55 protein-coding genes and 1 pseudogene (2 of these 56 cut by a window edge) are annotated in these 57,108 nt (G+C 67.8%); 31 read left to right on the top strand and 25 right to left on the bottom strand.

From position 1 onward, the window contains the following. The 5 genes in view from JK358_RS04160 to JK358_RS04140 are tightly spaced (at most 9 nt apart) and all read right to left on the bottom strand, a layout consistent with a single transcriptional unit that may run on beyond the window. Window positions 1-227, bottom strand: partial view of a hypothetical protein gene (locus JK358_RS04160; RefSeq protein WP_201943620.1) — the beginning only. It extends 1,024 nt beyond the left edge of the window; 227 of the gene's 1,251 nt are visible here — the first part of the coding sequence; its start codon is at window positions 225-227; its stop codon lies beyond the left edge, outside the window. Then, complete coding sequence (locus JK358_RS04155; RefSeq protein WP_201943619.1) at window positions 221-769, bottom strand: nuclear transport factor 2-like protein; 549 nt, start codon at window positions 767-769, stop codon at window positions 221-223. Before JK358_RS04155 ends, JK358_RS04160 begins: the two co-directional genes overlap by 7 nt. Before the next feature lie 9 nt (window positions 770-778). Continuing rightward, window positions 779-982, bottom strand: a complete 204-nt coding sequence (locus tag JK358_RS04150) for a ferredoxin (RefSeq protein WP_201943618.1) — start codon at window positions 980-982, stop codon at window positions 779-781. After that, window positions 982-1,770: an SDR family oxidoreductase gene (locus JK358_RS04145; RefSeq protein ID WP_201943617.1), complete on the bottom strand. Its 789-nt coding sequence runs from the start codon at window positions 1,768-1,770 to the stop codon at window positions 982-984. The genes JK358_RS04150 and JK358_RS04145 overlap by 1 nt, the downstream gene beginning before the upstream one ends. Then, window positions 1,770-2,975 carry a cytochrome P450 gene (locus tag JK358_RS04140; RefSeq protein ID WP_201943616.1) on the bottom strand — a complete coding sequence of 402 codons (1,206 nt, stop codon included), beginning with the start codon at window positions 2,973-2,975 and terminating at the stop codon, window positions 1,770-1,772. Before JK358_RS04140 ends, JK358_RS04145 begins: the two co-directional genes overlap by 1 nt. Before the next feature lie 230 nt (window positions 2,976-3,205). Here JK358_RS04140 and JK358_RS04135 point away from each other — a divergent pair, with 230 nt between their 5' ends. Genes JK358_RS04135 through JK358_RS04095 form a run of 9 tightly spaced genes read left to right on the top strand, consistent with a single transcriptional unit; the run spans window position 3,206 to window position 12,121 of the window. Beyond that, complete coding sequence (locus tag JK358_RS04135) at window positions 3,206-4,681, top strand: aldehyde dehydrogenase (protein WP_201943614.1); 1,476 nt, start codon at window positions 3,206-3,208, stop codon at window positions 4,679-4,681. A gap of 11 nt (window positions 4,682-4,692) precedes the next feature. After that, on the top strand, window positions 4,693-5,445 hold the full coding sequence (locus tag JK358_RS04130) for an SDR family oxidoreductase (protein ID WP_201943611.1): 753 nt from the start codon (window positions 4,693-4,695) through the stop codon (window positions 5,443-5,445). Next, window positions 5,442-6,326, top strand: a complete 885-nt coding sequence (locus JK358_RS04125; RefSeq protein WP_201943609.1) for an NAD(P)-dependent oxidoreductase — start codon at window positions 5,442-5,444, stop codon at window positions 6,324-6,326. Before JK358_RS04130 ends, JK358_RS04125 begins: the two co-directional genes overlap by 4 nt. Next, window positions 6,323-6,688, top strand: a complete 366-nt coding sequence (locus tag JK358_RS04120; RefSeq protein WP_201943607.1) for a carboxymuconolactone decarboxylase family protein — start codon at window positions 6,323-6,325, stop codon at window positions 6,686-6,688. Before JK358_RS04125 ends, JK358_RS04120 begins: the two co-directional genes overlap by 4 nt. Window positions 6,689-6,717: 29 nt before the next feature. Further along, window positions 6,718-8,190 (top strand): FAD-dependent oxidoreductase, encoded by a 1,473-nt coding sequence (locus JK358_RS04115; protein WP_201943605.1) that lies wholly within the window; start codon window positions 6,718-6,720, stop codon window positions 8,188-8,190. A 17-nt stretch (window positions 8,191-8,207) separates the two neighbouring features. Continuing rightward, window positions 8,208-9,068 carry an LLM class F420-dependent oxidoreductase gene (locus JK358_RS04110; protein WP_201943603.1) on the top strand — a complete coding sequence of 287 codons (861 nt, stop codon included), beginning with the start codon at window positions 8,208-8,210 and terminating at the stop codon, window positions 9,066-9,068. A 58-nt stretch (window positions 9,069-9,126) separates the two neighbouring features. Continuing rightward, window positions 9,127-10,368: a glycosyltransferase family 4 protein gene (locus JK358_RS04105; RefSeq protein ID WP_201943601.1), complete on the top strand. Its 1,242-nt coding sequence runs from the start codon at window positions 9,127-9,129 to the stop codon at window positions 10,366-10,368. A 24-nt stretch (window positions 10,369-10,392) separates the two neighbouring features. Beyond that, a complete protein-coding gene (locus tag JK358_RS04100) occupies window positions 10,393-11,124 on the top strand; it encodes a class I SAM-dependent methyltransferase (protein ID WP_201943599.1) in 732 nt (243 codons plus the stop codon). Then, window positions 11,111-12,121, top strand: a complete 1,011-nt coding sequence (locus JK358_RS04095; protein ID WP_201943597.1) for a prenyltransferase/squalene oxidase repeat-containing protein — start codon at window positions 11,111-11,113, stop codon at window positions 12,119-12,121. Before JK358_RS04100 ends, JK358_RS04095 begins: the two co-directional genes overlap by 14 nt. Here the strand turns inward: JK358_RS04095 and JK358_RS04090 are convergent. After that, window positions 12,118-12,792 (bottom strand): class I SAM-dependent methyltransferase, encoded by a 675-nt coding sequence (locus JK358_RS04090; RefSeq protein ID WP_201943595.1) that lies wholly within the window; start codon window positions 12,790-12,792, stop codon window positions 12,118-12,120. The genes JK358_RS04095 and JK358_RS04090 overlap by 4 nt on opposite strands. 97 nt (window positions 12,793-12,889) lie before the next feature. Between JK358_RS04090 and JK358_RS04085 the strand changes: the two genes are divergently transcribed. The 5 genes from JK358_RS04085 (at window position 12,890) to cyp51 (ending at window position 17,505) form a co-directional block, all read left to right on the top strand. Then, window positions 12,890-13,462, top strand: coding sequence for a TetR/AcrR family transcriptional regulator (locus JK358_RS04085; protein WP_201943850.1), 573 nt, complete (start codon window positions 12,890-12,892; stop codon window positions 13,460-13,462). Between the two features lie 121 nt (window positions 13,463-13,583). After that, window positions 13,584-13,832 carry a FeoA family protein gene (locus JK358_RS04080; protein ID WP_201943593.1) on the top strand — a complete coding sequence of 83 codons (249 nt, stop codon included), beginning with the start codon at window positions 13,584-13,586 and terminating at the stop codon, window positions 13,830-13,832. After that, window positions 13,825-15,777, top strand: coding sequence for a ferrous iron transport protein B (gene feoB / locus JK358_RS04075; protein ID WP_201943591.1), 1,953 nt, complete (start codon window positions 13,825-13,827; stop codon window positions 15,775-15,777). Before JK358_RS04080 ends, feoB begins: the two co-directional genes overlap by 8 nt. Beyond that, a complete protein-coding gene (locus JK358_RS04070; RefSeq protein ID WP_201943590.1) occupies window positions 15,774-16,037 on the top strand; it encodes a FeoC-like transcriptional regulator in 264 nt (87 codons plus the stop codon). Before feoB ends, JK358_RS04070 begins: the two co-directional genes overlap by 4 nt. A gap of 115 nt (window positions 16,038-16,152) precedes the next feature. After that, a complete protein-coding gene (cyp51, locus tag JK358_RS04065) occupies window positions 16,153-17,505 on the top strand; it encodes a lanosterol 14-alpha demethylase (RefSeq protein WP_201943588.1) in 1,353 nt (450 codons plus the stop codon). A 12-nt stretch (window positions 17,506-17,517) separates the two neighbouring features. Here the strand turns inward: cyp51 and JK358_RS04060 are convergent, their stop codons facing one another. Further along, on the bottom strand, window positions 17,518-17,982 hold the full coding sequence (locus JK358_RS04060) for a glutathione peroxidase (protein ID WP_232850773.1): 465 nt from the start codon (window positions 17,980-17,982) through the stop codon (window positions 17,518-17,520). Between the two features lie 62 nt (window positions 17,983-18,044). Continuing rightward, on the bottom strand, window positions 18,045-19,274 hold the full coding sequence (locus JK358_RS04055) for a cytochrome P450 (RefSeq protein WP_201943584.1): 1,230 nt from the start codon (window positions 19,272-19,274) through the stop codon (window positions 18,045-18,047). Between the two features lie 205 nt (window positions 19,275-19,479). Between JK358_RS04055 and JK358_RS04050 the strand changes: the two genes are divergently transcribed. Continuing rightward, the gene (locus tag JK358_RS04050) at window positions 19,480-21,126 is read left to right on the top strand and encodes a GMC family oxidoreductase (protein ID WP_201943582.1); all 1,647 of its coding nucleotides are present in this window, start codon (window positions 19,480-19,482) and stop codon (window positions 21,124-21,126) included. Between the two features lie 222 nt (window positions 21,127-21,348). Here the strand turns inward: JK358_RS04050 and JK358_RS40260 are convergent, their stop codons facing one another. Further along, a complete protein-coding gene (locus JK358_RS40260; protein WP_201943580.1) occupies window positions 21,349-22,980 on the bottom strand; it encodes a PKD domain-containing protein in 1,632 nt (543 codons plus the stop codon). Between the two features lie 132 nt (window positions 22,981-23,112). On the opposite strand from JK358_RS40260, the gene JK358_RS04040 reads away from it, so the two are divergent. From JK358_RS04040 to JK358_RS04025, 4 genes are read left to right on the top strand one after another with little or no spacing between them, the layout of a single operon-like run. Further along, window positions 23,113-24,267: an MFS transporter gene (locus JK358_RS04040; RefSeq protein WP_201943578.1), complete on the top strand. Its 1,155-nt coding sequence runs from the start codon at window positions 23,113-23,115 to the stop codon at window positions 24,265-24,267. Between the two features lie 44 nt (window positions 24,268-24,311). Then, complete coding sequence (locus JK358_RS04035) at window positions 24,312-25,091, top strand: (Fe-S)-binding protein (protein WP_201943576.1); 780 nt, start codon at window positions 24,312-24,314, stop codon at window positions 25,089-25,091. Next, window positions 25,088-26,542 carry a LutB/LldF family L-lactate oxidation iron-sulfur protein gene (locus JK358_RS04030; protein WP_201943574.1) on the top strand — a complete coding sequence of 485 codons (1,455 nt, stop codon included), beginning with the start codon at window positions 25,088-25,090 and terminating at the stop codon, window positions 26,540-26,542. The genes JK358_RS04035 and JK358_RS04030 overlap by 4 nt, the downstream gene beginning before the upstream one ends. Next, complete coding sequence (locus JK358_RS04025; RefSeq protein ID WP_201943571.1) at window positions 26,539-27,192, top strand: LutC/YkgG family protein; 654 nt, start codon at window positions 26,539-26,541, stop codon at window positions 27,190-27,192. Before JK358_RS04030 ends, JK358_RS04025 begins: the two co-directional genes overlap by 4 nt. A 449-nt stretch (window positions 27,193-27,641) precedes the next feature. Here the strand turns inward: JK358_RS04025 and JK358_RS04020 are convergent, their stop codons facing one another. Continuing rightward, on the bottom strand, window positions 27,642-28,256 hold the full coding sequence (locus tag JK358_RS04020) for a TetR/AcrR family transcriptional regulator (protein WP_307817276.1): 615 nt from the start codon (window positions 28,254-28,256) through the stop codon (window positions 27,642-27,644). Between the two features lie 110 nt (window positions 28,257-28,366). On the opposite strand from JK358_RS04020, the gene JK358_RS04015 reads away from it, so the two are divergent. The 4 genes from JK358_RS04015 (at window position 28,367) to JK358_RS04000 (ending at window position 32,769) form a co-directional block, all read left to right on the top strand. Then, a complete protein-coding gene (locus JK358_RS04015) occupies window positions 28,367-29,488 on the top strand; it encodes an Rv3169 family protein (protein WP_201943562.1) in 1,122 nt (373 codons plus the stop codon). Next, window positions 29,485-30,510 (top strand): phosphotransferase family protein, encoded by a 1,026-nt coding sequence (locus JK358_RS04010; protein ID WP_307817275.1) that lies wholly within the window; start codon window positions 29,485-29,487, stop codon window positions 30,508-30,510. The genes JK358_RS04015 and JK358_RS04010 overlap by 4 nt, the downstream gene beginning before the upstream one ends. A 118-nt stretch (window positions 30,511-30,628) precedes the next feature. Further along, complete coding sequence (locus JK358_RS04005) at window positions 30,629-31,741, top strand: Rv3169 family protein (RefSeq protein WP_201943560.1); 1,113 nt, start codon at window positions 30,629-30,631, stop codon at window positions 31,739-31,741. A gap of 2 nt (window positions 31,742-31,743) precedes the next feature. Then, on the top strand, window positions 31,744-32,769 hold the full coding sequence (locus JK358_RS04000) for a phosphotransferase family protein (RefSeq protein WP_201943558.1): 1,026 nt from the start codon (window positions 31,744-31,746) through the stop codon (window positions 32,767-32,769). Here JK358_RS04000 and JK358_RS03995 read toward each other — a convergent pair. Beyond that, window positions 32,707-33,216: an anthrone oxygenase family protein gene (locus JK358_RS03995; protein WP_201943556.1), complete on the bottom strand. Its 510-nt coding sequence runs from the start codon at window positions 33,214-33,216 to the stop codon at window positions 32,707-32,709. The two genes, JK358_RS04000 and JK358_RS03995, sit on opposite strands and share 63 nt — an antisense overlap. Window positions 33,217-33,224: 8 nt before the next feature. Further along, complete coding sequence (locus JK358_RS03990; RefSeq protein WP_201943554.1) at window positions 33,225-33,620, bottom strand: nuclear transport factor 2 family protein; 396 nt, start codon at window positions 33,618-33,620, stop codon at window positions 33,225-33,227. An 83-nt stretch (window positions 33,621-33,703) separates the two neighbouring features. Between JK358_RS03990 and JK358_RS03985 the strand changes: the two genes are divergently transcribed. Further along, window positions 33,704-34,276 carry a TetR/AcrR family transcriptional regulator gene (locus JK358_RS03985; protein WP_201943552.1) on the top strand — a complete coding sequence of 191 codons (573 nt, stop codon included), beginning with the start codon at window positions 33,704-33,706 and terminating at the stop codon, window positions 34,274-34,276. 44 nt (window positions 34,277-34,320) lie between these two features. On the opposite strand, the gene JK358_RS03980 is transcribed toward JK358_RS03985, so the two are convergent. Further along, entirely contained in the window at window positions 34,321-34,908 is a 588-nt protein-coding gene (locus tag JK358_RS03980; RefSeq protein WP_201943550.1) for a TetR/AcrR family transcriptional regulator, read from the bottom strand. A gap of 62 nt (window positions 34,909-34,970) precedes the next feature. Here JK358_RS03980 and JK358_RS03975 point away from each other — a divergent pair, with 62 nt between their 5' ends. Further along, a complete protein-coding gene (locus tag JK358_RS03975; protein WP_201943549.1) occupies window positions 34,971-36,329 on the top strand; it encodes a flavin monoamine oxidase family protein in 1,359 nt (452 codons plus the stop codon). A gap of 53 nt (window positions 36,330-36,382) precedes the next feature. On the opposite strand, the gene JK358_RS03970 is transcribed toward JK358_RS03975, so the two are convergent. Beyond that, window positions 36,383-37,933, bottom strand: coding sequence for an MFS transporter (locus JK358_RS03970; protein WP_201943547.1), 1,551 nt, complete (start codon window positions 37,931-37,933; stop codon window positions 36,383-36,385). A 155-nt stretch (window positions 37,934-38,088) separates the two neighbouring features. On the opposite strand from JK358_RS03970, the gene JK358_RS03965 reads away from it, so the two are divergent. Further along, entirely contained in the window at window positions 38,089-38,820 is a 732-nt protein-coding gene (locus JK358_RS03965; protein ID WP_201943545.1) for a TetR/AcrR family transcriptional regulator, read from the top strand. 54 nt (window positions 38,821-38,874) lie between these two features. Here JK358_RS03965 and JK358_RS03960 read toward each other — a convergent pair whose 3' ends face one another. From JK358_RS03960 to JK358_RS03945, 4 genes are all read right to left on the bottom strand, one after another. After that, on the bottom strand, window positions 38,875-40,335 hold the full coding sequence (locus tag JK358_RS03960) for a catalase (RefSeq protein WP_201943542.1): 1,461 nt from the start codon (window positions 40,333-40,335) through the stop codon (window positions 38,875-38,877). 51 nt (window positions 40,336-40,386) lie between these two features. Continuing rightward, on the bottom strand, window positions 40,387-40,812 hold the full coding sequence (locus tag JK358_RS03955; protein ID WP_201943541.1) for a Fur family transcriptional regulator: 426 nt from the start codon (window positions 40,810-40,812) through the stop codon (window positions 40,387-40,389). Window positions 40,813-40,902: 90 nt separating this feature from the next. Next, a complete protein-coding gene (locus tag JK358_RS03950) occupies window positions 40,903-42,153 on the bottom strand; it encodes a tetratricopeptide repeat protein (protein WP_201943538.1) in 1,251 nt (416 codons plus the stop codon). Between the two features lie 14 nt (window positions 42,154-42,167). Beyond that, window positions 42,168-43,475, bottom strand: coding sequence for an ATP-binding protein (locus JK358_RS03945; RefSeq protein ID WP_201943536.1), 1,308 nt, complete (start codon window positions 43,473-43,475; stop codon window positions 42,168-42,170). Between the two features lie 385 nt (window positions 43,476-43,860). Between JK358_RS03945 and JK358_RS03940 the strand changes: the two are divergent. Further along, a pseudogene (locus tag JK358_RS03940) lies at window positions 43,861-45,098 on the top strand (APC family permease). 48 nt (window positions 45,099-45,146) lie between these two features. Beyond that, window positions 45,147-46,499, top strand: coding sequence for a serine hydrolase domain-containing protein (locus JK358_RS03935; protein ID WP_201943535.1), 1,353 nt, complete (start codon window positions 45,147-45,149; stop codon window positions 46,497-46,499). 3 nt (window positions 46,500-46,502) lie between these two features. Here JK358_RS03935 and JK358_RS03930 read toward each other — a convergent pair whose 3' ends face one another. The 4 genes from JK358_RS03930 to JK358_RS03915 all read right to left on the bottom strand — a co-directional run bounded on the left by JK358_RS03930 (window position 46,503) and on the right by JK358_RS03915 (window position 51,599). After that, a complete protein-coding gene (locus tag JK358_RS03930; protein ID WP_201943533.1) occupies window positions 46,503-47,741 on the bottom strand; it encodes a helix-turn-helix domain-containing protein in 1,239 nt (412 codons plus the stop codon). 741 nt (window positions 47,742-48,482) lie between these two features. Then, window positions 48,483-49,517: an aspartate-semialdehyde dehydrogenase gene (locus JK358_RS03925; protein WP_201943531.1), complete on the bottom strand. Its 1,035-nt coding sequence runs from the start codon at window positions 49,515-49,517 to the stop codon at window positions 48,483-48,485. An 80-nt stretch (window positions 49,518-49,597) separates the two neighbouring features. Beyond that, entirely contained in the window at window positions 49,598-50,863 is a 1,266-nt protein-coding gene (locus tag JK358_RS03920) for an aspartate kinase (protein WP_201943528.1), read from the bottom strand. Window positions 50,864-51,020: 157 nt separating this feature from the next. Further along, window positions 51,021-51,599: a dihydrofolate reductase family protein gene (locus JK358_RS03915; RefSeq protein WP_201943527.1), complete on the bottom strand. Its 579-nt coding sequence runs from the start codon at window positions 51,597-51,599 to the stop codon at window positions 51,021-51,023. 131 nt (window positions 51,600-51,730) lie between these two features. Between JK358_RS03915 and JK358_RS03910 the strand changes: the two genes are divergently transcribed. From JK358_RS03910 to JK358_RS03900, 3 genes are all read left to right on the top strand, one after another. Beyond that, window positions 51,731-51,916, top strand: a complete 186-nt coding sequence (locus JK358_RS03910) for a DUF1918 domain-containing protein (RefSeq protein WP_201943525.1) — start codon at window positions 51,731-51,733, stop codon at window positions 51,914-51,916. Window positions 51,917-52,082: 166 nt separating this feature from the next. Beyond that, complete coding sequence (locus JK358_RS03905) at window positions 52,083-52,649, top strand: SRPBCC family protein (protein ID WP_201943523.1); 567 nt, start codon at window positions 52,083-52,085, stop codon at window positions 52,647-52,649. Window positions 52,650-52,753: 104 nt separating this feature from the next. Then, window positions 52,754-53,932 (top strand): low temperature requirement protein A, encoded by a 1,179-nt coding sequence (locus JK358_RS03900; RefSeq protein WP_372440608.1) that lies wholly within the window; start codon window positions 52,754-52,756, stop codon window positions 53,930-53,932. Window positions 53,933-53,947: 15 nt separating this feature from the next. Here JK358_RS03900 and JK358_RS03895 read toward each other — a convergent pair whose 3' ends face one another. From JK358_RS03895 to JK358_RS03885, 3 genes are all read right to left on the bottom strand, one after another. Further along, a complete protein-coding gene (locus JK358_RS03895) occupies window positions 53,948-54,730 on the bottom strand; it encodes an ion transporter (RefSeq protein WP_232850598.1) in 783 nt (260 codons plus the stop codon). Between the two features lie 184 nt (window positions 54,731-54,914). Beyond that, window positions 54,915-56,522, bottom strand: a complete 1,608-nt coding sequence (locus tag JK358_RS03890; RefSeq protein WP_201943516.1) for a GMC oxidoreductase — start codon at window positions 56,520-56,522, stop codon at window positions 54,915-54,917. A 210-nt stretch (window positions 56,523-56,732) separates the two neighbouring features. Next, on the bottom strand, window positions 56,733-57,108 hold the 3' portion of the coding sequence (locus JK358_RS03885; protein ID WP_201943514.1) for a type 1 glutamine amidotransferase. The gene runs 335 nt beyond the window's last position; only the last 376 of its 711 coding nucleotides appear in the window; its start codon lies beyond the right edge, outside the window; it ends in the stop codon at window positions 56,733-56,735.

Below are 57,108 nucleotides of genomic sequence, written 5' to 3'. Positions count from 1 at the left end.
TCCACCCCGTCCCCGGTGATGCCGAGGGCGCGGCGCATGCGGCGGGTGTAGACCGGGCTGGCCAGCCGCCATTCCTCGATGGCCACCTCGGTCATGCCCGTGCGGCCGAAAGCGCCGATGGCGTGGGCCATTCCGGCGCGGTCGATGAGGTGCCCGCACAGCAGCAGTTCCGGCACCAGCGCGGCGAGCTCGGCGCGAGTGAGTCCGGCGTATCGGCTGGTCACCACTGTGGTACCGGCCCCTCGCCGACCGGGTACCAGCCTTTCAGCGGTTCGCCGGAGATGGACCGCTGGATGCGTTTCTGCATACCGTTCGAGAGCGCGTCGTCCTGCATCATCTCGACGAAAAGCGCTGTGACATTGCCGAAGTCGAAGAAGTCGCGCTGCCAGGACCACCGGTAGTTCCCGGCGTAGCGGAACCAGCTGCCGCCGATGCCCTCCGGGCTGTAGGGGCGGCCGTCGGCGCGGCTGGACTCGTTGACCTGTTTCCAGAAGCCGATGACGCTGCCGCTGCGTTCGTCGATCACGAATTCCTGGTATGGATACGTCCAGCCCTCGAGGCCGAACATCTCCTGGCCGAGGGCGATGTCGCGGATCTCGTCGCGGCCGACGGCCATGAATTCCTGCTGCGGCCCGTAGTTCCAGCCGTAGGTGGCGTCCTCGGTGTAGAAGTCTGCCAGGGGTTTCCAGTCGCCGAGTGCTTCGCAACGCTGGTTCTCCACCACCCAGCGGTTCACCATCTCGTCGAGTTCTTCACGCTGCCAGGGCATTTCGGCTCCTCATTCGTCGGCGTCGTCGTCCACGAGGGACAGCGCCTGGGTGGGGCAGTATTTGACGGCGGCGCGGGCCGCCTCGAGTTCATCGGCCGGGTCGGTGCGCAGGATGCGCACCTGGCCGTTGCGGGGGACGTCGAACAGTGCGGGGGCCTCGTCCTGGCAGACGGCATGGCCCTGGCACAGATCCAGATCGACTTCGAGACGCATCATTGTGTCCCTTCGTCTTTCAGCGGCGCTTCCGGTTGCACCTCGGCCAGTACCAGGTGCGCGCCGCGCGGGGTGCCGACGACCGCGACGACTCCGGCGGCGATGTCGCGGGGTCGCAGGAAGTTCGGGTGCCGGGCGAAACCCCATTTCGCCCACTCCTCGAGCAGTGGCCCGACGACCTCGGGGGTGGCGTTCATCCCCATGCCCGTCAGGGTCTGTCCGGGCCGCACGATGGAGGCGCGGACGCCGGTGCCCTCCAATTCCATGCGCAGCTGCCGTGCCAGCACTTCGACTCCGGTCTTGGCGGCGTTGTACGCGCCCGCGCCGGGTCTGGTGCGGTCCGCGCAGTCGGAGCCGATGACGACGAAGTCGCCGCGCCGGCGCTTTATCATGCCCGGGATCAGCCGGTGCGCGAGCCGTTGCGCGCCGACGAGGTGCACGCGCACCTGTGCTTCGAAGACGTCCGGGTCCATGGTCCAGGCCCGGCCGAATTCCAGGTCGCCCGCGCCGGAGACCGTGATCTCCATGGGACCGAGGGCTTCCTCGGCGGCGGTGACGAATTCGTCCACCGAGGCGGTGTCGGTGACGTCGAGGCGATGGGCGAAGGCTTCCCCGCCGTCGGCGCGGATCTTCTCGGCCAGGGTTTGGCAGATCTCGGCGCGGCGTGCGCCCAGCGCCACCGGATACCCCCGTTCGGCGAGGGCGACGGCGGTGGCGGCGCCGATGCCGGAGGAGGCTCCGGCGATGAGCGCGGGCCGCCGGCCGGGATGCGGTGGGAACTTTGCCATTATCGAACCTCCACGCGCACGGGCAGTTTCGCGAAGCCGCGCACGTTCACCGAATGCACCCGCTCGCTGCCGGTCTCGGCGATTCCGTAGTCCCGCACGTGAGTCACGAACTCGCGCAGCACGATCTGTGCTTCCAGCCGGGCCAGGTGCGCGCCCAGGCAGAAGTGCACGCCGCGCCCGAAGCTGATCAGCCCGCCCTTGTCGGTGCGCTCGATATCGAAGCGGTCGGGTTCGGCGAACACGGTGTCGTCGCGGTTGGCGGAACCGATGAGCAGCAGCACTTTCGAGCCCTGTGGGATGGTCCGGCCGTGGTACTCCAGGTCGACGGCAGCGGTGCGGGCCAGGATCTGGCTGGAGGCGTCGTAGCGCAGGGTTTCGTCCACCCAGTCCTCGACGAGTTCGGGCTGTGCGGCGACCTTCGCGTACTGCCCGGGATTGCGGCCCGCCCAGTACAGGGCGTTCCCCAGCAGTTTCGTGGTGGTCTCGTTCCCGGCGACCACCATCAGGAACATGAATCCGATGATCTCGTCCTGGGTGAGGCGGTCCCCGTCGGCTTCGGCCTGCACGAGCGCGGAGGTCAGGTCTGCGGTGGGCCGCGTGCGGCGCTGCGCGACCATGTCCGCGTAGTAGCCGATCAGGTGCAGCGCCGCTTCCATGGCGGCTACCGGAACATCCAGTACACCTTCTTCACGATGCACCAAAAGGTCTGCCAGCCGCCGCAATTCGGCGCGATCGGCCTCGGGAACCCCCATGAGTTCGGAGATGACGTCCATGGGCACCTTGCCCGCGACCTCGTCGATCCAGTCGAATTCCGTTCGCGCGAGCGCGGGTTCGAGGTACTGCCGGGTCATCTCCCGGATGCGCGTGGCCATCTCGGAGACGCGGCGCGGGGTGAACCCCTGGTAGACCAGTTTTCGCAGGCGTAGGTGCGCCGGATCGTCCATGGCCAGGAAGGACATGGTGCGGTGTGCGTGCGGTCCCCAGGCGGCCGGATCCAGGGATACCCCGTTGGCGCTGGACAGCCGCACATTGTCGCGGAAGCCGGCGGCGACGTCGGCGTGCCGCGAGAGCGCCCAGAAGTCGAGTTCCGGATTGTGGTAGGCCGGGGCTTCGGCGCGCAGTCGCTGGTAGACGGGGTAGGGGTCCTCGTGGATGCCGTAGTCGTAGGGGTCGAAAAGCAGCGGCTCCAGGGAGGCTGCGGTCATCGTCTCACCTCGTATTCGATAACGCGTTCATCGACGCTGACAGACGCGATCCAGCCACGACGGACACGTAGCTGGACATGTGTCTGTACGGTACTAGCGAGGGCGTGAGCTGACAACGGAATGATTCGAGCGCTCGTCCGAAACGCGCCAGATCTGGAACATGTTCTTGCGCGTCCCGAAGCACCGAACCTATAGTCCGTACACGTGTCCGGACAGCATGGGAGCTACCGATGACCTCGAGCAGCCACGCCCCGGAGGGCGGCTCTCAACTGCTGGTAGGCGGCAAGTTGACGCCCGGCGGCAATGGCGTTTTCCCGACCGCGAATCCGGCCACCGGCGAGATCCTCGGCTACGCGGCCGACGCCGACAGCTCGGATATGGACACCGCGGTGGCCGCCGCGCGCACCGCCTTCGACACCACCGACTGGTCCCGCGAGCACGGCTTCCGCGCGACCTGCCTGCGGCAGCTGCGGGACGCGCTGCGCGGGCACCTCGAGGAACTGCGCGACATCACCATCGCCGAGGCCGGCGCGCCGCGCATGCTGACCAGCGGCCCCCAGCTGGAAGGGCCGATCGGGGATCTCGGATGGTTCGCCGACCTCGCCGAAAACTATTCGTGGGAAACCGATCTCGGCGTCGCCGCGCCGATGGGGATCAAGAGCGCGAGGCGGATGCGCAGGGAGCCGATCGGCGTGGTCGGGGCGATCACGCCGTGGAACTTCCCGCATCAGATCAACTTCGCCAAACTCGGTCCGGCGCTGGCGGCGGGCACCACCGTGGTGCTCAAGCCCGCGCCCGATACACCCTGGTGCGCGGCCTTCGTGGGCCGAATCATCGCCGAGGAGACCGATATTCCGGCGGGCGTGGTCAATATCGTCACCTCCGGCGATCATGCCCTGGGCGCGCAGCTGGTCACCGACCCGCGCGTGGACATGATCTCGTTCACCGGGTCGACACAGACCGGCCGAGCCGTCATGGCTTCGGCGGCAGCATCATTGAAGAAGGTGTTCCTGGAGCTGGGCGGCAAGTCGGCCTTCATCGTGCTCGACGACGCCGACCTGTCCGCCGCCGTGAGCTACGCGGCCTTCGGCGTGTGCGTGCACGCGGGCCAGGGCTGCGCGATCAGCACCCGGCTGCTGGTGCCCCGCGCGCGGTACGAGCAGGCCGTGGAGATCGCCGCCCGCACACTGAGCGGCATCCGGCCCGGCGATCCGAACAAGCCCGGAACCGTGTGCGGCCCGGTGATTTCCGAACGCCAGCTGGCGCGCGTCGAACGCTATCTCGACCTCGCCCGCGCCGCGGGCGGCACCATCGTGACCGGCGGCAAGCGGCCCGAACAGCTCACCAGCGGCTGGTTCATCGAACCCACCCTGATCGCGGGCCTGCCCAACAGTTCCGTGGTGGCGCAGGAGGAGATCTTCGGCCCGGTGCTGGTGGTCATCCCGCACGACGGCGACGACGATGCCGTCCGCCTGGCCAACGACTCCCCCTACGGCCTGTCCGGCTCGGTATGGGGTTCCGATCCCGAACGCCTGCGCCGGGTGGCCGAGGGTGTGCGCACCGGAACGCTGAGCGTGAACGGCGGCATCTGGTATTCGGCCGACGCCCCCTTCGGCGGCTACAAGCAGTCCGGCATCGGACGCGAGATGGGCGTGGCGGGCTTCGAGGAATACACCGAGACCAAACTCATCGCGACCGGCTGCTGAAGGAGCACGTCATGGCCCGATTCACGGATAGATCCGTCATCGTCACCGGAGCCGCCCAGGGGATCGGCGAAGGCTATGCCCGCGCGCTCGCCGCCGAAGGCGCGAAAGTCGTTGTGGCAGACCTGAACAGCGAGCGCGGGGAGGCGGTGGCCAAGCAGATCACCGCCGACGGCGGGACGGCCGTCTTCCGGAGGGTGGATGTCGCCGATCCCGAATCCGCCGCCGCGCTGGCCGAATTCACCGTCGCCGAGTTCGGCGGCATCGATCACCTGGTCAACAATGCCGCCATCTACGGCACCATGAAACTCGACCTGCTGCTGACCGTGCCGTGGGACTACTACAAGTCGTTCATGGGCGTGAACCTCGACGGTGCGCTCAATATGACGCGGGCGGTGTGGAAACCCATGTCCGAGGGCGGCGGCGGGTCCATCGTCAATCAGTCGTCGACGGCGGCCTGGGTGTACTCCGGGTTCTACGGGCTGGCCAAGGCGGGCATCAACAGCCTCACCCAGCAGCTGGCACATGAGCTGGGCGGGTCCAGGATTCGCATCAATGCCATCGCGCCCGGCCCGACCGATACCGAGGCCACGCGCACGGTCGTACCGGGCGGCATCGTGGACCTGATGGTGCAGCAGCTGGCCATCAAACGGCTCGGCACCCCGGAGGACATGGTCGGGGCCTGCCTCTACCTGCTCTCCGATGACGCGGCATGGGTGACCGGACAGGTGTTGAACGTGGACGGCGGTCAGGTCTTCCGCCCATGAGTGACAACGAGGATTTCGCCGTCGGCTTCATCGGCCTGGGCAATATGGGCGCGCCCATGGCCCACCGGCTGCTGGACTGGCCCGGTGGGCTGGTGGTCTGCGATATGCGGCCGGAAGCGTTGCAGCCCTTCGCCGATGGGGGCGCGACACCGGCCAAGACGCCCGCCGAGGCCGCCGAACAGTGTGGCGTCGTCTCGGTCGTGGTGCTCGACGACGCACAGGTGCGCGCCGTCGTCGCCGGGCCGGAGGGCATTCTGCGGACGGCCGCGCCCGGCACGGTCATCGCCGTGCACTCCACCATCGCCGATGCGACGGCCGTGCAGCTCGCGGCCGAATGTGCCGAGCGCGGTGTGGAATTCGTGGACGCGCCGATCAGCGGCGGGGCCCCGGCCGCGCAGCGGGGCGGGCTCGCGGTCATGGTCGGCGGGAGCCCGGCGGCGTTCGAGAAGGTGCGCGCCCCGTTCTCCCGTTTCGCGTCGATGCTGGTGCACGCCGGTGCGGTGGGTGCGGGCACGCAGATGAAGCTGGCGCGTAATCTGCTGCATTTCATCGCATTCAGCGCGGCCGCCGAGGCGCAGCGGCTGGCCGAGACGGCGGGGCTGGACATCACCGAACTCGGCAAGGTGGTGCGGCATTCCGATTCGCACACCGGCGGTCCTGGCTCGATCATGTTGCGCGACACCACCGATCCGGTGGAGCCGGGCGACTTCTGGTTCCCGATCTTCAGTCACGTCCGCGATCTGGGCGAGAAGGACCTGTCGCTGGCCCTGGAACTGGGGCAGCGGCTCGGCGTCGAATTGCCTTTGGCACGACAGGCATTGGGCGACCTCGGCACCGGGCTGGGCGTCGGCCCGGGGCATATCGCGAAGGAGAAGTCATGACAGACGAACGCCGGCAGCGCGGTTTGCAGAAGATGACCGAGGTCTACGGCTGGGAATTCCAGGACGGGCCCGGCGAGCATTTCGCCGTCACCGCCGATCACCTCTTCGCCGATATCTGGTCGCGCCCCGGGCTTTCCATCCGCGACCGGCGACTGCTGCTGCTCGGTGCGCTCACCGCGCAGGGGCTGTTCGACATCGCCGAGATCCAGATCGGGGCGGCCCTGCACAACGAGGAACTCGACGAGGAGCAACTGCGCGAGATCGCGCTGTTCCTGTGCCACTACGCGGGCTGGCCCGCGGGCACGACCCTCGACGGGCGGATCGGCAAAGTGCTGTCCCAGCGCAAGAAGAAGACCCAATAGCTCTCCAGCAGTGAGGAACACAGGAAACCATGGCTGAAACCGCGACCGTGCGGCCGCTTCCCGCCGACGAGGTCACCGCCTGGGATCTCGAGGCCGATGTGGTCGTCATCGGATTCGGCATCGCCGGTGTATGCGCCGCCATCGAGGCCCGGCGCGCGGGCGCGGATGTGCTGGTGCTGGAACGCACCGGCGGCTGGGGCGGCGCGGCCGCCATGTCCGGCGGGTTCATCTACCTCGGCGGCGGCACCGCGCTGCAGCGCACGCTGGGCTTCGAGGACACCGCCGAGAACATGGAGAAGTTCCTCACCGCGGCGCTCGGGCCGGGTGTGGACGAAGCCAAGATCCACGACTACTGCCAGGGCAGCGTGGAGCATTTCGATTGGCTTGTCGCCCAGGGTGTTCCGTTCAAGGAGGAGTTCTGGGGCGAGCCCGGATACGAGCCGCCCGGCGATCAGGGGCTCATGTACTCCGGCGGGGAGAACGCCGCGCCGTTCAACGCCATCGCCGATCCCGCGCCGCGCGGGCACCTCGCCCGGACCCGGGACAAGAAGCTGGGCGAGAAGGGCGGCGGGTACATGCTCATGGAACCGCTCGCCCACCAGGCCGAGGAACTCGGCGTCCGGCACGAATACGACGTGCGGCTGCGGCGGCTCGTCGTCGAGGATTCCGGGCGGGTGGCCGGGGTCGTCGCCACCCGGTACGGCAAGCCGCTGCACGTGCGCGCCGCACGCGGGGTGGTGCTGGCCACCGGCAGTTTCGCCTACAACCACGAGATGGTCGAACGCTTCGCACCGCGGATCCACGGGCGGCCCACCGCCACCGTGGAGGAGCACGACGGCATCGGCATCCGGGTGGCGCAGGCGCTGGGCGCGGAACTGGCGCATATGGACGCCACCGAGGTCGCGCTGGTCGCCGACCCGCAGGTGGTCGTGCGCGGCATCCTGGTGAACGGGCGCGGGCAGCGGTTCGTCACCGAGGACACCTATGCCGGGCGCATGGGTCAGGCGGTGCTGCTGGATCAGGAGAACCAGGCGTACCTGATCATCGACGAGGCGGCGCTGGAGGCGGCGTTCGAATCGCAGTCCTCGCTGGCGTTCCTGCGGACCGCGCCCACCTGGGTGGCGGAGACAGTGGCCGAACTGGAGAGCGAGATGAAGCTGCCCGAGCGGGCGCTGCAATCGACCATCGAGCTCTACAACCACCACGCCGCGCAGGGCGAGGATCCGTTCCTGGGCAAGAAGCGCGAGTGGGTGAAGCCCATCGGGACGCCGCTCGGCGCGTACGACCTGCGCGGGTACACCGGCGGATTCACGCTGGGCGGTCTGCGCACCGATCTGGATTCGCGAGTACTGCACGTGTCCGGGGAACCGATTCCCGGACTGTACGCGGCCGGACGGGTGACCTCCGGCATCTGCGCGGGCGGCTATGCCAGCGGATGTTCGCTGGGTGACGGCAGTTTCTACGGGCGGCGCGCGGGTGTGTCCGCGGCCGAGGGCAAGTGAGAAGGGTACCGGGGTAGATGCGATACGGGATCGTCCTGTTCACCAGCGACCGGGGGATCACCCCCGCGGCCGCTGCGAAAGCCGCCGAGGAGCGCGGATTCCACTCCTTCTTCGTGCCGGAGCACACGCATATTCCGGTGAAACGTGATGCGGCGCATCCGCTCACGGGCGGCGCGGAGCTGCCGGACGACCGGTACACGCGGACGCTGGATCCGTGGGTGTCACTGGGTACGGCGGCAGCGGTCACCTCGCGGATCGAATTGTCCACCGCGGTGGCGCTTCCCGTGGAGAGCGACCCGATCACGCTGGCCAAGGCCATCGCCACGCTGGATCATCTGTCCGGCGGGCGCGTCACACTCGGGGCCGGATTCGGTTGGAACACCGATGAACTCGCCGATCACGGAATTCCGGGCAACAAACGCCGCACGGCCCTGCGCGAGTACGTGGAGGCCATGCGCGCCCTGTGGACGCAGGAGGAGGCCAGCTACTCCGGCGATTTCGTGTCCTTCGGACCGAGCTGGGCGTGGCCGAAACCGGTGCAGGCGCACGTGCCGGTGCTGATCGGCGCGGGCGGCACCGAGAAGACGTTCAAGTGGATCGCGCGTTCCGGGGACGGGTGGATCACCACCCCGGCGGAAACCGATCCGACAGGGGCTGTCTCGCTGCTCATGAAGTGCTGGCAGGACGCGGGACGGGAAGGCGTGCCGCGCGTGGTCGCCCTGGACTTCCGGCCCGATGCGGAGAAGCTCGCGCACTGGGCGGCCGCCGGGGTCACCGATGTGCTGTACGGGCTGCCCGACAAATCCGAGGACGAGGTGCTCGCCTACCTCGACCGGCTCGCGGCCAAGATCGCCGCCCTACCGGACTTCTCCCGGTAGCCGGTCTGAAAACTCCTCTCCACCACTACATTTCACCTCCGCCGAGGAAGGCTGTGACGTGCGTATTGCCCTGCTGTCCTATCGCAGTAAGACCCACTGTGGCGGGCAGGGCGTCTACGTCCGGTATCTGAGCCAGGGGCTCGCGGAGCTGGGCCACGAGGTGGAGGTGTTCTCCGGGCAGCCGTATCCGGAACTGCTCGATCCCCGGGTGCGGTTGACCGAGGTGCCGAGCCTGGACCTGTACCGGGAACCCGACCCGTTCCGGACGCCGCGGCCGAGTGAGATCCGGGATCGGATCGACCTGCTGGAACTGGCGACCATGTGGACGGCCGGGTTCCCGGAACCGCGCACGTTCAGCCTGCGGGCGGCACGACTGCTGGCGTCGCGCACCGCGGATTTCGATGTGGTGCACGACAACCAGTGCCTCGGGTACGGGCTGCTGGATATCGCCGGGCGGATGCCGCTGGTGGCCACCATCCACCACCCCATCACCCGGGACCGGGAGGTGGACCTGGCCGCCGCGCCCTGGCGGCGGAAACTCGCCCTGCGCAGGTGGTACGGATTTCTCGGCATGCAGGAGAAGGTGGCGCGGGCGATTCCGGATCTGATCACCGTGTCCTCCTCGTCCGCCGCGGATATCCGCGCCGATTTCGGGGTCTCGCCGGAGCAGTTGAACACGGTGCCGCTGGGCGTGGACACCGAACTGTTCCGGCCGCGCGAGGAGCCCCGGGTGCGGGGCCGGATCGTCGCGGTGGCCAGTGCGGACAAGCCGCTCAAGGGCATCGCGCATCTGCTGAACGCCGTTGCGCGCCTGCGCACTACGCACGATCTGGAACTGCGCCTGGTGGCGAAGCTCGAACCCCATGGGACCACCGAGAAGCTGATCGCCGAACTCGGCCTCGCCGATATCGTCACCGCCGAGGGCGGGCTCAGCGACGACCAGCTCGCCCGGCTGCTCGCCTCGGCCGATATCGCCTGCATTCCCTCACTGTACGAAGGGTTTTCGCTCCCGGCGGTCGAGGCGATGGCCAGTGGCACGCCACTGGTGGCCAGCCGCGCCGGAGCTCTGCCCGAGGTGGTGGGCTCCTGCGCCGAACTGGTCGAACCCGGGAACGCGGACGAGTTGACGCGGGTGCTCGGCGCACTACTCGATTCCCCCGACCGCCTGCGGCAGCTCGGCGCGGCCGGTCGCCGCCGTGCCCTGACCGTCTTCAGCTGGGAATCCGTTGCGGCACAAACGGTATCCGTCTACGAACAGGCCATCGCCAGGCACGGCGCCCGCCCGGCCCTGGCGCGCTAGCCCCCACCCGAGTCAGGAGAGAACATGCTGACCGTCGATTTCGACCGGCTGCGTATCGGCCCCGGCCTCCGCGTCATCGACGTGGGCTGCGGCGCGGGCCGGCATTCCTTCGAGGCGTACCGCCGGGGCGCGGACGTCATCGCCTTCGACCAGAACGCCGCCGACCTCGCCGATGTGCGGACCATGTTCGAGGCCATGGCGCAGGCGGGCGAGGCCCCCGATTACGCGAAGGCCGAGACGGTGCGCGGCGACGCCCTCGACCTCCCCTACGGCGACGACGAATTCGACGTCGTCATCGCCTCCGAGATCCTCGAGCACGTCCCCCGGGACGGCCAGGCCATCAACGAACTGGTCCGCGTCCTGAAACCCGGTGGCGCACTGGCTGTCACGGTCCCCCGCTGGCTGCCCGAGCGCATCTGCTGGGCGCTCTCGGACGAGTACCACGCCAACGAGGGCGGCCACGTCCGCATCTACCGCGCCGACGAACTCCGCGACAAGATCGCCTCGCGCGGCGTGCGCCACATCCGCACCGGCTACGCCCACGCCCTGCACTCCCCCTACTGGTGGCTGAAATGCGCGGTGGGCGTGCGTGCGGACGACAACCCCCTGGTCTCGGCCTACCATCGGCTCCTGGTCTGGGACATGATGTCGGCCCCCGCCCTCACCCGCGTGACCGAACGCCTGCTGGACCCCTTCATCGGCAAGAGCGTCGCCCTCTACTTCACCAAACCGGCGGTCCGCAGTGGCAGACGCTGAAATCCCGTCCGTCCCCGGCATTCTCACCGCCGGAGAATGCCTGCGCACTGCCGAATCCATTGCCGCCGCGCAGGAATCCGACGGCGCCATCCCCTGGTTCCCCGGCGGCCACACCGACCCCTGGGACCACATCGAATCGGCGATGGCCCTGACGGCGGCGGGTCTACTGGACGAAGCCCGCGCCGCCTACGCCTGGTCCGCCAAAACCCAACGCGCGGACGGCTCCTGGCCCAAACAGTTCCGCGCGGGCGTCATCGAGGACCCCGACACCGACACCAACTTCTGCGCCTACATAGCCACCGGCGTCTGGCACTACATCCTGAGCACCGGCGACGCCGTCTTCGCCGCCGACATGTGGCCGGTGGTCCGCACCGCCGTCGATTTCGTCCTCACCCACCAGGCCCCCGGCGGCGAAATCCATTGGTCCACAGGCCCGGACGGCAGTTCCGGCGAAGCCCTCCTCACCGGCAGCTCCAGCATCTTCCACAGCCTGCACTGCGCCATCGCCCTGGCCGCCCACCTGAACCGCCCCCAACCTGCCTGGGCGGCAGCCGCCCACCGCCTGGGCGACGCCCTCCGCCACCGCCCCGGTTCCTTCCTGGACAAGAGCCGCTACTCCATGGACTGGTACTACCCCATCCTCAGCGGCGCCCTCCGCGGCGAGCCCGCCCACACCCGAATCCGTTCCCACTGGCCCGATTTCGTAGTCCCCGACCTGGGCATCCGCTGCGTCTCCGACCAACCCTGGGTCACCGGCGCCGAAACCTGCGAACTGGTCCTGACATTGGACGCGATAGGCGACACCGACCGCGCCCGGCACCTCTTCTCGAATATGCAGCACCTCCGAGAATCCGACGGCTCCTACTGGACCGGCCTGGTCTTCACCGACGGCAAACGCTGGCCCGAGGAACGCACCACCTGGACCGCCGCCGCCATGATCCTCGCCGCCGACGCCCTCTCCCGCACCACCCCGGCGAACGCCCTCTTCCGGCACTAGTTGCAGGCGGCGGTGCGCTGCAGGATGCGGAGGGAGCCGGTGACGGAGAGTTCGTGGAATTTTCCGGAGGTGAGGGCTCGGCGGTAGATGTTGTGGGGGGCCTGGCCGCCGTCGGCGGGGTCGGGGAAGACGTCGTGGATGGCCAGGAGGCCGCCGCCGGCGATCCAGTGGACCCAGTTGTCGTAGTCGCGCTGGGCGGCTTCCTCGGTGTGGCCGCCGTCGATGAAGAGCATGCGGAGTGGCGCGCGCCAGAACTTGGCGGCGGCGGTGGAGGAGCCGACGATCGCGGTGACGGTGTCGGTGAGGCCGGCGCGAATCATGGTGCGGCGGAAGGCTGTCAGCGTGTCGAAGCGGCCGGTTTCGGGGTCCACCAGGGTGGTGTCGTGGTACTCCCAGCCGGGCTGATGTTCCTCGGAGCCGGAGTGGTGGTCGACGGTGACGACGGACGCGCCGGATTCCCGGGCCGCCGCGCCGAGATAGATGGCGGATTTGCCGCAGTAGGTTCCTATTTCGAGGATGAGGCCGCCGGCGGCGTAGGTGCGGGCGGCTTCGTAGAGGGCCTGGCCTTCTACCGGGGGCATGAAACCGGTGACTTGTTCGGCGAGGGTGAACAATTCGCGGGTGGCTGCGGGAATTTCGGCCTGGGTCACGGGAGAACCTTTCTGGGGCATTCGGATTCATGCGGGATACGCATGAGCGAGTTGCCCGGGGAGCTGAGTCATAGTAGCATCCGGACACGTGTCTGATACCCATTCCAACCACTCGATGGTGAGCATGGAGGCCACGCGGCGGCGGCTCACCGAGAAGCAGGCCGACACCGTCGACCGGCTCACCCGGGCGGCCATGGAGGTGCTGTCCCGGGAGGGGTTCGCGGGGCTCACCGTGCGCATGGTGGCCGCGTCGGCAGGGGTGGGCACCGCCACCGCGTACACCTACTTCTCCTCGAAGGAGCACCTGGTCGCGGAGGTTTTCTGGCGGCGACTGGCGACCACCCCGCCGCCGCGGGGCGGGGAATCGGACCGCGACGCGCGGGCCCTGGCCGTGCTGCGGCAGATCGCCCTGCTGGTGGCGGACGAGCCGCAGCTCGCGGGGGCGGTGACGAGCGCGCTGCTGGGCACCGATCCGGATGTGGCGCACCTGCGGTTGCGCATCGGCACCGAGATCCGCAGGCGGCTGGCCGCCGCACTGGGCGAGGACGCCGACGCGACGGTGGTGGGCTCGCTGGAAATGCTGTATGCGGGAGCGCTCGTTCAGGCCGGAATGGGATATGCCTCATACTCCGAAATCGCAGATCGCCTCGAAGACGCAGCTCTGCTCATTTTGAAAAGCCAAGGGCGATAGGGACAAACGACCCTATTCGGGCATTATCATCTTTGGTTAGCCTGCTCTCAGATTCTTCTCAATCTTCGGCGTTACTTTCCGAACGACGAAATTCTCGGATGAGTTGGGAGATGGGTTTATCGTGAGCACCCTGCTGAGCGGCAGACCGGGCGACAGCTTTCGAATCGAACGAATTGCCGGACAGCAGAGTCACCGACGCAGGCTGCTCGAAATGGGCCTGATCCCCGGCACCACTGTCACCGTCACCGGCGTGGGCGTCTTCGGCGGTCGCATCCTGCGCGTGGGCGACGCCCGCATCGCGGTGGACGCGGGCACCGCGAAAGCCGTCGCCGTCACGAAGACCGGCGCGACGGCGACCCACCATGAGTGAATCCTGTTGCGGCGATACCGGTTCCACCACCGGAGCCACCCTCACCGCCACGGCTTCCGTTGCGCTGGTGGGTAATCCGAATGTCGGCAAGTCCACGCTGTTCAATGCCGCCACCGGCGCCCGGCAGCGGGTCGGCAACTGGCCCGGCACCACGGTCGGCGTCACCGAGGGCGAATGGCGGCTCGACCCCGGACACGCACTGCGCCTGATCGACCTGCCCGGCACCTACAGCCTGCTGCCCATCTCCCCCGACGAGGCCGTCACCCGCGACGCCCTGTACGACCCCGGCAATCCGCCCGATGTGGTGGTGGCCGTCGCCGACGCCGCCAACCTGGCACGCAGCCTCTACCTGGTCTCCCAGGTGCTGGAGGTCGGCCTGCCGGTGGTGGTGGCGCTCACCATGACCGATATCGCGGCGGACCGCGGCATCGACGTCGACCCGCAACGTCTGTCGATGGCGCTCGGCGTGCCGGTCGCGACGGTGAACGCGCGCAACGGCAACGGCACCGCGGCCCTGGCCCACGCTGTCGGTGAAGCGCTCACCCTGCGCACCGTTCCCGCGTCACCGCGACTCGACGCGATCGGCGACGCGGATTCCCTTGCGGACGACGATGATCCGGAACTGCTGGTGGCCGAACGCCGCTACGCCTGGGCGCACGAGGTGCTCGCGCAGACCGTCGGGGAGAGCCGGGCCACCACGACGCTCAGCGACCGCGTCGACCGCGTCCTCACCCACCGCTGGTTCGGCGTGCCGATCTTCCTGGCCGTCATGTGGGCGGTCTTCGAACTGACCACCACCGTCGCCGCACCGCTCCAGGATCGCCTGGGCGACTTCGTCACCGGCACCGTCGCCGACGGCGTGCGCGGCTTCCTCACCGAGCTGCACGCCCCGGAACCCGTCGTGGGCCTGCTCTGCGACGGCGTGATCAACGGCGTCGGCCAGCTGCTCAGCTTCGTGCCGCTCATGCTGATCATGTTCATGCTGCTCGGCCTGCTGGAGGATTCGGGCTACATGGCCCGCGCCGCCTTCGTCGCCGACCGGCTCATGCGCACCATGGGCCTGCCGGGCCGCGCCTTCCTGCCGCTGATCGTCGGCTTCGGCTGCAATGTGCCCGCCATCTCCGGCACCCGCGTCCTGGCGAATCCGCGCCACCGCATGCTGACCGCGCTGCTCATCCCGTTCGTGAGCTGCAATGCCCGCCTGGTCGTCTACATGATGCTGGCGAGCGTGTTCTTCGAACAGGGCGCGGGCACGGTCGTCTTCGCCATGTACGTGGTCTCCATCGCGCTCGTGGTGGTGATGGGACTGCTGCTGCGCGGCACCCTCTTCCGTGACATGGCGAGCGAACCGCTGGTGCTCGACCTGCCGCCGTACCGCCGCCCGAGCCTGCGCGTCCTGGGCATGCACACCCGGCAGAAGATGAGCGGCTTCCTGCGCACCGCCAGCGGCATCATCGTGGCGACCGTGACCGTGGTGTGGCTGCTGGCCTCGATTCCGTTGGGCGCGGGCACCTTCGGGCACGTCGACCCGGCCGACAGCGTGCTGGGCGGGGTGTCCTCGGCCATCTCCCCGATCTTCGCGCCGGCGGGCTTCGACGACTGGCATGCGAGCGCGGCGCTCACCACCGGATTCGTGGCCAAGGAGGCCGTGGTGGCCACGGTCGCGCAGTCGTACAGCATGGACGATCCCGGCGACGGGGGCGCGCCGGCACCGCTCGCGGACGCCCTGCGCGACACCTTCGACCACTCCTCCGGCGGGCACGCGCTGCCCGCGGTGCTGGCATTCATGATCTTCCTGCTCGCGTACACGCCGTGTATGACCACCCTCGCCGTGCTGCGGCAGGAGGTCGGCACGCGCATGACGCTGTTCAGCGTCGCACTGCAGTTGAGCGTGGCGTGGGTGCTGGCCGTGGCGGTGTTCCAGGTCGGACGGATCTTCTGGTGAGCCCGCTGCGGCAGGTGCTCGCGGAGATCACCGCGGCGCGCGGCGGGGTCCGGCTCGACGATGTGGCCCGGCGAGTGGGAGTGTCTCGCGCCGAGGTGGATTCGATGGTCGAGTACTGGGTGCGGCGCGGCAGGCTGTCCACCGAGGCGATCGGCTCCGGCTGCCCCTCGGACGGCTGCGGCACCTGCCCGAGCACCGGTTCGTGCGGCACCGCACCCGTGGGGCCGGTGCTGATCGCGATCACGCCCCGCCCGCACTGACCGCTTGCGGCACAGGGTTTTCCGCCACGCGTCTTGTCGCGCCACTCTTCCCGTATTACCGTCTAGACACGTGTCCATCACGGATGGATTCAGCAGCGCTGCGGGAGGTGTTCCGATGACCACGGTCGAACCACGCCAGGTCTCCGGAGGAGAACACGAGCACGGCCACCTGGAGGAATTCCGCACCGACCCGATCGGGCTCATGAACCGGGTGCGCACCGAATGCGGGGATGTGGGCCGATTCCGGTTGGCGGACAAGGACGTCATCCTGCTGTCCGGCGCGCAGGCCAACGAGTTCTTCTTCCGCGCGGGCGACGAGGATCTCGACCAGGCCGCCGCCTACCCGTTCATGAAGCCGATCTTCGGCGAGGGCGTGGTGTTCGACGCCCCGCCGGAACGGCGAAAAGAGATGCTGCACAACACCGCACTGCGCGGCGACCAGATGCGCGGGCACGCGGTCACCATCGCACGCGAGGTGGACCGGATGCTGGCGCGCTGGGGCGACGAAGGCGAGATCGACCTGCTCGAGTTCTTCGCCGAGCTGACCATCTACACCTCCTCGGCCTGCCTGATCGGAGTGAAGTTCCGCGAGGAGCTCGACGACCGGTTCGCGCACCTCTATCACGAGCTGGAGCGCGGCACCGACGCCTACTGCTACGTGGACCCCTACGCCCCCATCGACAGCTTCCGGCGACGCGACGAGGCCCGATGGCAGCTGGTGAAGCTGGTCCGGCACATCATGGCCGGGCGGCTCGCGAATCCGCCGCGGGGCAAGGACGATCGGGACATGCTGGACGTGCTGGTCTCGGTGCACGACGAACACGGCAATCCGAGATTCTCGGCCAGCGAGGTCACCGGCATCTTCATCTCCATGATGTTCGCCGGGCACCACACCACCTCGGGCACGGCGGCCTGGACCATCATCGAACTGCTGCGCAATCCCGCAGTGCTGCAACGGGTCGTGACCGAGCTGGACGACCTCTACGCCGACGGCGCGGACGTGAGTTTCCATGCGCTGCGCCAGATTCCGAATCTGGAGGCGGTGCTCAAGGAGGTGCTGCGGCTGCATCCGCCGCTCATCATCCTGATGCGGGTGGCCCGCGACGAATTCGAGGTGTGCGGGCACCGCATCGGCCCCGGCGATCTCGTCGCCACGACACCCGCGGTCTCCAACCGGATTCCGGAGGATTTCCCGGATCCCGACCGCTTCGACCCGGACCGCTACCTCGATCCGAATCAGGCCGATCTGGCCAATCGCTGGACCTGGATCCCGTTCGGCGCGGGCCGCCACCGCTGCGTCGGCGCGGCCTTCGCGCTCATGCAGCTGAAAGCGATCTTCTCGATCCTGTTGCGCGACTGGGAATTCGAGCTCGCACAGCCGTCCGAGAGCTACCGCAACGACCACTCCAAGATGGTCGTGCAGCTCGAGCAGCCGTGCGCGGTGCGCTACCGACGGCGAAACCGGTAGCGCGACAACGTCCTACAGCGCGGCTTCGATCGCGGCCGTCACCGACGGGTCCTTGGGCTCGGTGCGCGGCCGGATCCGGCTCAGCACCGTGCCGTCGCGCCCGATGAGGAACTTCTCGAAGTTCCACTGCACGTCCCCGGCCTCGCCGGCGGCGTCGGCGACCTGGGTCAGCTCCTGGTACAGCGGGATCCGGCCCTCGCCGTTCACCTCGCTCTTCTCCAGCAGCGGGAAGTCCACGCCGTAGGTGGTCGAGCAGAATTCGGCGATCTCCTCGGCGGTGCCGGGCTCCTGACCCATGAACTGGTTGGACGGCACGCCGATCACGGTGAAGCCGCGCGGACCGTAGGTCTGCTGCAGTTCGACCAGCCCGCCGTACTGCGGGGTCAGACCGCATTTCGAGGCCACGTTCACCAGCAGCACCACATTGTCACCGGCCAGTTCGGCGAGCGTGGTGGGCTTGTCGTCCAGGGTGCGCAGCGGAATTTCGCGAAGGTTCGTCACCCTACGGATAGTAGAACGAGTTCGTGCCGGCTTCCGGATCAGCTGTACCGCACCTGCCAGTGTTTGATCCCGTTGATCCAGCCGTGCCGCAACCGCTCCGGCGGCGCGACCTCGGTGAGTGTCGGCATGGCATCGGCGATGGCGTTGAACATGAGGTCGATTTCCAGCCGCGCCAGGTTCGCGCCCACACAGAAGTGATTGCCGGTACCGCCGAACCCGACGTGCGGATTGGGATCACGCAGCACATCGAATCGGAACGGATCGTCGAACACCGTCTCGTCGAAATTGGCGGAACAGTAGAACAGCCCTACCCGGTCGCCCGCGGCAATGGCCTGCCCGCCGAGTTCGGTGTCCGCCATGGCCGTTCGCTGAAATGCCGTGACCGGCGTGGCCCACCGCACGATCTCGTCGGGCGCGGTGCGCGGCCGCCGGTCCCGATACAGCTCCCACTGCTCCGGATTGTCGACGAAGGCTTTCATGCCGTGCGTGATGGCATTGCGCGTGGTCTCGTTGCCGGCGACCGCCAGCAGGATGACGAAGAACCCGAATTCGTCGGAACCCAGGGCCTCCCCGTCGATATCGGCGGTGACCAGCTGGGTGACGATATCGTCGACCGGGCAGGCCCGCCGCTGCTCGGCCATGTTGTAGGCGTAGCCGAGCAATTCGACATTGGCCTGCATGGAGTCGCCGAATTCCGGATCATCGTAGTTGAGCAGCTGATTCGACCAGTTGAAGAGTTTGTGCCGGTCGTCCTGCGGCACGCCGAGCAGTTCCGCGATGGCCTGCAGCGGTAATTCGCAGGCCACCTGCTGCACGAAATCCCCGCCGCCGCTCGCTTTCGCCTCGGCGACAATGGCGGCGGCGCGTTCGGTGAGCGCCTTGCGCAGCCCCTCGACCGCGCGCGGCGTGAATCCCTTGGAGACGATGCGGCGCACCTTGGTGTGCTTGGGCGGATCCATATTCACCAGCAGCGCGTCGCGGGTCAGCTCCAGCTGTTCGGCGGTGGCGTCGCTGCGCATTCGGATGATGGAGCCTTTGGCGTGCGAGGACCAGAGGTCGGCTCGCCGCGAAACCTCTTTCACGTCTTCGTGTCTGGTGATCGCCCAGTATCCGCCGTCGGTGAAGGGCGCGGCCTGTTCGGGCGTCTGCGCATTCCACCAGACGGGTGCGGTGCGGCGCAGGGCGGCGAATTCCTCGACCGGGCTGCGCTGCGCCCACAGGGCCGCGTCTGTGAAATCGAATCCGGTGGGCAGTGACGGAACAGACACTGTTCCTCCTGGGGCAGACAGCCGCTGTGATCACGGATCTGGAACGTGTTTCACGTCGATTCAACCACGCCGCGACGTGCGGGACCACGGTTTCGAAACGGTGCGCTTAAGTCGATCTTGATACTCCGGCGGGACATCCCTAGTGTGCACAGACTAGAACTTGTTCTACAGTGACTCCAGGCACACCAGAGGATAGGTAACGAACATGACCGCTTCGCCGCGCTCCGCGGACGCCGCAACCGAAGCCGATTACGTCGTCGTAGGCGCGGGTAGCGCCGGGGCCGTGGTGGCGGGCCGCCTCGCCGAGCGCGGCGCGAGCGTCATCCTGTTGGAAGCCGGGCGCAAGGACGACACGCGACTGGTCACCAGCCCCGGCATGATCACCATGGTGCACACGGTCCCGCAGCTGAAGAAGCGCGTGACCTGGAAGCAGTTCTCCACCCCGCAGAAGCACGCCAACGACCGCCTCATCCCCATGACGCGCGGCAAGGTGCTCGGCGGCTCCAGCTCCGTCAACGGCATGCTCTACGTGCGCGGCAACCGCGCCAACTTCGACTCCTGGGCCGCCGAGGGCTGCAAGGGCTGGAGCTACGACGACGTCCTGCCCTCCTACAAGAACCTGGAGAACTGGGAGGGCGGCGCCAGCGAATACCGCGGCGCGGGCGGCCCGGTGCAGGTGACCCGGCAGCAGGAACTGACGCCGATCACCCAGCAGTTCATGAAGACCGCCTCCGAGGTGCTCGGCACGCCGATCATCGACGACTACAACGGCGAATCGCAGGAGGGCATCTCCGTCTTCCAGCAGAGCGTGCGAAACGGGCTGCGCTACAGCTCTTCCCGCGCCTTCATCACCGAGCGCCCGAACTCGGGCCTGAAGGTGCTGACCAACGCGCACGTCACCCGCGTGGTGATCGAGAAGGGCCGGGCCACCGGCGTCGAGATCGCGGAGAAGGGCGGCCGCCGGATCATTCGCGCCGCCAAGGAGGTCATCGTCTCCGGCGGTGTCGTCGGCTCGCCGCAGATCCTCATGCTCTCGGGCATCGGCCCGGCCGCGCACCTGCGCGAACTCGGCCTGGACGTGCACGCGGATCTGCCGGTCGGCCAGAACCTGCACGATCATCTTTTCGTGCCCATGACCTTCGTGTCGAAGAAGGCCATCCACCGCGGCATCCCGACCTACTTCGCGCGCGGCATCCTGCGTGAGCTGCGCAACCCGGGCAGCTCGTGGATGGGCCGCACGGTCTTCGAGGCCGCGGGCTTCGTCAAGACCAAGTTCGCCGAGGGCGCACACCCCGACATGCAGATCCACACCCTGCCGTGGAGCTACCCGACGCCCAACCAGGACGCCGACAAGCTGCACCTGGTGGACCGGCGGCCCGCGCTCACCATCATGCCCTCGCTCATCTACCCGAAGAGCCGCGGCGAACTGCGGCTGGCCTCGGCCGACCCGTTCGCCTCGCCGCTCATCGACCCGGGCTACCTCACCGACCCGTGGGATACCGAATTCCTGGTCGAGGGCATCAAGATGATCCGGGAAGTCATGGCGCACAAGAGCATCGCGGGCGATGTCATCGAAAACTTCTTCCCCGGAACCGATTACAGCGACGAGACCGCGCTGCGGCGGGAGCTGCCCAACCGCGTGCACTCCATCTACCACCCGGTCGGCACCTGCCGCATGGGCACCGACGAGCGCTCCGTGGTGGATCCGACGCTGAAGGTGAACGGCATCGAGGGCCTGCGCGTCGCGGACGCGTCCATCATGCCGAGCATCACCGGCGGCAACACCAACGCGCCGAGCTACCTGATCGGCGAGAAGTGCGCCGAGTTCTTGTCCGCCTCTCCGAGCCTTTAGCGCCCAGCTGAGCGCCGTCACCGGTTGTGCACGCGTGCCGGCGGTATCGTGCACAACCTATTTCGGTCGTACCCGGTGAGTTACCCCCAACGCACGAAATCAGTTGTCACGTCGCGAGAACCACGGTGTCCGGGCCAGCTCCAACTTCCCTTGCCACCCCGGGCACCGTCGCCGCCCCCGGCCGAATCCTTCGACCGGGGGCGGATCTCGTTGTGGCCGATATCAGCCGATCATGACCGGGTGGTCCAGCTCGTACAGGCGGCGATGGCCGGTCATATCCGTGACCAGCAGACGCGGCAGATGCGGGCCACCGGCCGTGTAGGTGTGCGAGGCGTGCGGGCCGGAGGCGGCCAGATGCCCGCCGTCACCGAAGAACCACTCGTATTCCCGAATGCCGCCGCCCGCCTGCGAGGCGTCGAAATGCACCGTCAGCCCGGACGGACCCGTGGTGCGGGAGGCGGTGAAACCCGTCCCCGGGGAGCCGCCGTCGCCGAACCACTCGCGGACGACCGGATTCAGCAGGAAGGTATCGGCGAAGCGCTCGGCCTCCCGGGCATTCGGCGGTTCCCCCGTGACGCCGTGGCACTGGGCTCGCACCGTGGCCGCGTGCCCGCAGGTGAGCACGCGCAGCGAGGAGGTCTCGTCGCCGAGCGGATGCATCCAGGAGACCGGCTTCCCGCTCGCGCCCTGATCGAACAGGCCGTCGGCGGAAACGGCGTAGGCGGTTCCGGCGACCGCGTTGGCCTGGGTCGCGGCCTGCCGGAACACCTCCGCCGAGACCCGCACGAACTCCGACCAGCGCTGGCGCAGCCCGTCCGGCATACCCTCCACGTCGGATCCGTCGAAGTAGTTGGCCACCAGTACTTTCGGACCCCCGGCGAGGGCGTGCGCCCGCTCGATGGCGGCTTGGATGCCGCGGCCGCCATAGCCGGATTTGGCGCTGCTGAAGTACGGCACGTTCGCCGCCGGATTCTCCGGTTCGGCCCCGATGCCCGCGCACTCCCGCCGCACGGCCTCCGACAGCTCGGCGGTGCCGGGAGTGACGCCGACGGGGATGCCCAGGAAGGGGTCCAGATCGTTGATGCAGCCGTTCATGAGCACCAGATCGATGGGGTAGCCGCCGTGTTCGGCCTCGGTGGCGGCCTGTGCCAGCTGGCAGAACACATCCGGGGTGCGGTCGGCGAGCGCGCTCGGATCGGTGAGGTCCTCGCCGTCGGCCGGGGCCGCAGCGGCCGGGCAGCGCGTGTCGTCATTGGCGGCGGGCAGGCCGGGAGCGTCCAGGACCGCGCCGGCCACCGAGTAGTCGTGCACCTGCGCGCCGCGGCCGGTTTGCTCGCCCAGGGCCTCGGCGGTCAGCTGGGCGAAACTGCGGTCGTCGTCGAGCCGCTGACCCCACAGCACCGAGTCGCCGACCGACACCACGTGCAGCGGGCGGCAATCCCGGCTCACCCGGAATTTCCAGGCCCGGCCGAACTCGCCGACCGTGCCGCCGGGCACTCGGGAGCGGGCGTCCACGCGTAGCAGGCCGTCCGCGGGTAGCTCGTCCTGGCGTAGGTCGAACCCGACGGTCACCACATCGGTGGTGACCGGTGTGATCCCGGACCGAATCGGCTGCTCACCGGCCAGTATCCGCCACTCCACCTCGGCCTGCGCGGGCACGCCGGCCGGGTACCAGACCGCGGTGGTGCCGCGTAGCGGGCCCTCGCACAGGCCGTCCGGCGGGGTGCTGACATCGATGATCAGGGGTAGGTCGGACAGGGGTTCGGCCTGGGCTGGAATCGGGCACACCGCGATCGCACCCAGCAGGGCCGGCAGCAGGGCCGCACGGCACCGGCGGGATCGCCACACCTTCACATGCTCCTCCTCGGAATTCCTCCGCAATCTGACAGCAGACACGGTGGAGGGGCAATCTCCCGCAGGCTCGCAAGGCGCGCCGAATTGGCCCAATTTAGCGCCTTCTACCTGCTCATCTGTTAGACAAAAGGGATGAATGCGAGAAATCTGACGCTCGCTACACTGGCCTTCGCGCTCACCTTCTGGGCGTGGAACCTCATCGGTCCGCTATCGAGTAGCTACACCGATGACCTGAACCTCTCCCCCGGACAGGCCTCCCTGCTCATCGCCACCCCGGTCCTGGTCGGCTCGCTCGGCCGCATCCCGGCCGGCGTGCTCACCGACAAATTCGGCGGACGGCTCATGTTCGCCGTCATCTGCTTCCTCTCGATCATCCCGACACTGATGGTCGGCTGGTCGAATTCCTTTGGCGCGCTGATCTTCTGGGGCTTCTTCCTGGGCATCGCGGGCACCTCCTTCGCGGTCGGCATCCCGTTCGTGAACGGCTGGTACGAACCCGCCAAGCGCGGCTTCGCCACCGGCGTCTTCGGCGCGGGCATGGGCGGCACCGCACTGTCCGCACTGCTCACCCCGCGACTCGTGGACCACCTCGGGCGCGCGCAGACCCATATCCTCATGGCCGTGGCGCTCGCGATCGTGGGCGTGGTCGTGTACATGTTCGCGCGCAACGCACCCGGCTGGACCCCCGCTACCGAACCGGCGCTGCCGCGCATCAAGGACGCGCTGAAACTCAAGGCCACCTGGCAGGGGTCGCTGCTGTACGCGGTCGCCTTCGGCGGCTTCGTCGCCTTCTCCACCTACCTGCCCACCGTGCTGCGCAACGTCTACGAATTCGCGCAGTCCGACGCCGGACTGCGCACCGCGGGCTTCTCCATCGCGGGCGTGCTCGCCCGGCCCATCGGCGGCATCCTGTCCGACAAGATCGGCCCGGTGCGGGTGCTCACCATCGCCTTCGCGGGCACCGCCCTCATGGCCGTGGTGCTCGGCTTCGAACCGCCCGCCGAATTCCCGGCCGGAATCAGCCTGGTACTCATGGCTTTCTTCCTCGGCCTCGGCACCGGCGGCGTCTTCGCCCTCATCGCCAAGCTGGTGGAACCCGCCCGCGTCGGCACGGTCACCGGTCTCGTCGGCGCGGCCGGCGGACTCGGCGGCTACTTCCCGCCGCTCGTCATGGGCCTGGTCTACAGCTCGCGCGGCGACTACACGCTCGGCTATCTCCTGCTCGCTCTCACCGCGGCGGCCGCACTGGCCTATACCCTGAAAGTTGGCCGCCAAATACCGAATTGACGCGCCCGTAGCGAAGCGGAGGGCATCAAACACTAAGGGGCCGCATGCGCACCGCACTGTTCGTCACCTGTATCAATGACGTGCTCTTCCCGGGCACCGGGCAAGCGACGGTGCGGCTGCTGCGCAGACTCGGCGTCGACGTGGAATTCCCGATGGCGCAGAGCTGCTGCGGGCAGATGCACTGCAACACCGGGTATCGCGCCGATACCGCCAAGCTCGCACGGCATTTCGTGGCCGTGCTGGGCGAATACGACCGGATCATCATGCCGTCGGCCTCCTGCGGGCAGGCCCCGCGCGAGTTCTACATGAAAGCGGCCGAGCAGACCGGGGACGGAAAACTGGCGCTGGACACCCAGGCCATCCTGCCCAAGATCCGGGAGGTCACCGAGTTCATCACCGACGATCTCGGGATTAACGATGTGGGAGCGTACTTTCCGCATCGCGTGACCTATCACCCCACCTGCCATTCGCTGCGCATGCAGCGCATCGGGGAACGGCCGATGAGCCTGCTGCGGGCGGTGGCGGGCATCGATCTGGTGGAACTGCCCGCCGCGGAGGAGTGTTGCGGATTCGGCGGCACGTTCGCGGTGAAAAACGCCGCGGTCTCCGGGGCCATGAACGGCGACAAGGCCGAGCACGTCCGCGAGACCGGCGCGAATGTGCTCACTGCCGTGGACAATTCGTGCCTCATGAATATCGGCGGGCGGCTGGCGAAGGACGGTACGCCGGTGCGCGGCATGCATCTGGTGGAGATCCTCGCCCGCACCCGCGCCGACGGCCCGCTGCCCGGCATCCCGATGGCCGCGGCGGAGGTGGCGTCATGACCAAGAGCTTCGTGGGCTGGCCGCCGTTCCCGGAAGCGGCCGAGAAGTCCACGCGCGACGAACAATTGCGCGCCAACGTGCATCGGGCCACGCACACCATTCGCGGGAAACGCGATGTGCTGGTGAACGAGCGGCCGGACTGGCAGCAGTTGCGCGACAGCGCCGCCGCCGTCAAAGACACTGTGCTGCACCACCTCGACTCCTATCTGATCCAGCTGGAGCGCACCGTCACCCAGGCGGGCGGGGTGGTGCACTGGGCCACCGACGCCGCCGAAGCCTGCCTCACCGTCACCGAACTCGTGCGGCGCACCGGCGAACGACAGATCGTGAAGGCCAAATCCATGCTCACTGAGGAGATCGGGCTCGACGAGGCACTGGCCGCGGCCGGAATCGACGCGCGCGAAACGGATCTCGCGGAGATCATCCTGCAGCTCGGGGACGATCTGCCCTCGCACATCGTGGTGCCGTCCATGCATTTGAACCGCGGGCAGATCCGCGACATCTTCGTGCGCGAGATGGGCAAGCACGGGCGGCCCGCGCCCGAGGGGCTCAGCGATGATCCGGGCGAGCTGGCCGACGCGGCCCGGCTGCACCTGCGAGAGAAGTTCCTGACCGCCAGGGTCGGCATCACCGGCGCGAATTTCCTGGTGGCCGAGACCGGCACCGTGGTGATGGTGGAATCCGAGGGCAACGGGCGCATGTGCCTGACGCTGCCGGAGACGCTCATCTCCGTGGTCGGCATCGAGAAGGTGATACCCACCTGGCGCGACCTCGAGGTGTTCCTGCAACTGCTGGCGCGCAGCTCCACCGGGGAGCGCATGTCGCCGTACGTGTCGAGCTGGACCGGGGTCACCGATCGGGACGGGCCGCGCGCGTTCCATCTGGTGCTGGTGGACAACGGGCGCAGCCGGGCCCTCGCGGATCATCTGGGGCGGGAAGCGCTGCGCTGCATCCGCTGCGGGGCGTGCATGAACATCTGCCCGGTGTACGAGCGCACCGGCGGGCAGACCTACGGCTCGGTGTATCCGGGGCCGATCGGGGCGATCCTGAATCCGCTGCTGAAGGGCGCGGACGATCCGCAGACGGCCTCGCTGCCCTACGCGTCCTCGCTGTGCGGGGCCTGCAACGAGGTGTGCCCGGTGCGGATCGACATCGTGGGCAACCTGCTGGAGCTGCGGCACGATATCGCCGAAGGCGAGGCCAAGGTCAAGCATCGGGCGGAGAAGGCCGCGCTGGACGCGATGGAGAGCGTCATGTACCACCCGCAGCTGTGGGCCGCCGCAGTGAGGGCGGCCGGGATCGCAGGCGTGGTCGCGCCGAAAAAGCATCTGCCGCCGCCGCTTTCGGGATGGACCGACAGCCGGGTGGTACCGGAGGTGCCGAAGGAGTCGTTCCGGGGCTGGTGGAAGCGCACCAGCGGCGGATTCCACGCCGACGGGGGGTCGCGATGACCGCGCGCGAAACGGTGCTCGCCCGTGTCCGGGAGGCGCTGGCCGATCTGCCCGCCGATCGGCGCACCACCACCGTCCCTCGCGAATACCTGCGCCACGCACCGGGTTTGGACCCGCACGATCACGACGCGGTGGTATCGCTGTTCATCGAACGGTTGAAACACTATGGCGCGCAGTCGCATCGAGTGCACGCCGCCGCGCTCCCGGACACCATCGCGGCCGCGCTGCGCGGCCGGGACGCGCACAGTGTGATCGCGCCCGCCGGGGTGCCCGCGTCCTGGCTGGCGGGCTGGGCCGCCGAGCCGGGGAATCGGGTGCTCTCGGATGATCCACAACTGTCCCCAGCCGAACTCGATGCTGTGGATGCCGTCGTCACCGGTTGCGCTGCGGCCGTGGCCGATTCCGGCACCGTGGTGCTCGACGGCGGTCCCGGCCAGGGGCGGCGCGCCCCGACCCTGGTCCCGGACTGCCATATCTGCGTGGTGCGCGCCGAGCAGATCGCCTCCTCCATTCCGGAGATCATCGGGCTGCTCGATCCGCAGCAGCCGCACACCTGGTTCAGTGGGCCGTCGGCCACCGTGGATATCGAGATGATCCGCGTGCAGGGTGTGCACGGGCCGCGGCGGCTGGTGGTCGTCATCGTGGAGTGAGATCGCGAAACCGGCCGATTTCCAGCGTCTTTCACAGCTACAAGATCTTGTTAAGGCCGCGCCAAGCGCGGCCCAGCATCGTGTGTGTCAACGCCGGAACATCTGGACCACCCGGAACCGGTGCTACCGCAGGGACTCGACCCGTCTACGAGGGGTGGCGGGTCGAGTTCCAGCAAACCAACCAGACGGTTCAAAACTGCAGACTTGGCCTGTGGAGGAGGGGACCACAGGCCAGGCTACCCCCGGGCGATCTTGTTTCGTCCGTATCGTGGCCGAGGTCCCATCCCGCGGCGCATCATGGAGAGTAAGTGCGCCAACGAGATTGGGGAGAGACGATGGAAACAGTGGTCGTCTTCGTATTGGCCTGCCTGATCTATTGGTTCGGCCTATTGCGCTGAGCCCATTTCACCGCTGAGCCCATTTCACCGCTGCGCCCCGCACAGCGCGCCTCATCGCGCGGACCCCGCCGCGGTGGTCGCCACCGCGAGCAGGGCATCCGCGATCTGACGACAGAACACGTCGGCGTCCTCGGTCCCGTGCGTCAGCGCACGAATGAGCGTGGCCCCGCGCAGCAGTTCGAAGACCGCCCCGGCATCACAGTCCGGATCGGCCTGCCCGTGGGCCGCCGCCTCGGCCAGCAGGTCCCGTAGCGCCTCCTGCGTGGGCTGTTCGCCGCGCTCCAGAATCCGCCGGTAGCTCTCCTGATCATCGTGATAATCCGAGAGCAGGCCCGGAATGGCCGAGCGCGCCGCCGGATGCGCGGAGGCGACCAGGAACAGCCGGGTCCAGGCCAGCAGATCCGCGCGCAGGTCACCGGACACGGGCGGATAGTTCGCGGTGTCCAGCGCGGAGAAGACGGCATCCTCCACCAGGGCGCGCTTGTTCGGCCAGCGGCGGTAGATCGAGGTGGTGACCACCCCGGCCCGGCGGGCCACCGCGGCGATCGTGGTGGCCTGATACCCGGCCTCGATCAGCTGCTCCCGGGTCGCGGCCAGCACCTGGGTATCGAGCTGCGGATCGCGCGGCCGTCCCGGGCCGGTGCGGGTCTCGATGGGTGCGCCCACGGCAGATCTCCTCGGTTTCGAAGAACTTTCCGGAAACAGGCTATCCCGCTCACAGGTTTCAAATACGCTACGGCCCGTATTCTAATTCACCACCCGAGAGGTACCCGTCGATGTTGACGCCACAGGACGAACTGCTCTGCCATCAGCTCCCCACCACCTTCGACCACGTGCAGCAGAGCGATCTGCGCTGGACCGAACGGGTCGTGCTGTACGGCTTCGACACCACCGGATCGGTCAGCATCATGACCGGCATGGCGCGCTACCCGAACCGCAATGTCACCGATGCCTACGCCATGATCACCGTCGACGGCAAGCAGGCGCACGTCATCCGCATGTCCCGCGAAATCGGCGGGCGGTACGACGGATTGGGCTCCTGGCAGGTCGGGCCCTACCGGTACGAGGTCGTCGAACCGCTGCGCAAGGTGCGCGCCACCCTCGACGACAACGAGCACGGGATCCGGCTGCAACTGGACTTCGACGCCGAATTCCCGGCCTACGAACAGGAACCCGCGTTCTTCCGCACCCGCGGGCGGGTCCGCGAGGACGCCCGGCGCTACTACCAGAACGGCCGCGTCACCGGCTGGGTCGAGGTCGAGGGGCGACGCATCGACATCGACCCCGACACCTGGTGGTTCGGCCGCGACCACTCCTGGGGCACCCGGCACGGCGGAGGCGGCGGCAGCCTCGCCGAGGGCGACGGGTTGCAGCCCAGCGAGATTCCCGACGGCGTCCTCTACTACATGGGCATCTTCGAATTCGACGACGAACTGGTGCATTTCGCGCAGCGCGAGACCGCCGACGGGCAGCGCTGGCACTTCGAGGGCAATGTGCTGCCGCGCATCGACTCCGGAGCCGCGATCGTGCCGGTCGTGGACGCCACCCACGAGCTGACCTTCCGCGAGGACTTCCGCATCGTCAGCGGCGGCAGCTTCACCGTGCGCAGCGCCGACGGGCAACAGCGCGAATTCACCATCACGCCGGTCTCCGACTTCTGGCCCGGTATCGCCGGATACGACCACTACCGGGGCTACGCCTCCGGGCTGTGGAAGGGACCGTTCTGGAGCGACGGATTCACCGCCGATCTCACCGACACCCAGGACCTGAAGCAGGCCGCCATGCTCAGCGAGACGTTCTGCCGCGTCGAATCCGCGGGCCGGGTCGGGTACGGGCTGGTCGAAATGGTGTTCCTGGGCCGCAACGAGCGCTACGGCTACCAGGGGTACGGCGCGTGAGCATCCCCCGGCCCACCCCCGAACTGCTGCCCGAGGTCCTGGAACCGCTACTGCGGCACTACCTTCCGGGCTCGGGCGGCGCGAAGATCCGCGACTTCGCCCGCACCACCCGCGGATTCGCCACCGAGACCTATCTCTTCGAGGTCGAGGACCGGTACGGCAGCCTGCCGCTGGTGCTGCGACGGCCGCCGGAGATGTCGCTGTTCCCGGACTACGATCTGCTGCGCCAGGTGCTCGTCATGCGGCGACTGGCAGCGACCGATATCCCGGTGGCCTCGGTCGCCTGGCTGGAACGCGGCGAAACCATGCTGGGCAGCCCCTATTTCGTGATGAATCGACTGGAGGGCGAAGCGCCCGGCGACTTTCCGTCGTATCACTCGGCCGGCAACTACTACGAGGCGACGCCCGAGCAGCGGGCGCGCATGTGGTGGGGGTGCGTGGACACCATCGCGGCCATCCACGAATTGGATTGGAAGGCACTGCGCCTGGACTTCCTCGCACTGCCCCGGCACGGCACGGCACCGGTACAGCAGGTGGTCAACTATCTCGATGCCGCGCTCACCTGGGCATGCGCGGGCGCGGTGCCGGCGACCTATCGGCGGGCCATCGGATATCTGCGCGACCACCTCTACGAGCCGGAACGGGTGACACTCTGCTGGGGTGACGCTCGCATGTCGAATATCCTGTACGACAAGGATTTCCAGGTCAGCGGGGTGCTCGACTGGGAGATCGCCTATCTGGGCGATCACGAGGCGGATCTGGCCTGGATGCTGTTCCTGGACTGGGCCAGTAGCGAATTCGAGGGGCATCCGGCACTGCCCGGGACGCCGACGCGCGCGGAGACCATCGCGTACTACGAGCAGCGCACCGGCACGACCATCCGCAATCTGCGCTACAACGAGATCCTCGCGGCCGTGCTGCTGTCGGTTCCGCTGCTGCGCATGGCCAATCGGGTGCAGCTGCCGCCCGATATGGATATCACCGGGTTCTGCACCACGCGGATCGAGCAGTTGCTCGACTGAGGGACGGGGTTTCGGAGGTTTTCCGAAACCGGGCATCGGCGCGCCCCAATTGCAATACGTTGCATGGTGTATCGAAAATAGCGGGAGCTCCCGCACGGTTCACGAGAGGTACGCGCCGATGCTCACACCCCACGACGAGCTGCTCTGCCATCAGCTGTCCACCACCTTCGACCACGTGCAGCAGAGCGATCTGCGCTGGACCGAACGCATCGTGCTGTACGGGTTCGACACCACCGGCTCGGTCAATGTGATGACCGGACTGGCGCGCTACCCGAACCGCAATGTCATCGACGCCTACGCCATGATCACCATCGACGACAAGGTCGCCCACGTGGTGCGCATGTCCCGCGAAATCACCGGGCAGCAGGACGGATTGGGCTCCTGGCAGGTCGGGCCCTACCGGTACGAGGTCGTCGAACCGCTGCGCAAGGTGCGCGCCACCCTCGACGACAACGAGCACGGGATCCGGCTGCACCTCGACTTCGAAGGCGAATTCCCGGCCTACGAACAGGAACCCGCGTTCTTCCGCAGTCGCGGGCGAGTGCGCGAGGACGCGCGGCGGTACTACCAGAACGGGCGGATCAGCGGCTGGCTCGAAATCGAGGGCAGGCGCATCGACATCGACCCGGACTCCTGGTGGTTCGGGCGCGACCACTCCTGGGGCACCCGGCACGGCGGAGGCGGCGGCAGCCTCTCCGAAGGCGAGGGCATGCAGCCCGCCGAACTCCCCGACGGCGTGCTCTACTACATGGGGATCTTCCAATTCGAGGACCAGCTCGTGCATTTCGCGCAACGCGAGACGGCCGACGGGGACCGCTGGCACTTCGAAGGAGCCATCCAGTCGCCCATCGACTCCGCGGCCGCACCGATTCCGATCCTCGACGTCCGGCACGAGCTGGAGTTCCGCGACGACTTCCGGATCATCAAGGGCGGCAGGTTCACCGCGCAGTGCGCCGACGGCGAGGACCGCGAGTTCACGCTGCGCCGGGTCACCAACTACTGGCCCGGCCTGGCCGGATACGACGTGTACCGGGGCTACGGCTCGGGCCTGTGGCGCGGGCCGTACTGGAGCGACGGCTTCACCGCCGACCTCACCGACACCGCCGATCTGCGCAAGGTCAGCGCGCTCAGCGGCACGCTGTGCCGGGTCGAACACCAGGGGCGGATCGGATACGGCCTGGTGGAGATGGTGTTCTACGGGCGCAACGCGCGCTACGGGTTCGCGGGGTAGACATGAGCAGCACCCGGCTTCCCGCCGAGCGCCTGGCCGACGGGATCAAACCCGCACTGCTGCGGCACTTTCCGGTCTCACCCGCGGCTCGGATCGACGGCTTCACCCGCACCGCGCGCGGATTCTCCACCGAGACCTACCTTTTCGACGTCTCGGACGAGAGCGGGGTGCTGCCGCTGGTGCTGCGGCGGCCACCCGAAACCGCCCTGTTCCCCGACTACGACCTGCTGCGCCAGGTACTGGTCATGCAGCGCCTGGCGCGGACCGGCATCCCGGTACCCACCGTGCTGTGGCTCGATCGCAGCGAATCCGCGCTCGGCAGCCCGTATTTCGTGATGGACCGGCTGCCCGGGGACGCGCCCAGCGATATGCCGTCCTATCACGTCGCGGGCAACTACTTCGAAGCGTCGCCGGAACAGCGGGCACGCATGTGGTGGGCGTGCGTGGACACCATGGCCGAGATCCACGAACTCGATTGGCGATCACTGAGACTGGACTTCCTGGCGCTGCCCCGCTACGGCTCCGGCGCGGTCGAGCAGGTGGTCAACTATCTGGGCTCGGCCCTGAACTGGGCCTGCGCAGACGCTCCGCCGGACATCTACCGCCGGGCCGTCACCCACCTGCGCGAGAATCTGTACGAGCCCGACCGGGTCCGGCTCTGCTGGGGCGACGCGCGCATGTCGAACATCCTCTACGACGAGCGACTCCGGGTCACCGGCGTACTCGACTGGGAGATGGCCTATCTCGGCGACCACGAAGCCGACCTGGCCTGGATGCTGTTCCTGGACTGGGCGTGCAGCGATTTCCAGGGCAACCCCCGGCTGCCGGGCACGCCCACCCGCGAGGAAACCATCCACTACTACGAGCTACGCACCGGAACGCCGGTCCGCAACCTGCGCTACAACGAGATCCTCGCGGTGGTGCTGCTCTCGGTTCCCCTGCTGCGCATGACGAATCGGATCCAGCTACCCCCGGACATGGACATCACGGCGTTCTGCCGGGCGCGGCTCGAACAGCTGCTCGCGTGAGAACACCGCCAGCGCGATCATGATCGCGAAGGCGGCCAGCGCGGTACCGGTGCGCAGGTAGTGGAACATATCCCAGCGCGTGAGGATCTCGGCGTAGTCGGCCGGCGCACCGGACACCGCCCAGTCATTGATCCGGTGATTGATGGGCACATTGCCGAGCCTGGTGATCGCGAAAGTCGCCACGACCAATCCGGTTGCCGCCGCGGCCATCCCGCGAGCACGGCCGGTGCTCAGGACGGCCAGCGCCAGACCGGCGACGGCCGCCGCCGCCATGGTGAGCTGCATGCTGATGCTGTTGGACTTCATGAGGTCGGAATGGAAGTCCAACCGCATCTGCAACGGCACCCGGTGGAAGGTCGGGATGAGATTGGCTGCGCCGTAACCGAATGCGCCCGCCAGCAGGCCGGTGGTGAGGAGTGCGGCGGACCGCACCAGTCGAACGAGCATGGGAACTCCTAGTCGCGTGCGGTGACGGTGCGGGTCAGGCCGTGCGAGCGGCGCAGGCGGCCGTCGGGGGTGAACTCGGCGAACAGGTGCACCTCGGTGACGACGGTGTCGCCCGTGCGCATGCCGGCGTGGATGGTGAGGCGGGCGGCGATGCGGTCACCGTCCGCCATCGCCTCGTGCACGTCGAATCGGTAGTCCACCAGGTTCTTCCGCACCGACTTCAGGTGTGCGATCAGGCGGTCGCGCTCGAGCCGGATTCCGTCGCTGACCTGGTAGACGTCGGGAGCGTGGAAGCGGTCGAACATCGCCTCCGGATTGTCGTGCTCGGCGAGGGCGGCCGCCGTGAACTCGGTGTAGTAGTCGGAGACGATGCGCTCCGGGGTGCGTTGCGAGATCGAGGTCATGGCTCTCCTGCCAGATAATTCTTACAACGCTGTCAAGGTTAAGCAGGTGCGCTCAACTTTGACAAGGGTGTAAGAATTAGTCCATGACCGCATCGGAACCACGACGCCGCGCCGACGCCGAACGCAGCCGCGCCGCCATCCTCGATGCCGCCACCCGGCTGCTCGCCGAACAACCCGCCGCCGGGCTCGCCGCCATCGCCGCCGCGGCCGGGGTGACCCGCCAAACCATCTACGCGCACTTCACCTCCCGCGACGAACTCCTCGTGGCGGTGGTCGAAGACATCACCGCCCAGACCGTGACCGCCATGCACGCCGCCGACCCCGACGAGGGCACCGCCACCGAGGCCCTGCTGCGCATCCTCGACATCGGCTGGCGCGCCTTCGAAGCCCACCCGTTCATCCAGCGCATCGCCCCCACCGAAACCGACGCGAGCCGCGAACTCCACAACCCCGTCACCGACCACCTCCTGCGGCTCATCCGCCGGGGCCAGCGCAGCGGCGAATTCACCAGCGCCGCAACACCACAGTGGCTCGCCACCGCTTTGATCGCCGTCAGCCACGCGGCAGGCGAGGAAGTGACCGCGGGCCGGATGACACAGCCGAAAGCCGAACAGGCCCTGCGCGACACCGCCCTGCGGATCTTCGGCGTCGCCTGAAATTCGTTGCGCCCCCGCCGGTCCGCCCGGATACGCCCAGCGCGTCAGCCACCCATCGGTTCGCCGTCGATGAATCCCAGAGTGCGCCATACGCTCTCCAGCACCCGCCGGCGGCGGCCGGGCGACCACGGTTCACCCTCGTCGAATCCGGTCAGCACCAGACCGTCGACCACCACGTCGAGCAGGTCCACAGCGGCCTGCACGTCGGGAATTCCCGCCCGCCGCACCAGTTTCCGCACCCGGGTATCCCACCAGTCGTTGAACGCGTCGAGTTCGGCGCGCACCTCCGGCTCGGTCCGCGCACCCAGGACCAGTGCCAGCCAGAAGCGGTGCGCTCGCTCGTCGGGGGCCAGCACCGCCCATTCGATCAGCGCACGCAGCCCCGCGTCCCCGCCCGCCCGCGCCACCGCGGCCTCGGCGTCGGCGCGCCGCGCCTCGGTTTCGCGACGCACCACACCGCGAATCAGCTCCTCCCGACTGCCCACATAGTGCGTCACCGCCGAGGTGGACGCGCCGATCCGAGCGGCCACCGCGCGGATGGTCACCGCCCGAAACCCCTCGTCTACGGCGAGTGAGACGACGGCATCGGAAATTTCGGCGAGCCGGGCGGCGGTATCGACCTGACGGGGCATGGCAGCAGCCTACCGTTTGTGTAACACTTGTTTTACAACATCTGTTGCACAAAGGGGCTGCCATGGCGGAAACCACGACCGTAGCGGTGATCGGCGCGGGATTCGCCGGGCTGACCACAGCACGAACTCTCCGAGCACATGGCGTCGACGTGCTCGTACTCGAAGCGGCCGACCGGGTCGGCGGGCGAGCGCACACCGTGCACTCCACGGTCGGCAGCGCGATCGACCTGGGCGGCCAGTGGATCGGCCACGACCACACGCGAATGATCGCCCTCGCAAAAGAATTCGGTAGCGCCCTCTTCCCCACCCATACCGCGGGGCGAACACCGCTCGTGGACGGCGCGGACCAGGTTCGCCCGCTCTCACTCACCACCGCGGCCGCAGCCCTGACTTTCACCCAGCTGGCACTGCTCACCCACCCCAGGTTTCCCGCCCTGCGGCAGCTGAGATCTGATACCGAAGGGCGGATCGATCGGGCGTTGGATCGAATCACGGTGGCGCAGTGGCTGGCTCGCATGCCTGGTCGGCGGGGGCCGGAGCTTGCCGGTGTCGTACTGGGCGAGGCGCTGGCGGCGGACCTCGGCGATGTCTCCGTGGCGGCCTTGATCGCCGGAGTCCGCTCGGCGGGCGGGTTACGGGTGCTGCTCGGAACAGCCGGGGGTGCACAGGAATCCCTGGTCACCGGCGGAGTCGGTGGACTCGCGGAACGGCTCGCCGCCGAGTTGGGGACGATGCTGCGGCTCGGGCATCCGGTCACCGCGATCAGCCGCTCCGATGCGGGGGTGACGATCGAGTCTCCCGCTGGAATCGTGCGCGCGGATCGGGTTGTCGTCACCGTGCCGCCACCGGTCGCTGCCGCCATTCAGCACGAACCGCCGTTGCCGGAGTACCGGAATCGACTGCAGCGCAATACTTTCATGGGAACGATCTACAAGGCTGTGGCCGTGTACGACCGGCCGTTCTGGCGCGATGACGGGCTCAGCGGGGAACTCGTGGATCTCAGCGGCCCCGCACCCGCCGCCTTCGACAGTTCACCGCCGGGCGGTCCCGGACACCTCTGCGTGCTCGTACCGGGACAGCGGGCTCGCGCACTGGATCGGCTCGCCCCCGCCGAGCGGCGCGACACGATACTGCGCGCGCTGGCACAGCATTTCGGTGAGCGCACCCGGCATCCTGTCGACTGGCACGAAAAAGCCTGGCATCTGGATGATTACGTGGGCGGCGGATACGCCGCACTGCCCCGGCCCGGCCATGTCGGCATCCTCGCCACGGCGGCCGAGCCCATCGGGCCGGTGCACTGGGCGGGCACCGAGACCGCGCCGCGCTGGACCGGATATCTGGAAGGTGCTGTGGCATCCGGGGAGCGCGCCGCTCAGGAAGTGGTCGCCGCACTGCGCGCGACTCCCGCCCGAGCCGAATAGCACTGCGCCCCCTGGCATCTCGGATGCCAGGGGGCGCGATGTGTGCTGTCGAGCTACCGGGTCTCGGCCAGTTCGGTTTCGGCTTCCGCTGCCTCCTCGGCCGGAACGCCGTGCCCGTCCGCCGCCTGCGCGCCCTTCATGAGGAAGAAGGCGATGACCGTGGCCGCCAGGACGCTGATCGCGCCCAGGGTGAAGGTGGCCGACATGGCGGTGGTGAACGCTTCCTTGGCCGCGGTCACCAGTGCTTCGCTGCCGCTGGCCAGGGCGGGGGCGATGCTCTCGCGGGCCGCCTCCGGAGCGTCGACGGGCACGTTGTCGCGGTAGGTGCCGGCCAGCACCGCACCCAGCACCGCCACGCCCAGCGCGCCACCGGTCTGCTGGATGGTGTCGTTCAGGGCGGAACCGACGCCGGCCTGCTCCGGCGGGATGGCTCCCATCAGCGCGCCGATGGCGGCGGGCATGGCCAGACCGGCGCCCGCGCCGACCAGGGCCATCGCCAGGGCAGGGAACCAGAAACCGGATTCCGTGGTCAGGGTGGCCAGGATGCCGAAGCCCGCGGCCAGGATCAGCATGCCGGTCAGCATCAGCGGGCGGACACCCAGCTTGGACACCAGACCCGCACCGGCGCCCTGGAAGATCAAGGCGGCGAAGGCGAACGGGGTGAAGGCGAGCGCGGTGCGGACCGGCGAGTAGTCGAGCACGAACTGCATGTACTGGGTCAGCACCAGCATCAGACCGCCGTTGGCGAAGGTGACCAGCACCAGCGAGAAGCTCGAACCGGTGAAGATGCGGTTCTTGAACAGCTGCAGCGGAACCATCGGGTGTTCGGTCCTGACCTCACGAATACCGAAGGCGATCAGACCGACGGCCGCGATGATGAGCGACACCCAGGTGCCCTCGAGGCCCTTGGTCGGGAATTCGATGATGCTCCACACCAGCGCGACGGTGCCGATGATCGACAGCACCATGCCCGGCAGATCGGTCTTGGCCCACGGGCCCTTGGACTCCGGCATCAGCGTCATGGCGGCGATGATCGCGACGATGGCGATCGGGACGTTCATCAGGAAGACCGAACCCCACCAGAAGTGGTTCAGCATCAGACCGCCGACGACCGGGCCGCCGACCATACCGATCATGGCCACCGAGGTCCAGGCCGCGATCGCCTTCGGACGCTCCTGCTCGTCGAACACCACGATCAGGATGGACAGCGTGCTCGGCATGATGAGCGCGCCGCCGATACCCATGACCACGCGGCCCGCGATCAGCATTTCCGGGGTGGTGGCGTAGGCCGCCAGCAGGGAGGCCGCGCCGAAGAGCACCAGGCCGATCACCATCACCAGCCTGCGGCCGAAGCGGTCGGACAAGCTGCCCGTGGTGAGCAGCAGGCCGGCGAACACCAGGATGTAGGAGTCGATGATCCACTGGATGTCCTGCGAGGTCGCGCCCAGTTCGGCGGAGATCGGCGGGATGGCCACGTTCAGGACCATGTTGTCGATCACCAGCACCAGCGAGCTCAGGCAGAGCACGACCAGGATCAGCCAGCGTTTCGGATTACGTTCCACGGCAGCTGAATCCAGCGCCGCGGCGGTTTCGGTCTTACTCATTTCCAAGTCCCCTTCGGAAGCTTTCCGCACACTGTGCGGCGTTGTCGAACACTGTACGGTCTCCGTACACTGTTCGCAATACCGAACGCTGTACCTGCGTACGAACGGTGTTCTAGCAGCGGTTATGCTGACCGCAGACAAAGAAGGAGACGGCTATGACAGCCAAGTCGCAGCTCGAGTCCGCATGGACCCGCCCCCAGCGGCAGCGTCGCGAAACTCCCGCGCTGAGTCAGGAACAGATCGTCGACGAGGCCATCGCGCTACTCGACAGTGAAGGGCTGGACAACCTGAGCATGCGACGGCTGGGCACCCGGCTGAACGCCGGCGCCACCTCGCTGTACACGCACGTCGCGAACAAGGAACAGATCCTCGAGTTGGTGGTCGATCAGATCTTCGGAGAGGTACGCATACCCGAGCGGATCGAAGCCGCGAACTGGCGGCGCGACCTGACGGATGTCGCTCGCAGTCTGCGCGAAACCCTGCTGGCCCACCCGTGGATGACCGTCGTGCTGAGCTCAGCCGGGCTGATCTACCTCGGCCCCAACAGCATGCGCATGTCCGAAGCCATGCTCACCATCGTGGAGGTCGCGGGTTTTCCCGATGAGCCTGGCGACCGCGCCGTCAACGCCCTGTTCTCCTATGTCCTCGGCTCCGCCACCGGTGAGGCGGCGATGCTGACCACTATCGCACGCAGCGGAATGCCCGAACAGGAATGGTTCGAGCGGCTCATGGTCACCTCGGAAGAACTCGCACGCCCATTCCCGCACATACACAAAAGGTATCTGGCACAACGCAATATAGATTCGTCGAGCGGGCGAGTCGACGCCTTCGCGCAGGAACTCGACGTGATCCTGGACGGGCTGGAACTGCGCCGCCAGAACCTCTAGACAGCAGCGTGCCCGCACCATGAATCATGGTGCGGGCACTGCCTTTTCGAAATATCAGCCGTTGAGGCCGGCGCGGACGCCCTCCTCGATGCGCTTGCCGATCTCGGAGTCCACGTTCTTCCAGTATTCGAACACACGGCTCAGCACCGGCTCGCGCACGCCGCCGAGCACGTGGCCGACCACGTTGCCCACCAGGCGATCTCGCTGCTCATCGCTGAAGACCTCACGGACGAGGGTGCCCGCCTGGGTGAAGTCGCCGTCCTCGGCGTGCTGGATGTAGCCCGCGCGGGCCATGGTCGGATCGAAGTTCCACAGGCCCTCGTCACCGGCACGCTCCGGATCCGCGTGCGGGCCGCCGAACGAATTCGGCGCGTACACGGGCACATTCGCGTCGTTGTAGTCGAACCGCATGGCGCCCTCCTTGGAGTAGGAGTTCACCTCCGCGGCCTTGGCGCGGTTCGGCGGCAGCTGCGCGTAGTTGGTGCCGATGCGGTACCGGTGCGCGTCGGCGTAGGCGAAGACACGGCCCAGCAGCATCTTGTCCGGCGAGAAGCAAATGCCCGGAACGAGATTCGACGGCTCGAAGGCGGCCTGTTCGATATCGACGAAGTAGTTGCCCGGGTTGCGGTTCAGCGTCCAGCGGCCGACCTCGATGAGCGGGTAGTCCTGATGCGACCACACCTTGGTCAGGTCGAACGGGTTGAAGCGGTAGCCCTCGGCCTCGGCGGCGGGCATCACCTGCACATGCAGTGTCCATGAAGGGAATTCGCCACGCTCGATGGCCTCCCACAGATCCTGGCGGTGGAAGTCGGGGTCGGTGCCGGCCAGTTTGTCGGCCTCGGCCTGGGTCAGGCTCTCCACGCCCTGATCGGTCTTGAAGTGGTACTTCACCCAGAAGCGCTCACCGGCGGCATTGACCCACTGGTAGGTGTGCGAGCCGTAGCCGTTCATGTGCCGGTAGGTCTTCGGGATGCCGCGGTCGCCCATCAGCCAGGTGACCTGGTGCGCCGTCTCCGGGCGCAGGGTCCAGAAGTCCCACTGCATGTTGTGATCGCGAAGTCCGTTGCCCGGCAGGCGCTTCTGCGAGCGGATGAAATCCGGGAACTTGATCGGATCCTTGATGAAGAAGACCGGCGTGTTGTTGCCGACGATGTCGTAGTTGCCGTCCTCGGTGTAGAACTTCACCGCGAAACCGCGCGGATCGCGCCAGGTGTCGGGGCTGCCCTGCTCACCGGCGACGGTGGAGAACCGGACCAGCGATTCGGTGCGCTTACCCGGCTGGAACAGCGTGGCCTTGGTGTAGCGGCTGACATCGCCGGTGACGACCAGCTCACCGTAGGCGCCCGCGCCCTTGGCGTGCACGATGCGCTCCGGGACGCGCTCCCGGTTGAACTGCGCGAGCTTCTCGATCAGGTAGTGGTCGTGCAGCAGGATCGGGCCCTGGGTGCCCGCGGTGAGCGACTCGTCATCACTCACGACCGGAATGCCGGTATTGGTGGTGGTCGGCTTGGTCATGCGAAAGCCTCCTTTGGGGAGATTGCTTCCCGGGCTGGGGAAAGTCGGACTTCAGCGTGCGGCAGCACAATCGGGGCACAGCCCCCAGAACACGACTTCGGCCTCGTCGATGACGAAACCGTGGGACTGATCGGGTTCCAGGCAGGGGGCCGCCCCCACGGCACAGTCGATGTCCACGACCATGCCGCAGTTCCTGCACACCAGATGGTGGTGGTTGTCTCCGGTACGCGCTTCGTACAACGCGGGTGAACCCGCGGGCTCGATCCGCCGCAGCAGCCCGGCGCCCACGCAAGCCTTCAACACGTCGTACACGGCCTGCGTCGACACCGATCCCAGCGTCTCACGCACCTTCACAGCCACCCCATCGGCATCGGTATGCGGAGAATTAGCCACCACATCCAACACCGCGACCCGCGGCGCGGTGACCCGCAGGCCCACGGCCCGCAGTCGCTCGCGAGAGTCGTAACCGGAGTGCATGCTCTACACCATGCTCCCTTTTCTGGAATTAGTCAAGAAAAGAATGTTCCCGCTGGTAGCCCACTACCACCCTGACATCCCGGGCGCGAATCAACCGCCATACGGACTGAATCCGGGCGGCAGTGTCACGGGCGGCAGCGTCGGGGTGGCAGGCGGCCGAACCGGCGCATAGGTCGGCCGCTGGAGCAGTGACGGCCAGTTGCTGGGGAGAGCCGGACGCTGATACGTCGGTGGCACGCGGATATCGGTAGGACCCAGATACCAGGCCGGTACGGTCGGCGGCGGCGTGTACCGCGAGCCCGGGCCGGCACCATCCGACCCGATCGCTCCCCGGATGACCGCGATCACCAGAAACGCGACGACGAGCGCGGCGATCCCACCCCCGGCGCCGGCTCGCGGCCGGTCAAGCTCCACCGGGCGGGATCGCGCCGAGCCGCGCCCGCGCCCGGCAGGCTCGGGGCTCGGATCGGGTTCCGGAAAATCCGAACGCATGGCGCGCAGGACCCGCTCCAACTCGGCGGCTTCACGGCTCTCCCGCTCGGCCGCATCGGCTTCCGCCTGCGCCTGATCGTGGAGCGAGCGCACCGTACGACGATGCGATTCATCCTCGTCCGGCTCCCAGTGGAGCGCCGCCGCCCACTGCTGCCGTTGATCCTCGATCCAGGTCAGCGTCTCCCGGACGGCCTCGGCGTGCCGGGGCTCCAGCTGGGCCGCCTGCCGCAATCGCGCGGTGGCGGAATCGAATTCACGACGGTCCAGATCGACGAGCGCGAGTTCGAGGACGGCGTCCACGTACTCGGGTTCGAGTTCGAGGGCCCGTCGCAGGGCCCGCTCCGCACGATCGACGGAATCGGGGGCGGACAGGTTGCGGCGCAGGACGATTCCACGCAACAGATGCAGGTCCGCGCGCTCCGGCTCGATGACCAGGGCGCGATCGAGGCTATCCAGCGCGGCTTCGGGCTCGTCCTCCCGTTGCGTGACGGCCAGGACGCGATGGTTGTCGGCGTCCTCCGGGTCGAGCTCGACCGCCACCAGCGCCGAGTTCTGCGCCGCCGCACGCCGTGCGAGCGGGGACTCCTGATCCTCGTCTTCCGACGCCCGCAGTTCGGCGAGCGCGCGAATCCGCCACAGCGCGGCGTAGTCGGGCGCGAATCGCTGTGCCGCGGAACAGTATTCGAGCGCCCGCAGCGGATCCCCCAACTGTAGCGCGACCTGCGCCATCGCGGTCAGAGCCGTCAGGTCGTCCGGATCGGCCGCCAGCACTTCGGCGAGCAGCGACCGTGCCTGGTCGTATCGGCCCAATTCGATGAGAACCCAGGCTTTTTCGATATTCGGATGCATGGTGACCGCAGGGCTCAGCGCGGCTTCCTGGTACGCATGTAGGCGGCCAGATCGTCGTAACTGCCGTCATTGTTGGCGAATTCGACCACATTGCGGGCGGATTCGAACCAGGCGCCGGTACTGGGCCGGACCTGCGCCAGGGCACGCTCGATATCCGGCATCTGCACCGGGCGGACCGTACCGGCCCGCAGGGAATCGGCCATGGCGAACTGGGTGGCCGACTTGCAGACATGCGCCAGATCCGCCCCGGACAGGCCCTCGGCGCGGGCCGCGATGGCGGGCAGGTCGATTCCGGCGACGGGGCGGTCCTTCAGATGGTGGCGCAGAATCGACACGCGCGCTTCGGGATCGGGGAGCGTCACCAGTACTGTGCGGTCGAAGCGGCCGGGACGGCGCAGGGCCACGTCCACATCCCACGGATGGTTGGTGGCTCCGATGACGTAGACGCCCTCGTTGTCGCTCGACATCGAATCCATCTCGTTGAGAAGCTGATTCACCGTCGAGCGCAGCCAGCTCGAACTCGACAGCTGACTGCGCTTGAGCCCGAGGGCGTCGACCTCGTCGAAGAACAGCACACAGGGCGCCTTGCGGCGGGCCGTCTGGAAAACCTGCTGCAGGTTCCGCTCGCTGCTGCCGACATGCATATCGAGAATGTCGGCGATCTCGATGGCGTAGAAGTTCGCGCCCAGCTCACCCGCGACGGCCGAGGCGATGAAGGTCTTGCCGCAGCCGGGCGGACCGTACAGCAGCAGGCCGCCGCGAGCACTGGTGCCGAATGCCTTGGCCAGCTCCGGATTTCGCAGCGGACCCAGCAGTGCGAGCTCCAACTGCTCCTTCACGTCGTCCATGCCGCCGACGTCGGCGAGCGTCAGGGTAGGCCGCCGCACCACATCGGCATCACCGTCGGCATGGACAGCACGGTCCTCGTTCACGAACGCGGGCGCGATGATGTCGCCCACCTGCTCCTCGGCGGCCGCCCAGTCGTAACCGCCGGGCCGCGCGTCGTCGATCGCGGGCTCGGTACCGTTCGGCGTGTGCGCGACGGGCGCTGCCGCCGCAGCGGGTACGGACTCCGCCGGAGCGGGATTCGCGGCGGGCGCGATCGCCGCACCACCGGCGAGGGCGGTGGTGCAGCGCTGCAACAGCGCCATGGCCTGTGCGTGCTGCGGATCCTGGCCCAGCGCGACAGCACAGTGCGTGAGGGCCTCCGCGTACCGGCCGCGATCGGCGAGCAGTTCGATCACGCTCACCCGCAGGGGCAGTAGTTCGGGATTGACCTCCAATACGGTCAGCAGTTCGGTGATCACCGGATCGTCGATCAAAGTTCCCCCAGAAAAAGTGCGGCCGCTGGGCCGAATGCTAGACCGAAAAGCCGACAGGTTTCCAGAGGGTTTGCGTAGTGCACGTCACAGCCCACCGGCCGGAATAGATTCCACGGCGGGCCGGTTGATCACCACTGTCGGCGTCGGAACAGCCCCGGGCCGCACCCTTCGTCGCTACGAGCGACCACTCGCCGAGAGGCGCTTGTTGGGCGTCGACATCCCTTCTCCACCGCTTCGGCGGTGGGCATTGCGCCGCCAGGACTCCCCCCGCTTGGCGGCGTTTTTGCTGTGCGCGGTGGCTCGCCGACCGAATCGTCGGGAACCGTGTGGGTGCGAGTTCGTGGCGTGCCGCGCGAATCCTCGGGCGGCCGACGATGATCGGCGCATGGGCGAGGACGGTGCGCTGCGTCGGCGGCTCGGGTTGACCGATTCGGTGGTGATCGGGCTCGGGTCGATGGTGGGGCGGGGATATTCGCCGCGCTCGCGCCGGCGGCCGCGGCGGCCGGGTCGTGGGTGCTGGCGGCGCTGGGAATCGCGGCGGTGGTGGCGTACTGCAATGCCACGTCGTCGGCGCGGCTGGCGGCGCTGTATCCGGTGTCCGGTGGGACGTATGTGTATGGGCGGGAACGGCTCGGGGCGTTCTGGGGGTACCTCGCGGGGTGGGGGTTCGTGGTCGGGAAGACGGCCTCGTGTGCGGCCATGGCCCTGACCGTCGGGAACTATGCGTGGCCGGAGCAGGCGCGGGCGGTGGCCGTGGCGACCGTCGTCGCGGTCACGGCGATCAATTACGCGGGCGTGCAGAAGTCGGCGCTGGCGACGCGGGTCATCGTGGCGCTCGTGCTGCTGGTGCTGGCCGTGGTGGCCGTGGTGTGCCTGGCCGGAAAGCACGGGGGCGCAACGGAACTGACAGCGCGCGTGGGACCGCGCGGGGTGCTGGAGGCGGCCGGGCTGCTGTTCTTCGCCTTCGCGGGATACGCGCGGATCGCCACGCTGGGGGAAGAGGTGCGCGATCCGGGGCGGACCATTCCGCGGGCCATCGGCATCGCACTGGGGCTCGCGCTCACCGTGTACGCGGTGGTGGCGGTGGCCGTGCTGACGGTGCTCGGATCGGGCGGGCTGGCCGGGGCGGTCGATCCGCTCGCGCGGGCCGTCGATGCCGCGGGCGTTCCGGGACTCGTTCCGGCGGTGCGGGCCGGTGCGGTGCTCGCGGCGGCGGGGTCGCTGCTGGCGCTGGTGCTCGGTGTTTCCCGCACCACCCTCGCCATGGCGCGCGATGGGCACCTACCCTCGGCGCTGGCGGCAGTGCATCCGCGCTTCGGGGTGCCGCATCGGGCCCAATTGGCGGTCGGTGTGATCGTGGCCGTGATGGCGGCGAGTTTCGATATTCGCGCGGCGATCGGCTTCTCGTCGTTCGCGGTGCTGATCTATTACTTGATCGCGAATGTTTCGGCGGGCACGCTCACAGTCGCGGAAAACCGTCCGGCACGGATGATTCCGATTATCGGCGTGGGCGGCTGCGCGGTGGTGGCGCTGTCCCTGCCGCTGTCCGCGGTGATCGCCGGTGCGGCGGTACTCGCGATCGGCGCGCTTGCCTATGGAATTCGACTATTCGCCACGCGGTGAATACTGATCAGCCCGTGGTGAGGGGACTGGACGGATAGCCTGAAATGCATGTTGCGCAAGCGCAGGGGGTTGGCCGGCGCGGTAGCGGTGGCATTGACGGTGGGCAGCGTGATCTTCGGCGGCGGTTCGGCGCGCGCGGACGATGAATTGCGCTGCGAACAACCGACCGGTCGGCAATTCGAACGCGCCGCACCGGAGGAGGTGGGACTCGACACCGGACTGCTGAATGCCGCCCTCGGATTCGCCGCCGAGCGAAATCGATTGAATGTCCAGGTATTCCGGCACAACTGCCTGATCGGCGAGGGGCCCACCAACGCGCAGACCGGCGCGGTGGCCTGGAATGTCTGGAGCGTCACCAAGAGCATCGTCTCCCTGCTCGCCGGAATCGCCTGGGACCAAGGCAAACTCGATATCGGCGTTCCCATCGACGTATACCTGCCGCCCGGCCTCGGCGACGCCGAGCACCGCGCCATCACCGTCGAGAACCTGCTCACCGAAACCTCCGGCCTGCGCATCGGCGTCGTCACCGAGGGCATCACCGCCGTGATCCCCGTCGATCCGTTCAGCGCCGTCCAGGCGCTCGGCGTCCCGTTCGACGACCCGCCCGGCACCAAGTTCACCTACAGCCAGCGCAATGTCGACCTGCTCGCCTACGTGATCGAACTGGCCACCGGCGAACCGCTCCAGGAGTTCGCTCAGCGGGAACTGTTCGGCCCCATCGGAATCCCACGAAGCGACTACTACTGGGCGCGGGACCGTACCGGGCACACCTACGGCTACGCCCACCTGTACCTCCCGCCCGACGACCTGTCCCGGCTCGGCCTGCTGGTCGCCGCCGACGGCGTCTGGCACGGGCAGCAGCTCATCTCACCCGAGTACCTGCGCCTGGCCCGCACGCCGTCGGTCACCAACCGGTGCTACGGCTATTTGTTCTGGCTGGGCGGCAACTGCGCCGAGAACCCCGAATTCCTGCCCGGCGACATGTATTCCATGTCCGGGCTCGGCCTGCAGCACGTCTTCGTACTGCCCAGCCTGGACCTCACGGTGGTGTGGACCGGCCTCTTCGGCACGCACACCACCCAGGGCGTGTCCGGAATCCTGCAGTACGGCATGGAAGTGCCGCACGAGTTCTTCCGCCGCCTGTTCCGGGCGTTCCACGACAGCCCGGTCCCCGATCCGGGCCAGTTCGTGGAACCTCCGCTGCGGCTGGACCCCCGCAAGTTCTTCGACAACGACATCGCGCTCGCCGTCTTCGGGCTCGGGCCCTACGCCTATCCGGGCTGTAATGCGCTGTCCTGCTTGAACCTCGGGCTCGCACCCCCGTTCACGGACGCACCGCCCGGATGCCTGCTGCTGGCATGCGTCGGCCCCGATCCCCGCACCCCTGGCATTCGGGAGTGAATGTCAGGGGGTGACGGCCGCCCGTCCGGCGAGCTCACGCAGTTCGTCGGCCGGACGCCGGCCCGCGAACTGCAGGAGATCTCGCACGACCTCACGAGCGCGATGATCGTTGTGCACGAGTTCCGGAGTGAGTCGCTCGGCATTGAGCAACGCGTCCAGCGCCTCCTGCGCCTGCCGCCGCTGTGCGTGCGCACGGGCCACATCCACCAGGAAGCGGGCCTGCCGCTCCGGGGACAGGACCGACGCCTGCACGGTGCGCGCGGTGTCGAGTGCCTCACCGGCATCGCCCAATTCGACCGCCACCGCCACCGCGTGCACGGCGACGCCGGTCGGACCGAATTCGGTGTCGAAGTCGTTGCGACCCTCGCCCAGTCGTTCCGCGGCCTCTCGCGCCGCGGACAGACCCGCACGGGCCGCCGCCCGATTGCCGTCGGTCGCCGCGATCACGGCCAGCATCAACTGCAGAGAACCGTAGAGCGACAACACTTCCGGACGGCAGTCGGCGTCGTCCTCGACCTGCGGCGTGAGAGCCGCCACCGACACCTTCGCGGCCTGCTCGGCCTGTTCCAGGCGTTGCAGGCGCAGGAAGGCCTGTGCCATGCGATAGGTCCCGGCCACCACGCTGAGTGGATCACCGGATTCCTCGGCCGCGGACAGCGCCCGATCCGCCGCGACCCAGGCCGCGTCGACTTCTTCCTGACGGGTGAACGCGGTCGCGGCCACCTGATAGGCGCGCGACAGCAGGGTCAGCGCTTCGGGTCGCTTTCCAGAGGTGGTGCGGGCCGCGTGCTCGAGTTCCGGAATCAGCCCCAGCAGACTGCTTCCGACTTCGACGAGCCGTGACTCGTTCGCGAGCTGCCAGGCCAGATCCACGCGCTGCTTCAACTCCGGCAACGTGTCGGCCGACTCGCGATCGGCCTCGTCACCGAAAAGTTGCTCCAGTGCGGGATGTCCGGTGAGCAGCAGGCGCAGCTGTTCGAATACCACCGAACCGCCGCGTTGCCCCTCGCCGCGATGCGCCGCCAATGGCTCGGCCGCTTCCGGACGCAGGTCCCGCACCGCCACGCCGAGGACGTCTGCCAGGCGCTGCAGCACCGACAACCGTTCGACCGGCAATACGTCTCGCTCGACCTGCGAAACCCAGCTTTCCGAGCGCCTGATCGCCGCGCCCAACTCTTTCTGCGATAGTCCCCGCCGCCGGCGTAACTCCGCTACCCGTGCCCCAAGGGTACTTTCGGCCACCGGGTCAAACTCCTTCTGCCTGATCGGCTTTCCCGGCCGTCACCGCCCGCTAGTTTCGCCGATGTCTTCCATGCCCTTCTCCTTCCCGAGTGGGATCTGTCGACAAGGATTCCAGACACGGCGAGCTTACGGCGCACAGTATGGAACGTGGATTTTTCTTATTGCACCGCAATTTTTCTGTGTTTAACGTTTGAAGGGGACCCGTCGCACGAATCGGACGACAAGAGGTGGTCATGGCCGGCGAACTGGTTTACTTCCTACTCGGCGCCGTAATCGGCGGTGCGGCAATGTGGTTCGCGGCGTGCGCGGTCCTCGCCGGCAAGTATTCCAGCTCTGGACAGGGGCCGACGGTGCAGAGCATCGCGGCCCGATTGGAACGCGAGGGAATGTCACGGAAGGGGCTGCGAAGTCATGCTCCCGCACATCGGGCACAGCCCCGATGACGGGAGATCCGGAAAGTCCGGAAGTGCATGTCCGCCTGCGTTTTCCGGGCGGGATGGTGTTGGACTATCGCGCGGGCAACGACATTGCCGAGCGGCTCGCGGCGCATTTGAGACCGCACAGTATTGAAGTGACCATCAATGGACATCCCGCGGTTGATCTTCCGCCACTCCCCTGCGCCGAACTTTGGGCAGATTGACAATAGTCGCTAGCACGAGAGTAGCCCGCAAATTTTTAGCAAATATGAAAAGAAGTCGTCCGCTCCGGAGAAGCGGACGACTTCGATCTTGAATTATTCGCTCAGCGGTTCGCGAGGAGGACTTCGGCGATCTGAATTGTGTTCAGCGCCGCGCCCTTCCGCAGGTTGTCACCCGAGATGAACAGGGCGAGGCCGCGGCCGTCCGGGACGCCCGGATCCTGGCGGATACGGCCGACGAGGGAGTCGTCGGCACCGGCCGCCGCCAGCGGAGTGGGGACATCCACGAGCTTGACGCCGGGGGCGTTCTCCAGGAGCTTCTTGGCCCGCTCCACCGAAATCGGGTTGGCGAACTCGGCATTGATCGACAGCGAGTGACCGGTGAAGACCGGGACGCGCACGCAGGTGCCGGACACCAGCAGATCGGGCAGGCCCAGGATCTTGCGGGACTCGTTGCGCAGCTTCTGATCCTCGTCGGTCTCGCCGGACTCGTCGTCGACCAGGGAGCCCGCGAGCGGGATCACGTCGAAGGCGATGGGCGCGACGTACTTGTTCGGGGCCGGGAAATCCACGGCCGAACCATCGTGCACCAGCTTCTCGGCATCACCGATGACGGCGCGCACCTGCGAGGCCAGCTCCTCGACGCCCGCCAGGCCGGAGCCCGACACCGCCTGGTAGCTGGACACGATCAGACGCTGCAGGCCCGCCTCGTCGTGCAGCACCTTGAGCACCGGCATGGCGGCCATGGTGGTGCAGTTCGGGTTGGCGATGATGCCCTTGACCAGGTTCTGCGTCGCTTCCGGATTCACCTCGGAGACGACCAGCGGGACCTCGGGATCCTTGCGCCAGGCCGACGAATTGTCGATGACGGTGACGCCGGCGGCCGCGAAACGCGGGGCCTGCACGCGAGACATGGTGGCGCCGGCCGAGAACAGCGCGATATCCAGACCCGACGGATCAGCGGTCTCGGTGTCCTCGACGACGATGTCCTTGCCACGGAACGGCAGCGTCTTGCCCGCCGAGCGCGCGGACGCGAAGAACCGCACCTCGTCGGCCGGGAAGTCGCGCTCCTCCAGCAGCTTTCGCATGACCGCGCCGACCTGTCCGGTCGCGCCGACTACGCCAACACGCACACCCATGAGCTCAATATCCTTTCGACGCGATCGAGAGCGCTGCGTGGTTACGCTGCGCTGCCGCCTCCGCGCTTGACTCGATCACGTCAGCGCCCCGTTCCGCCGTGCACGACCGCGACCTCTTCGCCGCCCAGATCGAACGCCTGGTGCAGCACCTTGACCGACTCGTCCAGGTCGGTGTCCTTGACCAGCACCGAGATCCGGATCTCGGAGGTGGAGATGAGGTCGATGTTGATGCCCGCCTCGGCCAGCGACTCACAGAAGGTGGCGGTGACGCCCGGGTGCGACTTCATGCCCGCGCCGACCAGCGACACCTTGCCGACGTGATCGTCGTAGACCACCTGCGAGAAGCCGATCTCGCCCTGACGCTTGGTGAGCAGTTCCACCGCGCGCGGGCCGTCCAGCTTGGGCAGGGTGAAGGTGATGTCGGTCTTGCCGGTCTCCACCTTCGAGATGTTCTGCAGCACCATGTCGATATTGATCTCGGCGTCGGCGACCGCGCGGAACACCTTGGCGGCGTAGCCCGGCTCGTCCGGAATGCCGACCACGGTCACCTTGGCCTCGCTGCGGTCGTGCGCGACGCCCGTGAGGATTGCTTGCTCCAAGGGGATGTCCTCCATCGATCCGGTAATGAGCGTGCCCTCTTTGTCGGTGTACGACGAGCGCACATGGACGGGCACGTTGTAGCGGCGCGCGTACTCGACGCAGCGCAGCATGAGAACCTTGGCGCCGCACGCGGCCAGCTCGAGCATCTCCTCGAAGGAGACCTTGTCGAGCTTCTGGGCGTCGGACACGATCCGCGGGTCGGCGGAGAAGACGCCGTCCACGTCGGTGTAGATCTCGCAGACGTCGGCCTTCAGCGCGGCGGCCAGCGCGACAGCGGTGGTGTCGGAGCCGCCGCGGCCCAGCGTGGTCACGTCCTTGGAGTCCTGGGAGACGCCCTGGAATCCGGCGACCAGCACGATCGTGCCCTCGGCCAGCGCGTCCTGCACGCGGCTCGGGGTCACGTCGATGATCTTGGCGTTGCCGTGGGTTCCGGTGGTGATCACGCCGGCCTGCGAGCCGGTGAACGACCGGGCCTCCGCGCCGAGCGAGTGAATGGCCATGGCCACCAGCGAATTCGAGATGCGCTCACCCGAGGTGAGCAGCATGTCCATCTCGCGGGCCGGCGGCGCGGGCGCCACCTGCTGGGCCAGATCCAAGAGTTCGTCGGTGGTATCGCCCATGGCCGAGCAGACGACCACCACATCGTGGCCCTGCTTCTTGGTCTCGACGATCCGCTCGGCGACTCTGCGGATGCGCTCGGCGGTGGCGACCGAGGATCCTCCGTACTTCTGGACGACTAGAGCCACGGTGGGAAATCCTCCAAGATCGACAAACTGCTGCTACCAGCCCCCAAGGTTACCGGCCCGGGTCCACCGGATTTGCCGCCACCTCCCGTTGTATTGGCGTAAATCACGAATCAGGCCGGGCGGCAATCACGTTCGCCCCGCGGCGCCGCCGCCGGGGTCAGGCGCGGCGGCGAAACCAGCTGACCTGCTCGCCGGCGTCGAAGTTCTCGCGCTTGACCAGTTCGAAGTGGGTCGGGCGGAAGTTGTCGGCGAAGGCCTTGACGCCGTCGCCCAGGACGACCGGGTAGCTCTTGATGACGAGTTCGTCGATCTCGTCCATCAGCTGTGCGGCGAATTTGCCGCCACCTGCCAGCCAGATGTCCTTGCCGTCCTCGCGCTTGAGACGCTGGACCAGGCCGACCGGATCCGACTCGACGAGTTCGACCGCCGGGTCGTCGATCGTGCCGAGCGTGGTCGAGACGATGTACTGGCGCACGTGCCCGTACGGGCTGGTGATGCCGACCTGTAGGGCGGGCTCGTAGGTGCCGCGGCCCATGACCAGGGTGTCGAAGTGCACGTTCGGCGCGTCCGCGGGCACGCCGAAGTACGGCCGGGCGTGCGTCGGAAGGGTTTCCGGGTAGTCGGTGGCCAGCCATTTGGCGAAGGCCTCGTTGACCTCGAACGCATCGATCGCGCCGTCCGGGGCGGCGATGTAGCCGTCGAGGGACATACCGACGAAGTAGGTGAGCTTTCGCATCTTTGACCGCCTCAGTTGTTGTACTCCGTTTGAAGTGGTCTCAACGTAGTACTACGTCTGGAGTGGTGTCAAGGGGTTCCGGCACGCCTCGACCTTGTGATGCGCGTCACGATCGGCGAATAATTCGAACCATGCGAGCGAACGTCGGTGACCGGCTTGTCGTACACGGGCGCACAGTGGGCCTGTCCGATCACACCGCGGAGATCGTCGAAGTGCGCGGACCCGACGGGACGCCACCCTTCCTCGTGCGGTTTCCCGACGGTCATCAGGGACTCGTCTTCCCCGGGCCGGACGCGGTCGTCGTGCCCGCTGAGTGAGCTTTTTCCGAAATTTTTCGGAGCGGGGTAGTTTTAATCCGATCATGTTGGCCACCAGCGATATTCGCGAACCCGGCCAATCGGGCAGCCTTCCAGCGACCTCCGGCACAGTTGACTCTCAGAGCGACGCTGGTCACAATCGGCACCCGAAGCTGGAGGGTTTTGCATGCGTACGAAAACAGATCACCGGTTCGTCATCGACATCGATCCCGATCAGGTGATGGAGGCGCTGCTCATGGTCGAGCAGCTCCCGGACTGGTCACCCTCCCATCAGGATGTCCGGGTCGCCGGACGCGACAAGCACGGACGCCCCAAGCGGGTCTACGTCTCCGCCAACGTCATGGGACGGCCCGACCGGCAGGTCGTCGAGTACACGTGCAGCGAGGACCGGGTGGCCTGGAAGGTCACCGAGAGCAGCGCCGGAGCCGGCGGTCAGGGCTGGTTCGAACTCACCGAGACCGGCGACGGCGCGACCGAGGTCTGGTACCACTCCGAGGTCTACCTCCCCATCCCCGCGCCCGGCATGCTGCTCAAGCGCACCGCGCGCCGCGAGGGCGAGGTGATGGTCGAGAACTTCATCGCCTTCGTCGAATCCGTGCACGGCATCGACCTGGTCGCCGAGACCGAGGCCGAGGAACTGCCCTACGCCGAATCCATCGGCTACGAGCCCGCAACCTATACGCCGCAACAGCATTACGGCCGCGGCTTCGAACCGGGCTTCGGCACCGCCTGACGCTGTAGGCGAACACGCGTCGCTTACCCTGCCGTTCCGGCCCCGCGCACTGCAGTATGTCCCACATGCCCGGTGCGCAACGATCTCGCTCCCGACTCATGACGATGGCGGAGAACGCCTCCGTCACGCAGCTGGAACTCTTCTTCGACCTGGTCGTGGTGTTCGCCTTCACCATGGTCACCGACGCCGCAGCCCATGACGCCACCCCGAAGGGGCTGCTCAAGGCGCTGCTCATCCTCATGCTGCTGTGGTGGGCGTGGATCGCCTACTCGTGGCTCGGCAATGTCATCAAGGCGGACGAGGGCATCGCCCGGCTCGCCATGTTAGTGGCCATGGGCGCGACCTTCGTCATCGCGCTCACCATCCCCGAGGCGTTCCACGATCTACCCGGCGGCTGGTACGGGCCGCTGGTGTTCGTCATCGCCTACCTGGTGGTGCGCTTCGTCCACCTCGCCATGTTCTGGATGGCCAGCGCCGACGATCCCCAACTACGCGGGCAGGTGATCCGCTGGGCCGCCGGATCCCTGACCATCGCGGGCACCCTGCTGCTCATCGGCGCGTTCAACCACGACAACTGGCAGATCGGGCTGTGGTTCGCGGCCCTGGCCGGTGACATGGCCTGGACCATGATCGCGGGCAACGACTGGCGGCTCATCTCGGCCTCGCACTTCGCCGAACGGTACGGGCTGATCATCATCATCGCGCTGGGCGAATCCATCGTGTCCATCGGCATCGGCGTTGCGGGACTTCCGGTTTCGTGGCCGATCGTGGTCGGCACCCTGCTCGGGCTCGCGGTGTCGGGGCTGCTGTGGTGGGCGTACTTCGATGTGGCGGCGCTGGCTGTCGAGCACGAGCTGCACAAGGCCACCGGCGAGCGGCGCATCCAGATCGCGCGCGGCAGCTACACCTACTGGCACTTCCCGATGATCGCCGGAATCATCGCGCTCTCACTGGGATTGAAGAAGGTGCTCAACTATGTCGGCCAGGACGAAGGGCATACGCTGCGCGACGCGCTGCACGGAATTCCGCTGTTCTGCCTCTACGGCGGTGTCGCGGCCTATCTGATCGCGCTCGTCGGCTGCAAGCAGTACGCCACCGGGAAGATCAGCGTGGCGCGACTGGTGGCCGCGGTGGCGCTGCTGGTGCTGATCCCGCTCGCCTCCGTACTGCCCGCCATGGCGGCGCTGGGCCTGCTGTGCGGCGTGCTGGTGGCGCTCATCCTGTGGGAGACGCTGCGGATGGCGGAACCGCGCGAGGAGATCCGGCACGGCTCGCACGTGTAGGTCGCCGGGCCGGGATCAGGGGAACTGCCTGTGGTCCACTGATTCCGGCACGCGCACGCCGTCCTGCACGGCCTCGCGCATCTGATTGATGTTCTCCCGCAACACATCGGCGACCAGTTCGTCGGTGCGCGGATCGGCCAGCACCTGGAAGACGATCCGGAAGCTGGCGTCGGCGATACCGCGAATGATGTCCTCGTGGAAGGGGAGATAGCGGACACGGCCCAGCTGCGGATCCGCGCGGATGAGTTCGAGGATCATCTGATCCATCTCGATCCGGTTCTCCTCCAGGGCGTTGGCGATATTGCGGGTGTAGTGGCCCGTGCGCAGCACCTCGGCGACCTCGTCCAGGACGGCCATGGTGACCGGGCGCTTGATGGCTTCGACGATGGTGCCCACCGAGCGGTTCACCACGGCGGCCGTAACCCGTTCGCCCAGTGCGCGATCCGCGACCCGGCCCAGGCGGACCAGGATCACCACGATGCGCAGCAGCCGGAAGCCGCGGAAGAACGGGCTGGTCACCGGGATCATGCCCAGGACCTCGTACCAGTAGACGAACGGGAAGGTCCACGGCCAGCCCTCGCGTCGCCAGCGCCAGAGGAACTCCGCCGCGAATATCGCGCAAATGGTCCAGTCGACGATCACAACCGTGCGGTACGCCGAACCCGAGACGGGGAAGAACGTCACCCACACGATCAGCGCGACCGACACGACGGCCAGTGCGAGCATGACGAAATCGACCCACAGCACCGGCGGCTTGTGCGGGAGCTCTTCCAACTCCGGGGCGTCGACCTCGCGCATCACGGACCCCTTCCTCATCGAACGGCCCCAGCCGAGGTTAACCGCGGGCGACCGCCTGCGCGCGAAACCGCGCCAGACGAGTCACCCGGCCTCGGGGACTCGGTCCCCGCACCCCATTCCGCATGCGGACTACTGCCGTGCGGAAAACTGTCCACAGGGTGAATTCCCCCTGTGGACTACCTGGTTACGGGCCGTGCGGGCCGCCCGCACGCAGGATCGCCTCGATATTGCGCTCGGCGATGGCCGCGATGGTGAGCGACGGGTTGACGGTGGCGGTGCTGCCGGGGATGGCCGCGCCGTCCATGACGTAGAGACCCGGGTGGCCGTGGACGCGGCCGTAGGCGTCGGTGGCGCGGCCCAGTACCGCACCGCCCAGCGGGTGCGCGGTGAAGAAGGCGTTGGCGTCGTAGCCGATCGGCGTGTAATCGACGAGTGAGCCTGCGCGGGAGGCGATTCGGTCGTCCACCGCGCGCACGGCGGACAGCACCGCCTGCTGTGCGGCGGCCGGCCAGCTCAGGCCGACGCCATTGCCGGCGCGGTCGTAGCCGAAGCGGGCGCGGGTCGGATCCAGTGCGATGCCGAGTGAGGCGACCGCGCCGGTTTCGAACGGAATCCCTGGGACGAACCAGTTTTCGAGATGCAGCGGCATACCCGACTCGTCCAGGATGCGGCTGGCACTGGCCACGCCGCCGCCGGTGGACGACAGCGAGCTGACGCTGCGCGCGAGCACGGCGTCGCCGTTGGTGCCCCAGCCGTCGCCGATGTGCTCGTTGAGGTGCGGCAGGGTGCCGGTGGCCTGCGCGCGCACCAGCAGTTCGGAGGTGCCGATGGAACCCGCGCCCAGGAACAGGCGGTCGCAGGTGAGGGTGCGGGTGGAGAGCACCTGGCCGGTGGGGGCCACCTTGGTGACCGTCACGACGTACTTGCCGTTGGGGTCCTGGCCGATGGTGTCCACGCGGTGGCCCGGGTAGATGGTGGACCGGCCGGTCGCCTCCGCGTAGCGCAGGTAGTTCTGGTTCAGATCGAACTTCGCGCCGTTGGAGTTGCCGAGGTTGCTGCGCGAGGCGGTCGCGGACTTGCGCGAGTTGCCGGCCAGTTCGGCGCGCAGCACATCCCAGTTGAAGATCGAATCATTGGCCACCGGTTCATACCCCGCGGCCCGCACCTGCTCGTCCCAGATCCGCGAATGCGTGAACGGCTCGGAGTTGTAGATGTCGGCGGGCATGGTGTTCAGCCGCAGCATCTGCCGCACCCGCGGGTAGTACAGGCGATCCAGTTCGTCATAGTCGACGACACCGCGAAAGACACTGTCGAACAAATGCTTCGGCGGCGCGACCATGGCCCCGGTGAACACGACCGACCCACCGCCGACCGCGGCGGCCCGCCACACGTCGATACCCGGATACTCGGTCACATCCAGTACGCCACCGAAACTCGCGAACCGCATGGGCACCTTGGTGACGCCGGTGAAACTGGTCCGATGCCAGAACCCGCGCCCGTCCGGCAGATCATCCCCCGTGAAGATCTCCCGCCACGGATCGTTGGGCCACCGCGACCCCCGCTCCAGCACGGTGTTCTGCACCCCGGCCTCCGCCAGCCGCAACGCGGTGACAGCGGCCCCGAACCCCGACCCGATCACGATCGCCTCGGTGTGCTCCGGCGGATCCGCCAGCGGCGCAAAGATTTCCGGCACCCACGCCTGGAAAAGCGCATTCCACAGTAGGTCGGCACGAGCCTGCCCGGCACCGCGCACAGCAGCACCCGACCCCATGCCCGCCAGCAAGCCCGCCATTCCGGCAGCCTTCAACACGGCGCGCCTGCGCAACAACCGGCCACCTCCCTCATCACGTATGGCCGCGCGCGAGACTACCGGCCCGCCGCCCCACCCTCAACACGTTCATGAGGAATCACGATTCGGACACGCCGGAGCGGGGATGGTGTGGCCATGGCGAAATCCACCCGGCGCTGGATCGCGGCCGGGCGGTCCGCTCGACGGCAGGGCTCAGGCGCGGAGGCGTTCGCGGCGGAGCTGGTCTACTTCCGGGAGGTTCAGGGGGGCGAGGGAATCGACGCCGAGGGCGCGCGACAGGAGGAGGTCGGCGAGTTCGGGATTGCGGGCCAGGGCGGGGCCGTGCATGTAGGTGCCGATGACCGAGCCCTGGACGACGCCCTCCAGGCCGTCGCCTACGCCGTTGCCGACGCCTCGGGTGACACGGGCCAGGCCGGTGGCGTCGCCGCCGAGTTTGGTTCCGCCACGGTGGTTTTCGAAGCCGGTGAGAGCCTGGGTGAGGCCGGGGATGAGCGGGGTGGTGGAGACCTCGCCGATGGCGCGCTTGTCCTGGGGGGAGGTGGTGACGTCGATCATGCCGACGCCGTCG

The sequence above is a fragment of the Nocardia acididurans genome, assembly GCF_016741815.1.
Classification (GTDB): domain Bacteria; phylum Actinomycetota; class Actinomycetes; order Mycobacteriales; family Mycobacteriaceae; genus Nocardia; species Nocardia acididurans.
The sequence above is the reverse complement of the archived record's forward strand: the minus strand, read 5'-3'. Positions and strand labels throughout refer to the sequence as shown.

Coding starts and splice junctions, on each gene's coding strand:
- JK358_RS04135 (WP_201943614.1), top strand. CDS start 3,206: ATGACCTCGAGCAGCCACGCCCCGGAGGGCGGCTCTCAACTGCTGGTA.
- cyp51 (WP_201943588.1), top strand. CDS start 16,153: ATGACCACGGTCGAACCACGCCAGGTCTCCGGAGGAGAACACGAGCAC.
- JK358_RS04005 (WP_201943560.1), top strand. CDS start 30,629: ATGCTCACACCCCACGACGAGCTGCTCTGCCATCAGCTGTCCACCACC.
- JK358_RS03950 (WP_201943538.1), bottom strand. CDS start 42,153: ATGCATCCGAATATCGAAAAAGCCTGGGTTCTCATCGAATTGGGCCGA.
- JK358_RS04110 (WP_201943603.1), top strand. CDS start 8,208: ATGCGATACGGGATCGTCCTGTTCACCAGCGACCGGGGGATCACCCCC.
- JK358_RS03980 (WP_201943550.1), bottom strand. CDS start 34,908: ATGCCCCGTCAGGTCGATACCGCCGCCCGGCTCGCCGAAATTTCCGAT.
- JK358_RS03970 (WP_201943547.1), bottom strand. CDS start 37,933: ATGAGTAAGACCGAAACCGCCGCGGCGCTGGATTCAGCTGCCGTGGAA.
- JK358_RS04155 (WP_201943619.1), bottom strand. CDS start 769: ATGCCCTGGCAGCGTGAAGAACTCGACGAGATGGTGAACCGCTGGGTG.
- JK358_RS03995 (WP_201943556.1), bottom strand. CDS start 33,216: ATGCTCGTTCGACTGGTGCGGTCCGCCGCACTCCTCACCACCGGCCTG.
- JK358_RS04100 (WP_201943599.1), top strand. CDS start 10,393: ATGCTGACCGTCGATTTCGACCGGCTGCGTATCGGCCCCGGCCTCCGC.
- JK358_RS04115 (WP_201943605.1), top strand. CDS start 6,718: ATGGCTGAAACCGCGACCGTGCGGCCGCTTCCCGCCGACGAGGTCACC.
- JK358_RS03985 (WP_201943552.1), top strand. CDS start 33,704: ATGACCGCATCGGAACCACGACGCCGCGCCGACGCCGAACGCAGCCGC.
- feoB (WP_201943591.1), top strand. CDS start 13,825: ATGAGTGAATCCTGTTGCGGCGATACCGGTTCCACCACCGGAGCCACC.
- JK358_RS04145 (WP_201943617.1), bottom strand. CDS start 1,770: ATGGCAAAGTTCCCACCGCATCCCGGCCGGCGGCCCGCGCTCATCGCC.
- JK358_RS04130 (WP_201943611.1), top strand. CDS start 4,693: ATGGCCCGATTCACGGATAGATCCGTCATCGTCACCGGAGCCGCCCAG.
- JK358_RS03905 (WP_201943523.1), top strand. CDS start 52,083: ATGCGTACGAAAACAGATCACCGGTTCGTCATCGACATCGATCCCGAT.
- JK358_RS03895 (WP_232850598.1), bottom strand. CDS start 54,730: ATGCGCGAGGTCGACGCCCCGGAGTTGGAAGAGCTCCCGCACAAGCCG.
- JK358_RS03975 (WP_201943549.1), top strand. CDS start 34,971: ATGGCGGAAACCACGACCGTAGCGGTGATCGGCGCGGGATTCGCCGGG.
- JK358_RS04140 (WP_201943616.1), bottom strand. CDS start 2,975: ATGACCGCAGCCTCCCTGGAGCCGCTGCTTTTCGACCCCTACGACTAC.
- JK358_RS04000 (WP_201943558.1), top strand. CDS start 31,744: ATGAGCAGCACCCGGCTTCCCGCCGAGCGCCTGGCCGACGGGATCAAA.
- JK358_RS03910 (WP_201943525.1), top strand. CDS start 51,731: ATGCGAGCGAACGTCGGTGACCGGCTTGTCGTACACGGGCGCACAGTG.
- JK358_RS04125 (WP_201943609.1), top strand. CDS start 5,442: ATGAGTGACAACGAGGATTTCGCCGTCGGCTTCATCGGCCTGGGCAAT.
- JK358_RS03900 (WP_372440608.1), top strand. CDS start 52,754: ATGGCGGAGAACGCCTCCGTCACGCAGCTGGAACTCTTCTTCGACCTG.
- JK358_RS04040 (WP_201943578.1), top strand. CDS start 23,113: ATGAATGCGAGAAATCTGACGCTCGCTACACTGGCCTTCGCGCTCACC.
- JK358_RS03960 (WP_201943542.1), bottom strand. CDS start 40,335: ATGACCAAGCCGACCACCACCAATACCGGCATTCCGGTCGTGAGTGAT.
- JK358_RS04030 (WP_201943574.1), top strand. CDS start 25,088: ATGACCAAGAGCTTCGTGGGCTGGCCGCCGTTCCCGGAAGCGGCCGAG.
- JK358_RS03990 (WP_201943554.1), bottom strand. CDS start 33,620: ATGACCTCGATCTCGCAACGCACCCCGGAGCGCATCGTCTCCGACTAC.
- JK358_RS03890 (WP_201943516.1), bottom strand. CDS start 56,522: ATGGCGGGCTTGCTGGCGGGCATGGGGTCGGGTGCTGCTGTGCGCGGT.
- JK358_RS03925 (WP_201943531.1), bottom strand. CDS start 49,517: ATGGGTGTGCGTGTTGGCGTAGTCGGCGCGACCGGACAGGTCGGCGCG.
- JK358_RS04025 (WP_201943571.1), top strand. CDS start 26,539: ATGACCGCGCGCGAAACGGTGCTCGCCCGTGTCCGGGAGGCGCTGGCC.
- JK358_RS03935 (WP_201943535.1), top strand. CDS start 45,147: ATGTTGCGCAAGCGCAGGGGGTTGGCCGGCGCGGTAGCGGTGGCATTG.
- JK358_RS04150 (WP_201943618.1), bottom strand. CDS start 982: ATGCGTCTCGAAGTCGATCTGGATCTGTGCCAGGGCCATGCCGTCTGC.
- JK358_RS03915 (WP_201943527.1), bottom strand. CDS start 51,599: ATGCGAAAGCTCACCTACTTCGTCGGTATGTCCCTCGACGGCTACATC.
- JK358_RS04090 (WP_201943595.1), bottom strand. CDS start 12,792: ATGCCCCAGAAAGGTTCTCCCGTGACCCAGGCCGAAATTCCCGCAGCC.
- JK358_RS04035 (WP_201943576.1), top strand. CDS start 24,312: ATGCGCACCGCACTGTTCGTCACCTGTATCAATGACGTGCTCTTCCCG.
- JK358_RS04015 (WP_201943562.1), top strand. CDS start 28,367: ATGTTGACGCCACAGGACGAACTGCTCTGCCATCAGCTCCCCACCACC.
- JK358_RS04050 (WP_201943582.1), top strand. CDS start 19,480: ATGACCGCTTCGCCGCGCTCCGCGGACGCCGCAACCGAAGCCGATTAC.
- JK358_RS04120 (WP_201943607.1), top strand. CDS start 6,323: ATGACAGACGAACGCCGGCAGCGCGGTTTGCAGAAGATGACCGAGGTC.
- JK358_RS03955 (WP_201943541.1), bottom strand. CDS start 40,812: ATGCACTCCGGTTACGACTCTCGCGAGCGACTGCGGGCCGTGGGCCTG.
- JK358_RS03965 (WP_201943545.1), top strand. CDS start 38,089: ATGACAGCCAAGTCGCAGCTCGAGTCCGCATGGACCCGCCCCCAGCGG.